Here is a 57,175-nt window from a genome sequence, read left to right on the forward strand (position 1 = left end):
GCGCGGCTGACGCTGGATATGTTCAAGGGAGACGACGAGATATTCATGCCGCTATGGGATGAGGATTATGTACTGTGCATGCTGCCAGGGCACCCGCTGGCGACACTGGAGCGGGTCAGGCCGGAACAGCTCCACCAGCATGACTTTATCGAATGCCCGCCGTGCGAGGCACACCAGCAGACCATCGGCCTACTCGCCTGTGACGGGCTGGCCGTTAATCTTGTCGCCAAGGCCGAGCACAAAACTCAGGTTATGCATCTGGTTCAGGCCGGGCTCGGTATTTCGTTCCTGCCGACGGGTGTCCTAGAAGGCTCAAAGGCGTTGGTGACCGTACCGCTCGAGGGGCCAAGAATGTTCCGCCGGATCGGCTTGTGCTACCCCGCCAACAAAACCCTCAACCCAGCCCTGACCGCTGCGGTTAAGGCTCTTAGCCAAGCGTGCTAGCGCTAAGCGCTTGGCGTCGCGGCCAGATACTGCGAGGACCATGCAAGTGCGCTGTTATAGCTGTGCCGAACAAGCTCTTCGCTCAACGCATGCTGGCTGCAAATTTGGCTCACAGCCTGCCAGTCGGCTTGCTCATAGGCGACCGCCAGGGCAAGCATATCGCCCAGCCGCCCGGATCGCTGCAGCAACGCGTTGGTGATCTCCGGCTCGAGCGGCAACAGTGACATCAGTTTGTCGAGCGGCTGATCAAGCAGCGCGTCGAGCAACGACAGCAAACCGACCATAAACGCGGCCTTGTCGTCCACCCCGGCAATCGCCGGTGCAATAAGCTCACACATCCGCCCGCGCTGAAGCGACAAGGCATACAGCTCTCGCGGCTTGGCCATCGATGCCTGGGCTGTGGCAACGGCGCTGACAAACATCTTGAGCCTATCCTCACCCAAATACACCAGCGCCTGACGAAAGCCGCTGATCGGCACCATCGTCTGACTGGCGGTATTGACATAACGCAGCAGCAAATAGGAAAGCGAGACATCGCCGGTGATCAATTGCTCGACACGATCAAAGTTGACCTCGTCGCGGCACACCTCCTGCAGCAGACGCAAGGTCGTCAGCCGTTCCGGCTTGAGCGGACGATGTTTGATAAGTTCGGGGCGACTGAAATAGTACCCCTGAAAGAAATGGAAACCGGCTTCGAGGGTACGGGCATACTCGGCATGGTTCTCGACCTTCTCGGCAAGGAACATCAGCCGGCGATGGCGGTTCTCTGCCACATAGGCACATGCCGCTTCGACCCCTATTTTGATCAGATCAAGCTTGATAATATGGACGAAAGGCAAAAAGCGCTGCCAGCTAGGATCGAGGTCGAAATCATCCAAGGCAATCAAATACCCGCGTTGATTCAGCATCCGTACCGCCTGTAGCAGTTCGTCATCCGGCCGGCAGGTTTCAAGCACCTCGATAACGATCTGCTGCTTGGGCAGGATGACCGGCAACAGTTCGATCAGTGTCTGATGGGGAAAATTGATGAAACAACGCTTGCCAGACATCGCAGGGGTGTTACCTCCGGCAAGGAAGTTATCCACCAGCAGGCGGCAGGTGGCCTTGTTTTCATCCATATCCAACGGGAAAGCATTGCTCTCGCCGTCACGGAACAGCAGTTCATACCCAACGGTTTTCTGCTGACGGTTGAAAATCGGCTGGCGGGCGACATATGAATACATAGCAGGTGATCACGACTCTGATAAGTGGCACAGGCAGGCCATCAGCCTGCCATTCCCTGATTAGGCCTTTGCAGTTGCCAGCAGGGCACCGCAACCGATGAACATAGAACCGAAGACTCGGTTGAGTGATGACATGACCCGATCGGAGCGAATATACCCTGCCAAGCGGGAAGCCAACGTGACATAGGTCAACATGACCAATGCATCCACTGCCACGGTGGTCACGCCCAACACCAACAACTGGCTGAGCTGGGGCTGTGACGGGTCGATAAATTGAGGAAATAGGGCGACGAGGAACACGACCGTTTTAGGGTTGGTCAGGTTAACCAACACAGCTTGACGGCAAAGCTGCCAACCAGAAACACCGAGATCTCGATTGCCGACGGCCAGCGAGGCACGATCACGCCATTTCTGGATACCGAGCCAAATCAGGTAGGCGGCACCGACCCATTTTATCAAGGTGAAAGCCGCCGCAGACTGGGCCACCAAAGCACCGAGCCCGACGCCAACCAGCACGATATGCACCGTCAGGCCGATTTGCAGACCGAGAATCGAAGCCAGCGACTTGCGCCAGCCATACACCATCCCGTTGCTGATAGAATTTACCGTCCCGGATCCGGGCGCAAAGCTAAAGACGATGGCCGTTGCCAGATAGGCAAGCCACATTTCGACACTCACCGCAAACTCCTGTGATACAGCTCCCTGCCCGGCAGGGACAGAAAAACACAAAAAAACACTACACGGTAGCAGGTGTAAGCCTTGCAGCGCAACCGGTTTCAGCCGCCAATATTACTAAGATCAACCCCCGGCATGCCGCACAGGCTCAATAACACCCTGCACCGGAAAAACACGGGGTCTGCATCTTGCGCTAACTTGAGTATATACTTGCCGGACACGCGATAGAACGAGATAAACAATGACAGCCCAGCCCCAGCTACCGACCACATTCACCCAAGAGCATACCTTTGCCCAGACCATGGCCGGTCCCGCCGCCGAGCTATGGCAGCACCGCAAAGAGGGAATGTTCTGCGGGGCTGACCAGCGCCAAATCGGCTGGGTCGCCCTGACCGGATACAACCCCGACAAGGCAATTATTGTGGTCAACGGCCGGATCGAAAGCTACTGGAAATACCAGGAGCTGTTCTACGACCTCGTCTGCCAGGGCTATGACGTCTATGCCCTCGACCACCGGGGCCAGGGGGTATCCGACCGGCTGGCAGATGACAGCGAGCTCGGCCATATCGAGGAGTTCGACGACTACGTCGCCGATCTCAACACCTTCATTGACAGTATCGTTGCCCCCAAGGGCTACCGCCAGCATTTCATGCTGGCCCATTCCATGGGCGGAACCATCGCCAGCCTGTATCTGGCCCGCCACCCCGGCAAGATTGACAGCGCGGTACTCTCGGCCCCGATGCACGGGATCCACCTGCGCCAATGGATGCGCCCTATCGCCTCGCCGCTGGCCCGCGTCGTCGAGCAGCTCCAGCGCCAACCCAGCTATGCGCCGGGTCAGGTTCCCTATTACCCCAAGCCGTTTGCGGGCAATCCGCTTAGCCAAAGCAAGATCCGCTACCAGTGGTTCCGCGACCTCTACGAGCACAAACCGGAACTGAAAATTGGCGGGCCAAGCTCGCGCTGGGTATGGCAGGGACTGGCTGCGGCCAAGCGCAGCATCCGCGAGGCCGGCCAGATCCAGACCCCATTGCTGTTGCTACAGGCCAGCGAGGACACCATCATCGACAATGGCGCCCATGCGCAGTTTTGTCAGGCGATGGCGGCAACGGGGGGAACCTGCGATCTCACCGTCATCGAGGGGGCCCGCCATGAGCTGCTGTTCGAGGCCGATCAGTACCGCCGGCCTGCGCTTGAAGCAGCCTTGGCACACTTCGGTAAAGCGGAAATCACCCCAGTATAAAATAGCCTCTTTTATCTTGGGTGAACTGGTTTAGAATTGCTCCAGTATCGCCCAAGACGGTGACGTTTTGGGCCTCTGTCGCTACACGAGAGGTTTCATGTACCAGCTTATCGCGTCCGATCTGGACGGCACACTACTGACTCCTGACCACAAGATTGCCCCTTACACCAAGGCAACATTGCAGGCCCTTCACACCCAAGGCAAGCACTTCGTCTTTGCCACCGGCCGCCACCATATCGACGTTGCCGACATGCGCCAGCAGCTGGGGATCCCTGCCGACATGATCACCTCCAACGGTGCCCGCGTCCACGACAGCAACGATAATCCCATCTTCAAGCAGGACGTCCAGCCCGATGTCGTCGCGGCCCTGATCGCCATGGCCAAGCAGGATCCCGAACTGAAAATCCACATCTACCGCAACGACGACTGGCTCCTCAATGTCGAGGACGAAAACCTCAAGGATTTCCACGAAACCTTCACCTACCAGCTGTTCGATGTCGACAACCCGCCGCTGGACGGGATTGCCAAGGTATTCTTTACCCGCGACGACCAGGACCACGACAAATTGGTTGAGTGGGAAGACAGGTTCAACGCCGAACTGGGCGAGCGCGCCAACGTGGCATTCTCCACCCCGTGGTGCCTGGAAGTGATGGACGCCGGCGTTTCCAAGGGCTTTGCCCTCGAGGCCGTGGCAAAAGCCAAGGGCTATGATCTGAGCGACTGCATCGCCTTCGGCGACGGCATGAATGATGTCGAAATGTTATCGATGGCCGCCAAGGGGCTGGTGATGGGCACCGCCCATGACAAGGTCAAGCGCGCCCTTCCGGACAACGAGGTGATCGGTGACTGTGCCGACGAGGCCGTCGCCCGCTATCTCAGCGAGCATCTGGTTAAATAACCGAAACCAACGCCCCTTCCCCCTGGGGCGTTTTTCTTGTTACACAACCGGCGGGAATTGACCGGTCATCATCAGAATCGCCTCCCATTGCGCCTCCGTCACCGGCATAATGCTCAGGCGGCTCCCGCGCTGCACCAACGGCATATCATCCAATGCCGGATTGGCCTTCATCCTCTTGAGGGACACCAGCCGCAAGTGACGCCGGTAGGCAATATCCACCATCACCCAGCGGGGGTTGGCCGGATCGGACTTGGGGTCGAAATACGCGCTTTGCGGATCGAACTGAAAATGATCCGGGTAAGCCTCGCGCACCACCTCGGCAATCCCCACCACCCCGACATCCTTGCACGACGAATGGTATATAAAGACCTCGTCCCCTTCCCGGATCTGATCACGCATCATGTTGCGAGCCTGATAGTTGCGCACTCCTTCCCAACATGAAACCTGCTGTTTCTTCAGGGTATCTATTGAAAAGGTGTCCGGCTCTGTCTTAAATAACCAATATGCCATCGCATTCTCTTTCTGTTGGGACTGACTAGACAGTGCCAGCCTACCACAACGGGAGAACCGGATGATACGCCAGTCCCGCCACCAGCTCCTCGTGCCTGCAGCCCTCTTGCTGGCAGGCTGCAACTTTGCCCCACATACCCCGGCAGTCCGTCCGGCGGCGACCAACAACGCCGCCCCCACCGAGACCCCGGCCGCAACCGGGCCAGTCACCACCAGCCCACAACCATTCCTGCTCAGGGGGGAGGTCATCCTCGGCCACGAAACCCGCAGCTTCCAGCCATGCGGCAGTCCCCGCCAATACTGGATCGTACTGCCAAGCGGCGATGCCCCTGCCGCCGATGCCCTCGCAGCACCGGGCTACCACCCCCTCTACGGCGAGTTCGTCGGCACTCTCGAACCCGCCCCGGATGACGGGTTCGCGGCTAACTACGATGCCCTGCTAAGGGTTGATCATATCAACCGCCTCACAACCGACATCAAAGGCCAATGCCAGCAGACCCCGCAGCCGACACGGGCCTTCGGAACCGAGCCGGGCTGGTCGCTGTCCATTCACAACCAGCAGGCCAGCCTCCGGCGACCGAATGCCGCCGCCCTGACAAGCCCTGTCGCTTCCCGCGATATCGAGCCGGATCGCCATACCTACCTCGGATCGCCCTTCACCCTGACCCTGCTACGCGCCCAGTGCAACGACACGATGAGCGATAGCCTGTTCGGCTGGCAATCGACCCTCGTCTGGCAGCAGCAAACCTATACCGGCTGCGCCACCCTGGCCAATACTGATCCGGCCGCCCCCTGGCTCGGCCACTACCAGAGCAGCGACACGCCGGACGGCCACCAGCTGACGCTAAATCCCGATCACACCGCCGTCATCACCCCCGACTCCGGGGCGCCACAGGCCAGCGGGTTCTGGCATCAGGCAGGGCAGGATCTGCTCAGCATCACCTTCGAGCCCGGCCAGGCCGCAGCCAGCGAACGGATCTACCGACGGGATGGCAACAGCCTGATTGTCTGGCAGGAAACCATTGATGGCTCGTCCTATTTCCTTGGTGATAGCGGCCCCCGGCTGATCCGGCTGCCACGATAGTTTTTGCCTCGATGACGCCGGGTATGCCACACTCTGCGTCATCCCTATTCAGGCCCTAGCACCGATTGACCATGCATCATAGCCAACCCTGCCCGCGCTGCGGGTTCCAACACAACTGTATCTGCGAGAGCGAACCGCAGCTGGACTGCCCGCTGCCGATTGTCCTGCTGACCCATCCCCGAGAAATGGGCAAGGACACCAATACCGGCGAGCTGATGCTGCGCACCCTGCCCAACTGCGAACGCCAAATCTGGGACCGAACCAACCCGCCGTCCGAGCTGCTAGCGATGCTGGCCGATCCCCGCTACCAGCCGTGGCTGCTGTTCCCCGCCGACGAGCACACGGCCTCCTGCGCCTATGTACCGGATGCGGAGAAAATCCCGCTGGTGATCATCCTCGATGCGACCTGGCAGGAAGCCCGCAAGATGGTCCGCCGCAGCCCGTGGCTGGCCGCGCTCCCGCGACTGGCGATCAGCGCCGACTCCCCGTCGAGCTACCAGCTGCGCCGCAACCAGACCCCCGGCAACCTCTGTACCTGCGAGGCCGGTGCCGCAGTCCTGCAAGAACTGGGGTATGACACGGATGGGGATGCCCTGCTGAAGTACTTCGACGCGTTCATCACGGTGTTCCATGCCGACAAGAGCGGCCACAGGAAATCATAAGATCCTCACAGCAAAGCGGGCCATCATCGTCTACAATTTAGCCGACTGACTAGTCGGTTTACGATGGAGCCTACTTATGACCGCCGCCGAAAAACTTGATATCCCAACCACAGCCTGCACCCAGATGGCTGACCGCCTTGCCAGCCAGCAGGCGGCCTATCTCGCCGAGCCGATGCCCTCGCTTGACGATCGCAAGGCCCGCCTCGGCGCCCTCAAGCAAGCCCTCAAGGCGCACAGCAACGCGCTGTGCGAGGCCCTGGATCAGGATTTCGGCCAGCGCCACCGCCAAGATACCCTGCTCACCGATATCGTGCCGTGCATCGCCGCGATCAACTACACCCGGCGCAAGCTCAAGGGATGGATGAAGCCCTCCCGCCGCCATGCCGGGCTACTGCTGACCCCGGCCTCGGTCAAGGTCCATTACCAGCCACTGGGCGTGGTCGGGATCGTGGTCCCCTGGAACTTCCCGGTCATGCTCAGCATCGGCCCGCTAATCACCGCCCTTGCGGCGGGCAACCGGGCGATGATCAAACTCAGCGAGTTCACCCCGGCGACCAACCGGGTTCTGCGCCAGTTGCTGGCCGATGCCTTCAGCGAAGATACTGTCGCCGTCTTCGAGGGTGAGGCCGATGAGGCCGCCTACTTCACCCGCCTGCCGTTCGACCACCTGCTGTTCACCGGCTCGACGACGGTCGGCAGGCACGTCATGCGCGCCGCGGCCGACAACCTGACCCCGGTGACCCTCGAGCTGGGCGGCAAGTCACCCGCCCTGATCGCCCCGGATATGCCGCTGGATCTAGCCGTCGAGCGAATTCTATTCGGCAAGTGCCTCAATGCCGGGCAGATCTGCGTTGCCCCCGACTATGTCCTTGTCCCACGCGGTCAGGAGCAGGCCTTCATTGCCCGCTTCAAGGCCCAGTACAACCGCCATTACCCCGGCGGGACCGCCAACCCCGACTTCGCCTCGGTGATCAACCCCCGCCAGTACCAGCGCCTGTGCCAATGGCTCGACGAGGCCGAGCAGTCTGGCGCAGCCGTCGAACCCTGCCATGCCAATGCCCGAGACGACAGCCGGCACCGCCTCGTCCCGCACCTGCTGACCGACGTACCCGCCGACCTCAGCGTGATGACCGAGGAGATTTTCGGCCCGATCCTGCCGGTGATCGGCTACGACGACCTGACGCAGGCCGTGGCCTACATCCGCGAGCGCCCCCGCCCGCTCGCGCTCTACCTGATGAGCCTCGATCCGGCGACCCAGGCAATGGTCCGCGACCAAACCCACGCCGGCGGCATGGCCATCAACGACACCGTGATGCACGTGGCAGCCGACGACGCGCCTTTTGGCGGGATCGGCCCCTCAGGAATGGGGCACTACCACGGCCATGAAGGATTCCTGACCTTCTCCAAGGCCAAGACGGTTCTGGCCCGTGGCAAGTTCAGCACCGCCGGGCTGGTCAAGCCGCCCTACGGCCGATGGTGGCAGAAACTGATGCTGGCTTTTTTCACCCGTTAGGAGCGCATCCATGACGACCAACAAACAACAGCTGCTGCTCGACAGCGCCCTGCATTTGTTCGTCGAGCAGGGGATCCGGGCCACCAGTACCGCCAGCATCGCCAAGTCTGCCGGGGTCGCGACCGGCACCCTGTTCCACCATTTCCCGACCAAGCAGGCGCTCATCGTCGCGGTCTACCTCCGGGCCAAATCGTCGCTGGCATCGGCCATGACGGCCCTCCCGCTCGAGGGCAATGCCAAGAGCCGCTTCCGGCAGCTGTGGCTACGGGCTATGGCATGGGCGCAGGCCCAGCCGGACCAGCTTCAGCTCATGCTCCAGCTCAGCCATGACCCGGGTTACTCCAACCGGCACCACAGCGAGCTGCTTGAGGCCACCATGCCCTTTCTCCCGGCCATGCTCCTCGAGGCCCAGCAACAAGGCGACATCGCCGACCTGCCGCTACCGCTGCTGCTCGCCTTTAGCCACCACCACTTCCTCGGCACCGCCCGCCTGCTGAACGAACTGCCCGCTCAGGCAGACCGGAACAGCTATATCGACGGTGGTTTCCGGTTGCTGTGGCAGGGTCTCCATCGCGGATAAAAAAACGGGAGCCACTAGGCTCCCGTTATTTATTCTTGGCACATAACCATCAATTAAGCCTGGTTACGGGCGTACTGCTCCAAATCATTCACGCTAACAGCCGTGATGAACTCACCGTCAAGGTAGAAGTTCACTTCATCACCGGCTTTCTCGCCACGCAGAACCGCAGTCTTACCATCCGTGTAGGCCACATTCATTTCCAGCGTCTGGTTGTCCAGCTGGCGGAATGTCGCCGTGTCGATATCGCTCTGGCGAACGCTTGCCAGCGGGGCTGTTGTCAGCTGGCGATCCAGCTGGCCGTTAACCTTGATAACCGCATTCATCGGAGTATCCGCCAATGCCGGCGCCTTGCCGGTAATTGGGTTGCGACCGGTCCAGAACTCGATGGTGTTGAAGATAAACAGGTCAGCTGTTGCCGCGATGCCGTATACAGGGCCAAGCAATACATACAGGCCGGCACGGGCGTAACGGTTGTCAACTGCGCTCAGGTTGACCTTGGTTACAAGCTGGGATGTCCCCATCTGGCCAATACAGCCAGTCAGAGACGTCGCAAGGATCGTCATCGCAACCGCTTTTAATGCGATTTTTTTCATCTGGTATAAACTCCGAAAATGGAACTGGTGGGATAAAGAACAAAGTGCGCGAATTATAGAGAATTTGCTCTAGCTGGCTAGCAAATTCGTACCGGTTTTGACTGTTTTTTACCTTTGAAAAAAAAGTGTGAAAAAGATGTGGGACAAGCGTTATTTGTCCTGCAAACGTTCCGCAGCAAAGTCACAGAACCCAAACGACAGGCATAAAAAAGGCGATGCCCTGCATCGCCTTGTAATTCAAAAGAATAATGTGTTGATGTTACAAATATGCTTAAACTTTGTACATTCTCAAATCAAATTTATGACCATGATTTCAACACAAGAGACTCGCTGCCTCATTCTCGGCCCGATCATCAAAACTTCAGCTCCTACTCAGCTCTAGAAGAAACATATTAATTCTCACAAATAAAAAATGTTTGCTTCCTACTATTTATTCTTAGTGACTTTATTTTATAGCAATCATCAGATATCTTTGTTACAGAATACGTGCCAAGACAATGATTTTCTATATCGTCAGTTTTAAACAATAGGCCATCATCACCATCAACAATAATACCATCACAACTCATTGTGATAATATCTTTTTGAGGAGCCTCAATGTAAGCAATTAGCCTATATTTATTACCTTGAAGTTGCTTAGCAGTAGTAACAACCGTTAATCCATCGTCATAAGAAGTAGTTCCTGTAAAAACGCTATTATCTTCATACAAGACCATAATTGTTATAAGCACAATTACAGAAAACATTAATAAAGAGAAGAGCATTGGCTTATTTACAATGTATTTCATTTTTATGTTCATTTTTTATTACTGTACATTGGCACTTTTCAAATCTAATATTACTCTTGCTTTTCTCCTCTAAATAAACAGAATCTCTTAAAGTAAAAAACAACAATAAAACAGAAAAAGTTATTATCAACGATGGAAAAATAACATTAAATAAAATATTTAATTTTCCATTATCTAATGATTCAAATGAATTGTTGGATTCAATAATAAATTCAGACGGTTCATTTTCATAAAACTCTTTTGAAAAATTAAATGAATAGCCTCTTGATGGATGATTTACAATTATAATTCGTTCTTTATCCTCAAAAAAAGACCTAAGCTTGTTCACCGTCTGCGATATATTTTCCGTTGATGTATAACCCTGCCAAACCTTATCAGAAATATCATCTTTTGAAACTACCCCCCCATTAGACTCATATAAAACCCTTAAAAATAGCAAGGGTTTATGTGTTAAGACTCTAATAGGTTTAGTCATATCTGATGATGAATACAAACCACCAGTTGCAATATCAAAAAACCATTTACCAACTCTGATATGATTATCTGTCATAACTACCAAAAGTAACTTATCTATAAAGATGATATGTAGCAAAAATTATCATTAAAATACATACCACACCAGCATATTGCAACATAATTTAATAATCCACTTATTACAACTCTTACCAGCTATAAATATCAGGTACTTATGATAAAAAAACCATACAACAAAACGGCTCAAAAGGAATACATAGTGATTTAAATCACAAATCAAAATACAAGAGCGCAACAAATATTGTTAATAAGCATATAAAAATCATTATTTTGGATCAAAAAATCAACAACAAGGCAATCGATTGCTCAAAATACAACCAAACTTATTGAGTAACATGTATTAACTACTCAATGAAGAAAATGTGACGGATAATACCAGAGGAATTATTTATCTATTTTTATTTTCAACTAAATTTGGTATTTGGTATAAATGAAATTATCCATGAACTTTAAAAACAAGCTAACGCTTACAACATCTCTATTGTTTTTCATTGTTGTGGTTGGTTTAACATTCAATCAAATATCCACTACAAAAAATGAAATAGAAAACAATATCTCTTTAGCACTTGATGAAATGATAAAGGTAATCAAGTCTAATGTATCAGCGGAATTAACTGGTCAAAAAGCCCTGGCAAATACAGTTAAAGACCTCATTAACATATCACCACTAGACCGCCAACTAGCTTATAAGTCAATCAATATAGAACAACTAAAAGACACATTTACGCTGGTTGGGATTGGATATGACAATGATGGAACACTGTTAACCAACGACCCAAAGTGGAACTTAGGTAATGTAGATGTAAGGACTCGACCATGGTACACCGAAGCAAAAAATAAAAATGACATTTCGGTAACAGAACCTTATTTGGATATCGTTACAAACAAAATGATCGTTTCGATCAGTACGCCTATTACACATAACAATGATTTCGTTGGTAGTATTTTTTTCGATTTGACCCTTGACCGTCTATCATTATTAGTTAATGAAATCAATTTATTTGATGCTGGATATCTATTTTTAACAACAAAAGATGGCGTTATTATTACTCATCCGAATAATAATCTTACGGGGAAACATCTCTCCGAATACATCCCTAATATAAAATTAATAGAAGGCACTCAAAAGATTGAGCGAGATGGAATCAATCATTTAGTGAAAATCAGCTATATTCCTACAGAGAACTGGTACGTAGGTGCTGTTATCAATGAAGAAGAAGCCCTATCATCAATTAAAGACATACAGATTAATACAACAGTATATGGTGCTTTAGCCATTCTCATTAGCTTAATAATTCTTCGAGTCATTCTTAGTTATTTGATTAGACCGTTAAAAACATTGCAAATTGCTATGACTGATATTGGAACAGGTAAAGGCGATTTAACTAAACGATTAAATGAAGATACAGATCAAGAGTTCTCTGAAATGGCTAAGAGCTTTAATGATTTCACCAGTAGCCTACAAAGTAAGATAATTGAATCAAAAAATTTAAGCCAAGAAATTTTGCAAGCATCTGAAACAAGTAGTCAAGAAACTGAGTTTGCGATTGAAGAATTATGTCTTCAAACAGAGCAACTAGAACAACTAGCTACAGCTATGAATGAAATGACCGTGTCGGCATCTCAGGTGTCAGAAAATGCACAGCAGGCTGCACACTCTGCACAAGATGCAACAGAAGCTGCATTGCAAGGGACAAACATTGTTAATAAAACAGCTCGTTCCATTAATGCTCTATCATGCCAGATTGGGCAAACCATTGATGAGCTTAAAAATTTAGAGATTGCCTCTGAAAATATAGAGAGCATCTTAAAGGTAATTAATGATATCGCAGGGCAAACAAACTTACTGGCTTTAAATGCAGCCATTGAAGCTGCTCGCGCAGGAGATTCGGGGCGAGGCTTTGCCGTGGTTGCCGATGAAGTAAGAACCCTTGCCCAAAGAACCCAAGATGCAACAACAGAAATTCGTTTACTTATTGAAAAGCTACAATTCGGTATGGCTACAGTGGCCAAAACTATGGATTCAAATCAATCGACGGTAACAGAGACCGTTAATCTCGCGAATATCGCAAATGATGCATTGACTCAAATCCAAAAATCGATAGTACAGATAAATGATATGAATTTCCAAATAGCGTCAGCGGCTGAACAACAAAGTTTAGTTTCTTCTGAAATAAATGAAAACACAATAAAAATAAAAGATATATCAGATAGTGTCGCACAAACAGCCAAAAGTGATTTCATATCAATGAAAACTCAAACTGAAAACATTAGAAAACAAAGCAACATCATAGAAGAATTTAAGGTTAAGTAATTTTAAAACAAATAAAACAATAAAACTCTTAGGTTCATTATATGTTTGATTTTCACCTTTTATACCAACCAAAAGTAAGAGATGGTAAATTAGTGTCCGCGGAAGCATTGCTGAGGCCTTTGGATGAAAAAATCACCACATTAGAATTTATTTCTAATGTGGTAAACACTACACATTTAGACCTATTAATTATTGAAAGATGCCTTATGGATATTCATATATATGATATATCAATACCAATATCTATCAATATTCATCCAAACTCAATCAATGATGATGAGTTTGTAAGTAATATCATTAAAAAAGATGGCATAAACAAAATCACACTTGAATTAATAGAATATCAATCAATAAATATAACCACACACTTTAAAGCTAACATCAAAAAATTACAAAACAATGGTTTTATCATTTCACTTGATGATTTTGGTAAAGGTTTTTCTCGAATAGATGTAGCATTGTCTCTAGATGTAGATGAAGTAAAAATTGACAAATCATTGATAGATAATATTGAAAATGACTACGCAAAATTCAAACACTTATCATTCTTACACTCAAAAATTAGAACTCTATGCACTAACAGGATCATTTTTGAAGGTGTTGAAAATATAAAACAAAAAGAAACTATTGAGTTATTTGCAAATAAACCAATTATTCAAGGCTATGTTCACTATAAACCTCTTCATCCCGGTGAACTTGCTAAAATAAAAAGTGTAGACTTAACACTAAGTTATAAAAAAAGGAACTTAATCAATAACTTACTAGCAGGATTAGAACGTAAACTATACAAGTTGATAGCAAAAACAAATACCATCAGCAATTAACAATAATAACAAAAAATATTTTAGTCAAATTTCAAAAAGGTAAAACATATGTTCCTAAACATGAACATTAAGAATACAATAATTTATTCAATTATCTTATCGTTATCATTCCTATCGTTCACCATATACGATTTGTTTTTCGATGATGGCAATAGCTTAACAAAATACATTAATATTTTTTTCTCCACAATTATTTTGGCAAGTTTTATTTCATTGCACAGATTAATAATTAGACCTTTGGATGTTTTTTCTAAGCATTTAGATCAATTATGTGGATTCAACCTCAAGGAAGGACCAGTATGCGAATGGTTAAGTGCCAATGAATCACGAAAAGATGAATTCGGAACACTTGCAAAGAAAATGAAATCATTCCGTGAGCCCATCCATCTTCTTATTTCAAATTTAGTTTCTGATAGCCTTAGAAAACTATCTATTAGTCAATCTGAAATTTCAGAAATAATATCAACAAATACATCAAATGTTCAAAAGGAATTTTTAAATCTGGAGCAAGTTGCCACTGCAGCAACTGAACTGTCATCAACAGCTAATGATGTAGCTAACCATGCATTACAAGCTGAGACTTCAGCTAGAAAAGCGATTGAAATTATTACTGAGAGCAATTTCACATTAGAACGTTCTGATAAAATATCGTCTGAAATTAGTGATTCAATCATCAAATCTGTTGATATTGTCAATGTTCTTGACCAACATTCTCGCAATATCAGTACTGTTATTGATGTTATTTCTAGTATATCAGAACAAACTAACCTACTAGCCCTAAATGCAGCTATTGAAGCCGCTAGAGCAGGAGAACAAGGTAGAGGGTTTGCAGTTGTTGCCGACGAAGTTAGGGCTCTTGCAGCAAAAACACAGCATGCTACTGGTGATATTCAGAATAGTATTACTGAATTACAAACACTATCCCAAGATGCCAACAACATTATGTTAAAAAATTCCGAGTTAGTTAATCACTCTAAGCTAATTAGTTCTGAACTTTTCCGTGCATTTCAAGACATATCTAAATCTGTTGAAGAAATTTCAGACATTAACACTATTGTATCAACGGCAGCTGAAGAGCAATCCTCTGTCACCGAAGAGATTTCAAAAAAACTTGAAGATATTAATGCTATTGCTCAAGAAAATATTGATAGCTCTATTAAAATGACCCAGATAAACAATAACATTACTGATTTAACTAATAACCTAAAATCAGAAACATCAGCATTTACGGTATAATGAAAATGAACACAAAAAATAAATCATGCATACTGTGTATTAAAAATAAAGACTCAGCACATCAATATGGTAATTATTACATTTGTAAATCATGTATTGATATTGCTTATCATCTGACTATGGATATTGATACTCCACCTGATAATGAAACAGAAGAAGCTATTTATTCTTTTGTATTCATGCTGGAAAGAGATCTTAATTCAACAAGGTTGTCTCTTAATAGTACCAAAGATCTAGAGTCAATCAGACCGGTTCTCGATGAGAAGTTAAAACTTCTTGATAGTATTTCTATAAATTTAGATGATACTGATAATACTTACAACAAACTACTCGATGATGTCATCAGCAGATATAAAAACACTATAAACTTATACTTATAATAACAAATATATTATTGAACATTCATTGAATTATGGTCAATAAAACTATAAATAAAATCGTAAATCATTAAATGATTTACGATTTTATAATTTGATAACCGATTATCCCTAGATAATCAAACGTTCTGGCCGGCCACCCAGCCGGAGCTCCACGCCCACTGGAAATTGTAGCCGCCGAGCCAACCGGACACGTCCATCACCTCGCCGACAAAGTACAGACCCGGCACTTGCTTGGCCTCCATGGTCTTGGATGACAGCTCGTCGGTGTCGACTCCGCCCAACGTCACCTCGGCGGTACGGTAGCCCTCCGTGCCGTTTGGCGCCACCGCCCAGTTGGCCAGATAATCGGCCAATGCGGCGATCTCTTTCGGGTTCAGCTGCTTGAGCGGCTTGTCCTGGATATCCCCGCGCTCAACCAGTGCCTCGACCAAGCGCTTTGGCAGCATGCGCGAAAGGCTGTTCTTGAGGCTCTGGGCCGGGTGCTTCTCGCGCATCGCCTCTAACGTTTCGACCACATCGAGATCCGGCAGCAAGTCAACCGTGACCTTCTCGCCCGGCGTCCAGTAGGAGCTCGCCTGCAGGATCACCGGCCCGGACAGGCCACGGTGGGTAAACAGCAGGTTCTCCTTGAACAGCACCCCGTTCTCGGTGGTTACGGTGACAGGGATGGCAATGCCGGACAGATCGGCAAATGCGGCCTTGTCCTTGTCATGCAGGGTGAACGGCACCAGCCCGGCCGTGGTCGGCACCCGCTTGAGGCCGAACTGCTCGGCGATCTGGTAGCCGAACGGCGTCGCCCCCAGCTTCGGCATCGACAGGCCGCCGGTCGCTACCACCAACGACTCGCAATGGACGGTGTCGGTATCCAGCTTCAGCGAGAAGCCCCCGTCGATCTGCTCGATATCATGAACATCGCAGCGGTAGCGCTGGCCGACATTGGGCAAGTCGCACTCCTTGAGCAGCATCTCGACGATATCCTTGGCCGAATCGAGGCAGAACAACTGGCCGTGCTCGCGCTCCTCCCAAACGATACCGTGCTCGTTGACCATCGAGAAGAAATCCCACTGGCTGTACTGGGCCAGCGCCGACTTGACGAAGTGGCGGTTGCGGCAGACATAGTTGGCAGCCGAGACGTCATAGTTGGTGAAGTTGCAGCGGCCGCCGCCGGAAATCAGGATTTTGCGTCCCGGCTTCTTGCCGTTATCCACCACCAGCACCTTGCGCCCGCGCTTGCCGGCTGCTGCTGCGCACATCAGGCCCGCAGCACCCGCGCCGATAATCACTACATCAAATTTCTCTGCCATCTTGCCACCGCTATCGGCCCTTGGGCCTAGTTACAAAAAAAGGATGCCCCACCTCATGGCGGGCATCCCTCTCCAATCTGCATCCGACAATACCTTTGCCGGCAGGCAGAGTTTACCTGCGTACCACGCCCGAAGGCAACGGCTTATCCCTGCTTGAGCCCCGGGACAGGCTGTGCCTGCAGCATGCCGTCAGGCTCCGGTAGATCCAATGTCATGGTCGGGAAGGCAAAATCGGCGCCATGCTCTTTGACGATCTCGACGATTTTCAGCATCACGTCCTGCTGGACCTCCTTGTACTCGACCCAAGCAACGGTCTTGGTGAAGGTATACACCAGAATATCGAGCGACGACGGGCCGTAGTTGTCAAAACTGACGATCAGGGTCTGAGTGGTATCGATATCGGGATGGAGGCTCAGCATCGCCTTGATGTCCTTCACCACCGCCGCGACTTTGTCCGCATCCTGGTAGCGCAGGCTGACCGTCTGCTTGATCCGGCGATTGAGCATCCGCGAGGCGTTCTCGACCACAATCGAGCTGAACACCGAGTTGGGCACATAGAGCGGGCGCTTGTCGAATGTCCGGATCATGGTGACCCGAAAGCCAATTTTCTCAACCGTACCCTCAATCTGACGATCGGGACTGCGGATCCAGTCGCCCAACTTGAACGGGCGGTCGAAGTAGATCATCGCCGCCCCGAAGAAGTTTGCCAGCAAGTCCTTGGCCGCCATACCGACAATCAGGCCGCCGACCCCACCGAAGGTCAATACCCCCGACAGGCTCAAGCCCAAATTCTGCATCATGGCCAACCCACCGATCACCATCACGGTCAGGCGCAGCACCTTCGACACGGCGGCAATCGTCGTGGCGTCTTTCGCGGTCCGGCTCATCGCCTCCTCGGCGTTGCTGATCAACCGCAGCAGCACCCAGATCACCGTCCACACCAGCATCAACTGGCGCAGGGTGTCAAGAAACGCACCAGAATGGGTCGAGGTGTTTTCGATCAGCACCCCTAGAGAGAACGCCGCTGGCCACAACCAGATCAGCCAACTAACCGGCCGCCTAACAGCCTCAACCAGAGCCTCATCCCAGATCAGGCGGGTCTTGGCAGTGGCCCGCAGCAAATGCCGCATCAGCAGCTGCCAACCGGCCCACAGACAGGCACTGAGCAGTAGCAGCAGGCCAACATTGCCCATCCAGTCTTGGCTGACGCCTTGGTGCAGGGATTCCCACCATTGATATATACGATTCATCGCAACCTTATGACTAGTCAAATGTCTTTGGGTTGCTAAGGTAGTGTGCCCCTAAAAGGATCGCAAGCCCGGCAGGCCAATTCGTTGGGCCGAGCTCGGGCTGTCGCTAAATCCCAAGATAGGCAACGACAAAGATTGAGATGAAAAACACCATGAGGTAGGTGCTGGCCAGCACAAACAGACGCCGTACCTTGACGCATTTTTCCATAAATACAGGATCATGGTGTTTTTGGTACTGCTGGCTGCGGATATAGTGGAACAGGCGGATCTGCTTGGACACATTCCCCTGAGAGGAGAAAAAACCACGCCCGTCGACCTGCTGGTAAAGAAGAGGGTCACATTCGCGCATCACGGCCAACAACGTTCGCAACGTGCTGACATAACGAGAAACATTAACAACTGCCACTAAAAAAAGTGCAAGAACAAGAGCATCACCACTAATCATATTTGCCCCCAACAAACAATATCCAGCGGCTAACCCGATATGAATAGGGACATGGCAAGCATGTCCCCGTCCCTGATCAGCCTGCTGTGGTATCCATCACAGACGTCGATTCAGCCTTGGCCATCGCTGCCAAGTCTTTGTCAATGAAGAACAGGGCTTTGCCGTCTTCACCCACCAACTCAATCTTGTCCAAAATGCCTTTGAATAGTTTTTCTTCTTCGTGTTGTTCTGCGACATACCACTGCAAGAAGTTAAACGTCGAGTAGTCCTGACTGGTAAAAGCAGCATGCGCCAGCTTGTTGATCTTCTCGGTGATCAGCTGCTCGTGCTCATACGTTTCGCGGAATACATCACCCAACGAGGCAAACTCATGCTTGGGTGCGTCGATCGCCCCCAGAATAGGCAAGGCACCCGTTTCGCTCACATAGGTAAACAGGCGCTGCATGTGCGTCATCTCTTCAGCAGCATGGACGCGCAGGAATTCAGCGGCCCCTTCAAAACCCTTGTCCTCGCACCACGCACTCATCTGCAGGTACAAATTAGAGGAAAAGAATTCCAAATTAATCTGCTCGTTGAGCTTTTCTACCATTGTCTGAGCTAACATCTCACTACTCCTTTCTATTCTAGTGTATACCAATCTCGCCAACTGGAACGAAATCGGTCTTTACCTCATTGTCACAACGCCCCACTGAGAATGCAACTCAACGGATGGCAACGGGGTGCATGGACAGCTTGATGAAGGCATGCCAATAAGCCTGAAGTTTCAGCCATTTCCCTTGCTCACACTGCCACAACCACGGTTACCAAGATGCGATCCGAGTAATGTTTTTTCACCATACCCGGTGATAGCATAAAACCAACAACCCTAGGTCAAGGAGTACAAGCTATGGCTTACAAACACATTCTGGTTGCCATCGACTTGTCAGATGAAAGCCTCACCCTCGTCACCAAAGCCGCCGAACTGGCCAATGCCCTCGATGCCAAGCTGTCGCTGATCCACATCGACGTAAACTACGCCGAGCTCTATACCGGCCTAATTGACATCAACCTGGCCGACGCCCAGCACAAGATGGCCGACGACGCCCAGAAACAGCTTCAGGCCCTCGCCGACAAGGCCAACTGCCCAGTCGCGCACACCCTGGTCGGCAGCGGTGATCTGAGCGACGAAATTTGCCATGCCATTCAGGAGCTGGACATCGAACTGGTTGTCTGTGGCCATCACCAGGACTTCTGGAGCAAAATCCTCAGCTCCGCCAAGCAGCTGATCAACCGCTCACCGGTCGACATGCTGATGGTGCCGCTGAAATAAGCCTGACCCTTTCTCAATAACGAATCTTGCAAGGGCGAGCCACCGAACAGGGAGGCTCGCCCTTTTCGTTTCATCACCTAACACGTTACGCCGATCTCGCCGGGGGCGATCACTGTCTGCTCCTACCAGCCCCCTCCCTGTCGCGCTGGCATGTAGAATAACGCCATAATTCGCTACACTAGCGGCCGTCAATCCACCACTACCGCGAAGAATGCTATGGGATATCTTTCTGCCGTCACCCTACTGTGGGCCTTTTCCTTCAGCCTGATCGGCGTCTACCTTGCCGGCCAAGTTGACAGCTGGTTCTCGGTGCTGACCCGGGTCTGCCTCGCAGCACTGGTGTTTCTGCCGTTCCTGCGCCGCCAGCACCTGCACCGCGCACTGGTCCTCAAGCTGATGACTGTCGGCGCCTTCCAGCTAGGGATCATGTACTGCTTCTATTATCAGTCGTTCCTCTACCTCAGCGTGCCCGAAGTCCTGCTGTTCACCATCTTCACCCCAATCTACGTCACCCTGATCTACGATTTGCTGCACCGCCGATTCTCGGCATGGTACCTGGCCACCGCCGCCATCGCCGTACTCGGGGCTGCGGTGATCAAATTCGAGGGGATCAACGAGAACTTCATTACCGGCTTCCTGATCGTCCAAGGGGCGAACCTCAGCTTTGCCATCGGTCAGGTCGGCTACAAACTGACAATGGAAAAGGAAAATGCCGACCTGCCACAGCATACGGTGTTCGGCCTGTTCTACCTCGGTGCGGTCTGCGTCGCCCTGCCGATGTTCCTGCTCTTTGGCAACACCGACAAACTGCCGACCACCGATACCCAGTGGGGGATCCTCGTCTATCTCGGCATCGTCGCTTCGGGGCTTGGCTATTACCTGTGGAACAAAGGCGCTACCCTTGTCAACGCCGGCGCACTGGCGATCATGAACAACGCCCTGGTCCCGGCCGGCCTTATCGTCAACATCGTGATCTGGAACCGCGACGTCGACTACCCGCGCCTGATCCTCGGCGGGGCGATCATCATGGCCTCGTTGTGGCTCAACGAGACCTGGGTCAAGCGGGTACAACGGCAAAAGGCTATCAACAAAGCCTAATCGCCCATGTCATGGGCACAAAAAAGCGAGGCCAGGGCCTCGCTTTTTTTATGACTCAACCGATGGGATCAAATAAACGAAAAGGCATCGGCGAACATCCGCTCGCGCTCGGCACCCTTTTCGGCCGAGAACATCTCACGGGCCGCACCCGCCATCTCAAAACGGCCGCAGATATAGATATCGTAGGCCGACAGGCTCACGAAATCATCACAGACCGCTTCCAGCACATTACCGACCTTGCCTTGCCAATCGGCCGGGGCATTCTCCACCACCGGCACGTAGGTCAGGTTGGTGTGTTTGGCCGCCAACTCAGCCAGTTCATCGTTGGCGTACAACTGACACACATCACGACCGCCCCAGTAAACGAAAATCGGCTGCGAGACACCTCGGCTCAGGCAGTTATCCAAAATACTGCGCACGTAAGAAAATCCGGTTCCCCCTGCAATCAGCAGCAGTGGCTTGTCACTGTCGGCACGCACCCATGCCTCACCGTGCGGGGCCTCAACCTCAACCGTTCCGCCATTGTCCAACGCTGCCCGCATAGCCTCAACCACCTCCATCGCGTAGGCGTTGTGCTCGGCCGCACCGATATGCAGCTCCAACTCACCGTCGCGGCACGGGCTGCTAGCAATGGAGAATGGACGCTTGTCTTTCTCGCCCATCACCGCCAGCAGGTACTGACCCGCCTTGAACGGAACAGGTTGCTCGGGCTTAAGCAGGATACGGTAGGTATGGCAGGCCACAGGCTCGACCGACGTTACTTCACACTTGATGGACATTCTCTTCCTCTAATCTAGCTGGAGTACCAAGTCACTGGTTGCCATTGCCTGGCACGCAAAAATCCACCCTCCCTCCTGCTCACGCTCGGTGAGCATGGGTTCAAGCTGGTAGCGGACAGTGCCTTGCAGTTTGCGGCACAGGCACATGGCACACGCCCCGACCTGACAGCGGTTGGGAAACGCAATGCCTGCGTTGAGCGCAGCCTCAAGGACGGAGTCGTCCCCGTCAGTCTTAAAGGTTATATCATGAGGCAGCAGGCGCACTTGGTACATAGGTTTTCTCTAGCTGCCCAGACAGACCCGGGCAGCGTATTCGTTATTATCCGGGGATCCCAAGAGAATCCCACATCGCATCGACCCGGGCAACAACCGCCGGATCTTTGCTGATAGGCGTCCCCCACTCGCGCGGGTGATGACCGGTTTCACTCGGCCACTTGTTGGTTGCATCCCACCCCATACGCGAACCGCCATTGGCATCAGGCACGATCAAGCTGTCACGCCCCGGATCCATCCGCGTCGTCACCGCCCAGATCACATCATTCCAATCACGGCCGTTGACGTCACCGGCATCACACAGAATAACCAGAGCCAATGCACCGGTGTCACCCGCAGCCGCCCACATCCGAGCCAGCAGATCCGGCCCAAGACCGGCTGCCTGCTTGTTTACCGTCGCGATGGCCATCTTGCCTTCGCCATCGGGCAAGTGTAGGTCAATAATTTCAGGACAGGCCCCGCGCACCGCAGTGACCAGCGCCTCTGGCGCTAGCATCGCAGGGGAAGCCACCTCGCCACCCAGGGCAATTTCGGCCTCCCATTTGCGGGTAGCGTCCACCCCCATCTTAGAGCCCAGCCCCACCACCGGCGAGGCAAAATCCAGCGAGTCTATCGGCGTGCTGTCGATAACCAGGGTATCGCGAGCCGGATCCATATGGCCGCCCATCGCCTTGACCACGCTGCCCCAGTCGCGGGCATCGACATCTTCGTCACATACCACCACGAACTTGGTGTACATGAACTGACGCAGGAACGACCACACCCCCATCATCACGCGCTTGGCATGACCCGGGTACTGCTTCTTCATGGTGACGACCGCCATCCGGTAGGAGCACCCCTCCGGTGGCAGGTAGAAATCGGTGATCTCCGGAAATTGCTTTTGCAATATCGGCACGAACACTTCGTTCAACGCGACGCCCAGCACCGCTGGCTCATCGGGCGGACGGCCGGTATAGGTGCTGTGGTAGATCGGATCGCGGCGCATCGTGACATGGGTGATAGTGAACACATGATGACGCTCCACCTCGTTGTAGTAACCGGTGTGATCGCCGTATGGCCCTTCATCGGCAAACTCATTCGGATCGATATATCCTTCCAGCACGATTTCCGCACTGGCCGGTACCTCCAAGTCATTGCTGAGGCTCTTCACCACCTCGGTCTTGCAACCCCGCAGCAGGCCTGCAAAGGCGTACTCCGACAGGGTATCGGGCACAGGGGTCACGGCCCCGAGAATTGTTGCCGGATCGGCACCGAACGCCACTGTCACCGGAAACGGCTCGCCGGGATGGGTCTCCATCCAGTCACGCAGATCCAGCGCGCCGCCACGGTGGGCCAACCAGCGCATGATCACCTTGTTCTTGCCCAGCTTCTGCTGACGGTAGATACCGAGGTTCTGGCGCTTCTTGTGCGGCCCCTTGGTAATCGTCAGCCCCCAGGTCAGCAGTGGTGCAACATCCCCCGGCCAGCAACTCATCACCGGAATCTTGTCGAGATCCACCTCGTCGCCCTGCCAGACCACCTCCTGGCACGGAGCCTTGCGCAGCCGTTTTACCGGCATGTTCAGCACCTGCTTGAACAGCGGGAGCTTGTCGATGGCATCACGGAAACCGCGCGGCGGCTCGGGCTCCTTGAGATAGGCCAGCAGCTTGCCCACCTCGCGCAACTCCCGGACATCATGCCGCCCCATCCCGATGGCTACCCGCCCCGGAGTGCCGAACAAGTTGGCCAGTACCGGCATGCCATAGCCCACAGGGTTTTCAAACAGCAATGCCGGTCCACCCGCCCGTAGGGTGCGATCGCAAATCTCAGTGATTTCCTGAACCGGATCGACCGGCTGCTTGATTCGCTTCAGTTGCCCTTCCTGCTCAAGATAGGCAATGAAGTCGCGCAGATCCTTGAATTTCATCGATGATTGTTACCCATGTCCGACAACGCCCCCTCCCAGTATCTGCATGAAGGAGCGAAAATGATTATTATACCCAACTTACCCCAAGCTGGAGTCTACTCGCAACAATCCAGCAATCGAACAGCAATTCATAGCAGTATGCCCAATGGACAGGCAATAAAAAACGCCACCCGGGGGTGGCGTTTGACAATCTGTGATCACAGCGTGAAATTATGAATTCTGGCGACGCATCGCATCGAAGAACTCGTCGTTGGTCTTGGTCATGCCCAACTTGTCGATCAAAAATTCCATGCTGTCTGTCTCGCCCATTGGGTGGACAATCTTGCGCAGGATCCACATCTTCTGCAGCTCGTCCGGCTTGGCCAGCAGCTCCTCGCGGCGGGTACCCGAACGGTTGAAGTCGATCGCAGGGAAGACGCGCTTCTCGGCAATCTTGCGTGACAGGTGCAGTTCCATGTTACCTGTACCCTTGAATTCTTCGTAGATAACTTCATCCATCTTAGAACCGGTATCAACCAGCGCCGTTGCGATGATAGTCAGGCTGCCGCCCTCTTCCACGTTACGTGCCGCACCGAAGAAACGCTTCGGACGGTGCAGGGCGTTAGCATCCACACCACCGGTCAGAACCTTGCCTGATGATGGGATAACGGTGTTGTAAGCACGAGCCAGACGCGTGATAGAGTCAAGCAGGATAACCACGTCTTTCTTGTGTTCAACCAGACGCTTGGCCTTCTCGATCACCATCTCGGCAACCTGTACGTGACGAGAAGCTGGCTCATCGAACGTAGAGGCAATCACTTCACCTTTAACCAGACGCTGCATCTCGGTCACTTCTTCAGGACGCTCATCGATAAGCAGTACCATCAGCTCACACTCAGGGTGGTTGTAGGTAATGCTCTGGGCGATGTTCTGCAGCAACATGGTCTTACCGGCTTTCGGCGGTGCCACGATCAAGCCACGCTGGCCCTTACCGATTGGCGATGCCAAATCCAGTACGCGCGCCGTGATATCTTCGGTAGAACCGTTGCCACGCTCCATACGCATACGCTCGTTAGCGTGCAGCGGAGTCAAGTTTTCGAACAGGATCTTGTTACGGGCATTGTCCGGCTTGTCGTAGTTAACTTCGTTAACCTTCAGCAGGGCAAAGTAACGTTCGCCATCTTTCGGCGGGCGGATTTTACCGGAAATGGTGTCACCGGTACGAAGGTTGAAGCGGCGGATTTGGCTAGGAGAAACGTAGATATCGTCGGGACCAGCAAGGTAAGAACTGTCTGCAGAGCGAAGGAAGCCGAAGCCGTCTTGCAGAATCTCTAGAACACCATCGCCAAAAATGTCCTCACCACTTTTCGCATGCTGCTTGAGAATTGCAAAGATAATATCTTGTTTTCTCAAACGCGCTAGGTTTTCCAGTCCTAAACTTTCGCCAAGCGCAACCAACTGTGAAATAGGTTGGTTTTTCAATTCAGTTAGATTCATAGTGGTGGGTTTCTTGTCAGTCAAAATTGGGGTTCTATATTGGTTGAGATGAAGTTGACCTATAGGGCTGGTCAAGGAATGAACGATACTGAAGTATACGTGCAATAAGTTAGCACCAATGATCGTATCCGTCTAGCATAGACGTTTGTCAAACCATGCACAACTGAGAAATTGTGCATGGTTCGACACCGGCTGTTACAGGTTCGCGTCTAGGAACTCTTTCAGCTGGCTCTTGGAAAGCGCACCGACTTTGGTCGCCGCCACGCTGCCGTCTTTGAAAAGTAGCAGAGTTGGGATACCGCGGATACCGAATTTTGGTGGGGTTGCCGCGTTCTGGTCGATGTTTAGTTTACCAATCGTCAGCTGGCCTTCGTATTCGTTAGCGATCTCGTCCAGAATAGGGGCGATCATTTTGCAAGGACCACACCATTCTGCCCAGAAATCGACTAGTACCGGGCCTGCAGCATTAATTACGTCGCTTTCGAAACTTTCGTCTGTCAGCTGCACAATCTTGTCGCTCATCTTCCACTCCAATGGTTGATTTTCTTAGCTGATTTGATTTTAACCAGCAAATCGATGCCCTATTTGAATGGAATCCGTTTCGTAATGCAACCCTAAGCTGATATTCTATACGAATGAAGACGACTCACATCACAGAGCAAAAATTTGCCGATCTGGGGCTAGAGCCTCAGGTTTTACAAGGACTGGAAGCCCATGGTTTCCACAGTTGTACGCCTATCCAGGCGCAGGCATTGCCGGTAGTGCTCTCCGGCCGTGATATTGCAGGTCAAGCCCAGACGGGTACAGGGAAAACCCTAGCTTTCCTGACCGCGACTTTTAACCATTTGCTGCTAACGCCAGCCAAAGAGGGACGCAAACAAAACCATCCCCGTGCCATTATTATGGCACCAACCCGCGAGCTGGCCATCCAGATTTATAACGATGCCAAGCCGCTGATTGAAAGCACCGGACTGACCGCAGGCCTGGCCTATGGCGGCGAAGCCTACGAAAAACAGCAGAAAATTCTGGAAGATGGCGTCGATATCCTGATCGGCACTTGCGGCCGGATCATTGATTTCTTCAAGCAGCGCGTTATCGACCTGAGTTCGATTCAAGCTGTTGTGCTAGACGAAGCCGACCGTATGTTCGACCTTGGCTTCATCAAAGATATCCGCTTCCTGTTCCGCCGTATGCCTGCGCCGACTGAGCGTCTGAACATGCTGTTCTCGGCCACCTTGTCCTACCGCGTAAAAGAACTGGCGTTCGAGCACATGAACGATCCGGCAAGCGTTGTGGTAGAGCCTGAGCAGAAGACCGGCCACCGCATTCAAGAAGAGCTGTTCTACCCGTCCAACCAGGACAAAATGCGCCTGCTGCAGACCCTGTTGGAAGAAGAATGGCCTGATCGCGCGATCGTGTTTGCCAACACCAAGCACCGCTGCGAGGACATCTGGGCGCACCTGATGGCAGACCAGATCCGTGTCGGCCTGCTGACCGGCGACGTACCGCAGAAGAAGCGCGTGCGTATTTTGGAACAATTCACCCAAGGTGAGCTGGACGTACTGGTTGCCACCGATGTGGCGGCACGCGGCCTGCATATCCCGCAGGTGACACACGTATTCAACTACGATCTGCCTGACGATGCCGAGGACTACGTCCACCGTATCGGCCGTACCGGCCGAGCTGGGGCCAGCGGCCACTCGATCAGCTTCGCCTGTGAAGAGTACGCGATCAACCTACCAGCGATCGAAACCTATATTGAGCATGCAATCCCACTGTCAAAGTACAATGCGGATGCCCTGCTCGACGATTTGCCACCACCGGTTCACGTCCCACGCTCACCACGTCAGAGCGGCGGCCGCCGTAACGGCTCTTCGTCACGCCAAGGACAGTCACGCCAGCGCGGCCGTCGCCGTCCACAGCAAAACAAACAGCAGTAACCGGTAGATATGACCATGGAAAGAACAGTATCACCCTTGTATGCCGCGATTGATCTCGGCTCTAACAGCTTCCATATGTGGATTGTCAGAGACATCGCTGGCACCGTCCAGACACTGGCCAAGATCAAACGCAAAGTCCGCCTGGCGGCAGGACTGAACAGCAACAACGAGCTTAGCCTTGATGCCATGCAACGGGGGTGGGACTGCCTGAGCCTGTTTGCCGAACGCCTGCAAGATATCCCAGCGGCAAACATCCGCATCGTCGGTACCGCAGCGCTTCGTACTGCGGTTAACGCCAATGCCTTTCTTTCCAAGGCCGAGAAGATTCTCGGTTACCCGATCCAGATCATTCCCGGTGAGGAAGAGGCCCGGATCATCTATCAGGGCGTGGCCCATACCTCCGGCGGCTGCGGCAAGCGTCTTGTCGTCGACATCGGCGGAGCCAGTACCGAAGTCATTATCGGCGAAGGGTTCGATGCCAGCGCCCTGACCAGCCTCAAGATCGGCTGTGTCACTTGGCTCGAACGCTACTTCAAGGATCGCGCGCTGACGGCAGCCAACTTCGATACGGCCATTACCGCAGCCAAGGCAGCGATTAGCCCTATCGTTGAGCAGTACCAGACTCTAGGGTGGACGACCTGTGTCGGCGCCAGTGGTACTGTCCAGGCCCTGCAGGAAATTATGCTGGCCCAAGGAATGGACGAGATCATCACCCTCGCCAAACTCAAGCGGATGCAACGCCAAGCCATGCAATACGAGCGACTGGAAGATCTCGATATCGAGGGCCTGACGCTCGAGCGCGCTCTGGTCTTCCCAAGCGGGCTGTCTATCCTGATCGCGATTTTCGAATCGCTCGGCATTGAATCGATGACCCTTGCTGGCGGTGCCCTGCGCGAAGGCATGGTCTATGACATGATGACCCAGATGCGCCACCATGATGTTCGCGAACGCACGCTGGCCAGTCTGCAAAATCGCTTCCAGCTCGACACCGACCATGCAGCCGAAGTCACCGGTACCGCGCTCAACCTGCTCGATGCCTGCCAGTCGGCCTGGCAACTTGAGCCCCAAGCCCGCTACCTACTGAAAGCCTGTGCAGGTCTGCACGAGATCGGCACCATGGTGGAATTCAAGAAGAGCGGCGAGCATGCCGCCTACCTGATCCACCATAGTGACCTGCCCGGTTTTACCCGGGCCCAGAAGCACCTGATCGGCGAATTGCTGCGTCGCTACCGTGAGCAGCTAAGCAGCCTGCCGGAGCAACATGCCCTGTCGGCCCCGAGCGCAACCCGACTATTGCGCCTGCTCCGTCTGGCCGTGATCCTGTGCCATCGCCGCGACCACTGCCACCAGCCGCCATTTACGCTGGACGTTACGGACAACAAGCTGAGCCTGACCCTACCGGCAAGCTGGCTGGCCGCCAACCCGCTAACCGATGCCGAGCTGCAACAAGAGGCAAACCGCCAGAGCGACATGGGCTGGCCGCTGACCCTCATTGCCAGTGAGTAACTCCCGCACCACCAACAAAAAAAAGCACCCAATGGGTGCTTTTTTATTATCGGTTCGTTCCACGTTCTAATTGGCAGAGCAAGCGCCGGAGTTTGGCTAGAGCTCGAATTCGCACTAAAGCCAAAACCTCATCCCGCTCAGATCTAATTTCGTATTTATGACGCGGGAATTTCGTTTCATAGCTAAGAGGGCGCGCGGAATTGATATCTCTCGCCCACACTCTGTTAATGTCTGATTAGGCGCAGAAATTTCGCCTCAGCACAAAGAGGACACGCGCAGTTGATAACCATCAATGAGCATGTCCGATGCAGGGCTGGGGTGAAAGAGCCAGCCCAATCAGTGTATTAACCCGTGATGCCCGAATGGCGAAGTAACGCATCAATCTGCGGCTCACGACCACGGAAGCGCTTGAACAATGCCATTGGCTCCTCGCTGCCGCCTCGCTCTAGGATACAGTCCAGGAAGTCCGCGCCGGTGTCGGCATTGAAGATCCCGTCCTCCTCGAAGCGCGAGTAGGCATCGGCTGACAGAACTTCGGCCCATAGGTAGCTGTAATAACCCGCGCTGTAACCACCGGCAAAGATATGGCTGAAACTGTGCGGGAAGCGGCCCCACTCCGGACTTGGCACCACGGACACCCGCGACTTGATATCGAACAGGGTCTCTAGCACTTTGGCACCAGCCTCTGGGTCGAACTCGGTGTAAAGCGTAAAGTCGAACAGGCCGAATTCCAATTGGCGCAGGATCCCCATCGCCGATTGGAAATTCTTGGCGGCCAGCATCTTGTCGAGCATGTCTTTCGGCAGCGGCTCACCCGTTTCATAATGGCCGGAAATAAACGCCAGCGCCTCTTCTTCCCAACACCAGTTCTCGAGGAACTGACTTGGCAGCTCGACCGCATCCCAAGGCACCCCGTTGATCCCCGACACGGCTGGCACGTCGATTTGGGTCAGCATATGGTGGATACCGTGACCGGTTTCGTGGAACAAGGTGACGACCTCATCATGGGTAAACAGCGCTGGCTTGCCGCCAACCGGCTTGTTGAAGTTACAGGTCAGGTAGGCAACCGGCTGCTGCAAGCTGCCGTCCTGACGGACTCGGCGTACCATGCACTCGTCCATCCATGCGCCGCCGCGCTTGTGTTCGCGGGCATACAAATCAAGGTAGAAACTGCCGCGCAACTCACCCTTGGCATCGAAAATGTCATAGAACTTGACCGACTCGTGCCACACCTCGACGCCTTCGCGCTGCTTAACATCCATACCAAACAAGCGCTTGAGGACTTCAAACAGGCCGGATACAGCTTTTTGCTCTGGGAAGTAAGGGCGTAGCTCCTCGTCGGAAATGCTGTAGCGGTGCTGCTTGAGCTTCTCGGCGTAGAAGGCAAAGTCCCACGGTTCCAGATCGGCCGCCCCGAATTCTTCGGCGGCGAACTCACGCAGCTCGGCCACTTCGCGCTCGCCCTGAGGCTTGGCACGGCTGGCCAAATCATTGAGGAACCCGAGTACCTGAGCCGGGGTCTCGGCCATCTTGGTCGCCAGCGACTTCTCGCTGTAGGTGTTGAAACCGAGCATCCGCGCGATCTCGTGATTGAGCTTGAGCTTCTCGGCGATGATCTCGGTGTTGTCCCACTTGCCGGCATTCGGGCCGCGATCCGACGCGCGGGTCACGAAGGCCTCATACATTTCCTGACGCAGGGCGCGGTTGTCACAGTAGGTCATCACCGGCAGGTAGGACGGAATGTCCAAGGTAAACAGGTAGCCTTCCTGCTCTTTGGCTTCGGCTGCCGCCTTGGCAGCCAGCAGTGCCGATTCAGGCAGTCCGCCAAGCTCGGCCTCGTCGGAAACCAATTTGCTCCAGCCCATCGTGGCATCAAGGACATTGTTGCTGAATGTAGACGCCAGCTCTGACAGGCGCTTGCTGATCTCGCCGTAGCGGTGCTGCTCCTTGGCTGGCAGACCGATGCCGGACAATTCGAAGTCCTTAAGTGCATCGGTGATCGATTTTTGCTGGGCCAGGCTCAGCTCGGCAAAGCCGGCATCGGCCTTAAGCGTCTTGTAGGCTTCGTACAGGCCTTTATGCTGGCCAAGCCAAGTGCTGTATTCGGACAGCATCGGCAGGCAACTCTCATAGGCCTCACGCAGTTCATTGCTGTTCTTTACGGCATTAAGGTGGCTTACCGGCGACCAGATACGACTCAAGCGATCATCGACCTCAGCCAGCGGAACGCAGATGGTATCCCAGCTCGGCGCGGCATCGGTTGCCAGCACGGTCTCTACCGCTGCACGGCAATCGGCAATCGCCTGCTCAACCGCAGGTTTGACATGCTCAGGCTGGATAAGAGAAAACGGAGGCAAATCCGTCATGGTGAGTAATGGGTTAGACATGCGCTATTCCTTCAATATGTTGTCCCTTATTAAATGTGTCTTCATCAGGCCAAATTCAATCCTTTACTGGCAAGAAGTCACGAACCGATATTACCATTTTAACCTGCCATTAACATCATGGGCGGTGAAAATCCATGCCAATACTGGCTATTCCGTACCAATTCGCCATAATACGACCCCAACTCATCACATTTTTCTGCCGAGATCCCAGCCATGCTGAGCTACCGCCACAGTTTCCATGCCGGCAACCATGCCGATGTGGTCAAGCACATTGTCCAAAGCCTGATCCTTGATGCCCTCAAGCAAAAGGACAAGCCGTTTGTCTACCACGATACCCATTCGGGTGTCGGCCGCTACGACCTGCAAGACGAGCGCAGTGAAAAAACCGGCGAATTCAAGCAGGGCATTGCCCGGATCTGGCAGCGCGACGATATCCCGGCCGACATTGCCAGCTACATCGACGCGATCAAGGTTCTCAACCAGGGCGACGAGCTACGCTATTACCCGGGCTCACCGAAAGTGGCCAGGGCCCAGATCCGCGATCAGGACCGGATGGTACTGACTGAGCTGCACCCGAGCGACTTCCCGCTGCTACTGCAGGAATTCCGTGGCGACCGCCAAGTAAAAATCTACAAGGAAGATGCCTTTGCCCGCCTCAAGGCCAGCCTGCCGCCGAAAGAGCGCCGTGGTGTTGTGCTGATTGATCCGCCGTACGAGCTCAAGCACGAATACATGGACGTGGTCAAAGCCATCGACGAAAGCTACAAGCGCTGGGCAACCGGCACCTATGCGATCTGGTACCCGGTTGTCTACCGCGCCAATATCGACAAGATGCTAAGCGGCCTCGAGGCGCTGGGCATCCGCAAGATCCTGCAAATCGAGCTGGGCGTCGAGCCTGATACTGAAGAGCGTGGCATGACCGCATCGGGCATGATTGTGATCAACCCGCCGTGGAAGCTGGAAGGCCAGATGCAGGCAATCCTGCCGTGGCTCAAAGAGGCCATTGCACCGACACACGGCCACTGCAAGGTCGAGTGGGTCGTACCGGAATAAGCCGACGACAGCCATCAACAACAAACGAGAGGCGGGGTTTTCCCCCGCCTTTTTCGCAATCTGATTTTCTCGATCATCCCCCCTCGTAACTCCCCCCGTTCTTGATTACACTAGCTCCAACCAAATAAATAAAAAATCATTGGAGTAGAGTCATGGCAAAGCATTTTGATTACATCTGTATCGGTGGTGGCAGCGGCGGTATCGCCTCGGCAAACCGTGCATCGATGTACGGCGCCAAGGTGGCACTGATTGAAGCCAAAGCACTGGGCGGCACCTGCGTCAACGTCGGCTGCGTGCCGAAGAAAGTGATGTGGCACGGTGCGCAGATTGCAGAAGCGATGCACCTTTACGCCAAGGATTACGGTTTCGATGTCAGCGTCAACCAGTTCGACTGGGCCAAGCTGGTCGAGAGCCGCGAAGCCTACATCAGCCGTATCCACACCGCCTACGACAACGTGCTGGGCAACAACAAGGTGGAAGTGATCCGCGGCTTTGCCAAGTTCGTAGACAGCAAGACCGTCGAGGTTGACGGCGAGCACTACACTGCCGACCACATCCTGATCGCCGTCGGCGGCCAACCGACTATCCCGGCTATCCCGGGTGCCGAGCACGGCATCGATTCCAACGGCTTCTTCGAGCTCACCGAGCAGCCAAAACGCACCGCCGTTGTCGGTGCCGGCTACATCGCCGTTGAAATCGCAGGGGTACTGAGCGCGCTGGGTACCGACACCCACCTGTTCGTTCGCAAGGGTTCGCCGCTACGTAGCTTCGACCCGATGATCGTCGATACTCTGGTCGAGGTCATGGACAGCGAAGGCCCAAGCCTACATACCCACTCGGTACCGAAAGAAGTGGTCAAGGAGGCCGACGGCAGCCTGACCCTGCACTTCGAAAACGGCGAGTCGCACAATACCGACCTGCTGATCTGGGCGATCGGCCGCCACCCGGCCACCGAAGCCATCAACCTGTCTGCAGCCGGTGTCGAAACCAACGAGCGCGGCTACATCAAAGTTGACGAATACCAGCGCACCAACATCGACGGCATTTACTGTGTCGGCGACATCATGGAAGGCGGTATCGAGCTGACCCCAGTGGCCGTCAAGGCAGGCCGCCAGTTGTCCGAGCGTCTGTTCAACAACAAGCCTAACGCCAAGATGGACTACAAGCTGGTGCCTACCGTGGTCTTCAGCCACCCGCCAATTGGCACTATCGGCCTGAGCGAGCCTGATGCCATAGCCCTTTACGGCGAGGACAACGTCAAAGTCTACACCTCGAGCTTCACCGCGATGTACACCGCGGTAACCAGCCACCGCCAACCATGCAAGATGAAATTGGTGTGTGCCGGCGAAGACGAGAAAGTCGTTGGCCTGCACGGTATCGGCTACACCGTTGACGAGATGATCCAGGGCTTCGGCGTCGCGATGAAGATGGGCGCAACCAAGGCCGACTTCGACTCAGTGGTCGCCATTCACCCGACCGGCTCGGAAGAGTTCGTAACCATGCGCTAACCGATCCTCTCAAGGGCCACGGGCTTTCGAGATGATAAATTGAAAAAAGGAGGCTACGCCTCCTTTTTTTATTCCTGCAAATAAAGTGCATACAGTTATTCAGGCAGAACAATAAACCATTGATAACAATACAAGCTAAAACCTGCCACTGCATAATCCCTCAAATACCAGCGAAAAAAATTCCAATTGCTGAATAAAGAATGTAACCTTGCCCCTCCCTGATTATGGACGATCAGTGAATAGTTATTCCTTGGGAATAAGGCCGTTATTTACCTCTTTACCACAACAAAAGGTCAGACATGCAGGATCAGGTTCTTACTCAGGCCGGCAAGAAAAACCGCTGGTTGATGTTCGCCTTGCCATCATTGCTTGGTGTATTCCTCTTCATGGCACCAATCAGCTACGAAGGCTCACTTACCATCCCCATTGCCATTCTGGCCAAATCAGTACAGACCCTATTCGAGGGGATGCTGACAACGATCGTCACAGCAGCGATATCCCTGACGGCTGCAGCCACCATTGCCACCAAACTGTGCAAGCCCCGCCTTGTTACCAATAGTGCCTTTCTCAGCGGATTGCTAAACCCTAGCCTACCGTGGTTTGTCGTTCAGCAAACTGGGGCCTTGTTTGTACTGATGAGCTATTTCCAAGTCGGCCCGGCAATGATCTATGACGGCGCGACTGGCGGGCTGGTGCTCAACGACCTGCTACCTGTACTGTTCTCGGTCTTCCTGTTTGCCGGCCTGCTGCTGCCACTGCTGCTCAATTTCGGCCTGCTAGAATTTGTCGGCGCGCTGTTTACCCGTATCATGCGCCCGTTGTTCAACCTTCCCGGCCGCTCAGCCGTCAACTGTATCGCCTCATGGCTCGGCGACGGCAGTGTCGGCGTGCTAATGACCAGCAAGCAGTATGAAAGCAAGATCTACACCGAACGCGAAGCTGCCGTGATCGGCACAACCTTCACGGCGGTATCCATCACCTTCAGCCTGGTGGTCATCGCCCAGGTTAACCTCGAGCACATGTTTGCCCCGTTCTACCTGACCGTGTGTCTGGCAGGCCTAGTGGCTGCCGTGATCGTACCACGCCTGCCACCGCTATCTTGGAAGAAAGACCGATTCATCGACGGTACCATCGAGAACAATGACAGCGAAACCCTGCCTGAAGGCAAAACGGTATTCAGCTTCGGCCTTGAACAGGCCCTAGAGAAAGCCGCCGAGGTAAAAAGCCTACGCGCCGTGGCGGCAGAAGGCCTGAAAAATGCCATCGACATGATCTTCGGCGTACTGCCGGTCGTGATGGCAATTGGCACCACGGCACTGGTGATTGCCGAGAACACCCCGATTTTCAGCCTGCTCGGCAAGCCGTTTATCCCGTTCCTCGAACTACTGCAAATCCCAGAAGCAGCCGCGGCCTCGCAAACTATCGTGGTCGGCTTTGCCGATATGTTCCTGCCGTCGATCCTGGCTTCCGGTATCGAAAGCGACCTGACCCGCTTCGTGATTGCCGCGATGTCGGTCACCCAGCTGATCTACATGTCGGAAATCGGTGCCCTGCTGATCGGCAGCAAAATCCCGGTCAAACCATGGGAACTGTTTTTGATCTTCATCCTGCGTACTCTGGTCACCCTGCCGGTCATTACGCTGATGGCACACTTGTTCTTTTAACAATCCCTGCCTGACAACAAAAAGCCAGCGCTTTGCCGCTGGCTTTTTACATTGCGCCACCAGGCCAAGCAAACGAATCGATATCCCCTCCCCGCACACGGCTACACTTGCTCCGAACCGTGACAATCCCATTCCGTACAAAGAATAAAAAACGAATAAAAATTCAAAATGAAGATGTGACAACACAATTCCTCGGGTTATCTTTTTAAGCACCACAGAAGAGTCGCCTCATACTGAGCTGTAACCTCCATTTAGAATACTTCTTCAGCACTCTCCGCACATAGCTGCAAAACGAAGCAAAATTTCGACAAGATAATTCTGCAATTGTGATTGTCATCAATAACAAGACAGCAGTGTTGACCTATATAGTCACGGTGATTTTTACCGTTTTTCGGTAGAGGATCACACCTCGGATGAATAATTAACAAAAAATATTATTTGAAAGGAATTTTCATGCAGTTCAAGCGTTCAATTATTGCCGCCTCACTTCTTTCCGCACTAGCCCTTACCGGTTGTGGCAGCGACGATTCATCGTCATCCACGGGCGGCAACAATGGCGGTGGTACTACCACACCAACAGCAAAGGTCATCAAGGTAATCGACGGCTACCTCTCAGAAGCCCAAGTGTGTGTCGACCGTAACAAAAACGACCTGTGTGAGAGCAATGAAGTTGTTGGCATGACCAATGCCAAAGGCGAAATCACCATCAAGAAAGAAGATGCCGGCCACGCGGTTATTGCCAAGGCGATTGCAGGCAAAACCAGCGACAGCGACAAAGCGGGCAAGCTGGGCAGCAGCTACGAGCTTGTCGCCAATGCCGACAGCAAGGTTGTTACCCCGTTCACCACCATGGCCGAAGTGCAGAACACCACTGTCGAAGCACTGGCAGCCAAGCTCAATCTAGATGCCAACGTGATCAGCGGTGACTACGTGGCAGCCAAAGGCACGGCAGCTGACAAAGCCGAAGCCCAGAAAGCCCACCTGCTTGCCCGCAGCCTGACCAACGAATTGGCTCCGACACTGGCTGGCAACAATCCCGAGACTCTGGCGACATCGGCTGAGAAAATCACCAAGGTTATTGATGAGACCATCAACAACCAAGGCACCGACAAACTCGATGATATCGTGATCGACATTGACGAGAACGGTCAGACCAGCACGGCACCGGTGATCGCCTCGCTAAACCAGTACCTAGAAGGCAATACCCTGCACTTTGCCAGCATGAACAAGTACTACGCGGCTGAAGAAGGCGTCTTCAAAATCCATCTGGATAAAGGCACCATGATCCTGACAGATAAGACGGGCACCAGCGAAGCTGCGGCATACAGCATCAAGGACAATGCGCTGATCCACGAAGAGGAAGGCCAAACAAGCGCAGAAGAATTCGTCTACATTTCGGAGCAAACCAGTCTGGCTGTTACCCCGCAAGGCGACTTGAGCATCTGGACAACCGAGAACCTCAGCACCGCACAGCCGCTTACCGCTGCATTGGTTACAGGTCATACTTGGTACTTCCTAAGCGATGACTCGAACAACTATCAGGCAGACCCTATGCTGGCTGGCATGGCATTCGGCAAAGACGGCATCGTGACCATCACTGAAGATGGCTACGACAGTTTCACAGCCAAATGGAGTATCACCGGAGCCAACACCCTGCTTGTTGATTTCCCTGAGGGCGAAAATGACATGAACATCAAGCTGCTTACCAAAGACAGCAACATCATGACCATTGCCGACCAAGCCAACAGCACGGGCAAGGACCACTTCAGCCTGCTACTAAAAGACAAGGCTCTTGCCGAATCTATCTTGGCCAAGTGGGGCACCGAGCTTTAATCTCCCACCGCGATCCAAAAACAAAAGATAATAAAAAACCGGCCTTGGCCGGTTTTTTTTATTACTGTCATCTGTCGCTAGCAGGGCTATTGCTCCTCGGCGGCATCATCTTCCTCTTCCTCGTCACGCACGTAGAAGCGCGAGAAGAACAGGCCAACCTCGAACAACAGGCACATCGGCACTGCCAGCAAGGTCTGCGAGATAATGTCCGGCGGGGTTAGCAGCATACCGACCACAAACGCCCCGACAATAATGTACGGACGCTTTTCGCGTAAGCTTTCCGGATCAGTTGCCCCGGTCCAGCACAGCAGGATAATGGCCACCGGGATCTCAAATGCGATACCAAATGCCATAAACAGCGCAAGGACAAAATCCAGGTAACTGGCAATATCTGTTGCCACCTGTACCCCTTCCGGCGCGATACTGGTAAAGAAACCAAATACCAGCGGGAAGACAACAAAGTAGGCAAAAGCCACGCCAGCATAGAACAGCAGCGAGCTGGAAAACAGCAGCGGCATGATCAGCTTGCGTTCGTGCTTGTACAGGCCCGGCGCGACAAACGCCCATACCTGATACAGAATCATCGGCACCGCAACAAATACCGAGGTCACCAGAGTCAGCTTAATTGGCGTGAAGAAAGGCGATGCCACATCGGTTGCGATCATCGACGCCCCTTCCGGCAGACGTTCTACCAGCGGGGAGGCCAAGAAGGCATAGATGTCATTGGCAAACCAGACCAGACCAAGAAAAACCACGATGACGCTCAGGATGGCTCGCAGCAGACGGTTACGCAGCTCCAACAGGTGGCTGAATAACGGCTGCGCATCTTCAACGCTAGACATAGTGATGTTGTTTATTCCTGCTTATGAGAGGTCGTCGCCGATGGCTGCTCGTCTTTTTTCTCGGCATACGGGCGCTGCACATCCGAGGCTGCTTTTTTCAGCTCCTCGACAGAATCCCGTAGTTCAGGAGACAAATCTTTCATCCCCATCTGCTCGGCCTTGCGTAGGTTTTCCTGTAGCTCCTGAAGCTTCAGCTCCTGGGACAGTTCGTCCTTAACCGAGTTTGCCATATTACGAGCAGCACCAACCCAGCGCGATACCGAACGGATCGCGACTGGGAGGCGTTCCGGCCCCAGTACAACCAATCCCACCACGGAGATCAGTATTAATTCCCAGAACCCGATATCAAACACGCGTTAAACCTGCTCTTTGTCTTTTTGGCTCTTTTGAGCCTGTTCGCCCTGCTGATCGGCCAGTTTCTTCTGATCGAAATCAGCGTCTACTTCCACGTCTTTCTTGGCTGCTGGCTCTTCGTCGCTGATCGCTTTCTTGAAGCCTTTCACAGCAGAACCAAGGTCACCACCAAGTGTACGCAGTTTCTTGGTGCCGAACAGAAGGACAATGATCAGTGCGATGATCAACAGTTGCCAGATACTAATACCACCCATGCTTGTTTTACCTCAGCTTCTTGTGGTTAATAACAAAGTTTTATTCGTAGGCTGCATACTCTACCCTTATTTACGGCAGGCACGCCACCCCAATAACCAAAACATGATACCGACACCTGCGCTGATGGCAGGATAGGTTTCCACATGATTACTAAAAAGTATGGCAGAACATACAACCAGAGTTGCACCAATGCCAAAGTAGAACCTTGCCTGTCCCTGGTAACGTCGACTTTCCATAAAGTGATCGTAAAGTGTATCGATTCGCTGGTTCAGCACATTGCCCTGACGCAAACTATCGTAAAGAAGTTCCGGCAGCTCCGGCAGTTTCTCCGCCCAGAACGGCGCACGGCTCTTAATCCCGTCAATCACGGCCTGCGGCCCGACCTGACGGGACATCCAGTCTTCGAGGAACGGCTTGGCGGTATCCCACAGATCCAGCTGCGGATACAGCTGGCGCCCCAGCCCCTCGACGTACAACAACGTCTTCTGTAGCAACACCAGCTGCGGCTGCACTTCCATATTGAAACGGCGCGCGGTATTGAACAGGTTCAACAGCACATGGCCAAACGAAATCTCGGCCAAGGGTTTTTCGAATATCGGCTCGCACACGGTACGGATCGCAAATTCGAATTCATCGACGTTGGTATCCGCAGGTACCCAACCCGAATCGACATGCAATTCAGCGACCTTGCGGTAATCCCGGTTGAAAAAAGCCAGTAGGTTTTCAGCCAAATACCGCTTGTCGTCCCTATTGAGGGTGCCGACGATACCACAATCGAGTGCAATCCACTGTGGGTTTTGTGGGTTTTCCCGTGCAACAAAAATGTTGCCAGGATGCATATCGGCATGGAAGAAGCTATCGCGGAACACCTGGGTGAAGAAGATCGTCACCGCATTTTCCGACAGCAACTTCATATCCGTTCCGTTGGCCACCAGCGCGTCGATATCCGATACCTGAATACCGTAAATCCGCTCCATGACCAGCAGGTTTTCCCGACAGTAGTCAGTGAATACCTCCGGGACATAGAGCATATCGCTGTCCTCGAAATTACGCCGCAACTGAATACCGTTGGCAGCTTCTCGCATCAGGTTCAGCTCATCGAGCAGGGTTTTCTCATACTCGCGCACCACCTCGACCGGGCGCAAGCGACGGGCCTCGGGCAAAATCTTGGACAACAGGCCGGCCATTCGATACATCAGGCGGATATCAGCCTGTATCACCGGCAGGATATCCGGGCGAATCACCTTGAGCACCACCTCGCGGCCCGTCTCGCGCAGGGTTGCCGTATGAACCTGAGCAATCGACGCCGATGCCAGCGGCACCTCGTCAAAATCATCAAACCAGGTTTCGATCGTCCCGCCCAGCGCGGCCTCCATCTGGAGTTTCGCCTCGCGGCCATCGAATGGGGCGACCTGATCCTGAAGCAGGGCCAGTTGGTCGGCGATATGCGGCGGGAACAAATCACGTCGGGTCGACATCATCTGGCCAAACTTGATCCATACCGGACCGAGATCCTGCAGTGCCAGACGCAGGCGCTCGCCGAGCGGCTTGTCCGGATGCTCATTGCGGATCCAGAACAGTGATTTGCGCAGGCTTTTCGGCAGTTGCAGGCGCGGGTCTTCCGGCAGCAACTCGTCAAGGCCATATCGAAGCTGGACGGCAGTGATCCGGTACAAGCGCTTGAGTTCGGAAATTGCCATCATGATGGGAGGCGCTCCAGCAAACGGTTGATCCGCGCTTCGGCACGGGCCACATCAGATTTAATATCATCAACCTGATCGGCAAAATAGGCGATCTCCAGCGCCTGCGGGGCCAAACGCCACTCCTCGGTGATCACCTCGGCCAGATCGCGCTGGCGACGGGCGATCCCACGGCGGACGAACTCGGCTCCGTTCTTTACCCCAGACACCAGCGTGTGGGCCATGATATCGCCGGTATATTGCGACAGTTTTTCTTCCACATCTGGCTTGAGGCCACTAAGAAGGGTCGAGAACTGCTGGGCCAACTGGATATCACCATCCAGCGAGAGTTTATCGGCCTTGATCAGCTGAGTCAGGTTCGCCTGCTGGCGAAGCTCCGGCAGCACCGAAAGGTTAAGTGCCAACTCACAGTCCAACTCACCCTCGTAACCGGCCAGCACATCAATCTGCTGGCTGAAAACAAAATACAGCTGCTTGCCGAATTCGTTGATCGTTACCCCGATCACCTTCCCCTTAAGGCGGGCAAGTCGGCGCTGGCTGGCCTCGTCTTCGTTGAGCAGGGTGTTTAGCGCGGTCTCGACCGCGCCGGTAACAAAAGCATCTAACGGCATGGCATCCTCAGAACTTGTAGCCACGGTGCAGAGCAACAATACCACCGGTCAGGTTGTAGTAGTTGGTCTGCTCAAAACCGGCCTCGCGCATCATGCCTTCCAGCGTATCTTGATCTGGGTGCATACGGATTGACTCGGCCAAGTAGCGGTAGCTGTCTGCATCGTTGGCAATCACCTCTCCCATTTTCGGTAGTAGGTGGAACGAATAGGCATCGTAGATCTTGGACAGCGGCTCGATGATCGGCTTGGAGAATTCCAAGACCAGCAGTCGGCCGCCCGGCTTGAGCACGCGGTACATCGAGCGCAGCGCCTTGTCCTTGTCTGTCACGTTACGCAGGCAGAAACTGATAGTAATACAATCAAAATAATCATCAGGGAACGGAAGATCCTCGGCGTTGGCCTGCACATAGCCGACATTGCCAACAACCCCTGAGTCGCGCAGCTTGCTGCGGCCAACCTTGAGCATGGAGTTGTTGATATCGGCCAAAATCACCTGCCCGCTATCACCGACAATGCGCGAGAACTTGGCGGTCAGATCACCTGTGCCCCCGCCTAGGTCCAGCACCTTGTGACCACGGCGAACACCACTGCAATCAATGGTAAAGCGCTTCCATACGCGGTGGATACCCAGCGACATCAGGTCATTCATAATGTCGTATTTGGCTGCGACCGAGTGGAATACTTCTGCAACCAGCTCCGCCTTTTCGTCCTTGGCTACAGTACGGTAGCCAAAATGGGTCGTCTCTAGTGTGGTGTCCGTCATGCTACTTCCGTCATGGTTAACTTGCTGTATTAAACAAGCCCTAGTGTACTTGATGGTTGAGCTTTGCTCAAAGCACAACCTTATTCATTTACCCGGCCAGCCAATCCCACTGGCAACTCCGCTTGCCCGGGGCTGTCATCAGCCACCCCGAACATCGCCCGCTCGGCCAACTGCGGGCTAATATCCCGCTTTACTTCAACCCCAAGCTGGCGGAATCCCTCGGCCTGACGGATCACGTTACCCCGACCTGTCACCAGCTTGCTCATCGCCCCCTGATAGCTCTGGTTCGCCTTGTCGAGCGATGCCCCGACCGCTTCCATATCCGTGACGAACAAGCGTAGCTTGTCGTATAGCTTGCTAGCCCGTTCGGCTATCTGCTTGGCATTCTGGTTCTGGCGCTCATTGCGCCACAGATTATTGATGGTACGCAGTGCCACCAGCAAGGTCGTCGGGCTGACCAGCATGATATTCTGATCCATCGCATCGCGGATCAAACTCGGGTCAGCTTCTACCGCAGCCTGGAACGCAGGCTCCACCGGGATGAACATCAATACGTAATCAAGGCTATCGACGCCATGAAGCTGATGGTAGTCCTTACGGCCTAGGCCGCGAATATGGCCGCGCACCGAGGCGACGTGATCACCGAGTGCCAGCTCGCGCTCGGCAGCCGTGTCGGCATGGAAAAAGCGCTCGTAGGCCACCAGTGACATCTTGGCATCGATCACTACGTCTTTGTTCTGCGGCAGATGCACCACCACATCAGGCTGGTAGCGCTTGCCGTCTTCGTTCTCGAGACTCACCTGAGTCTGGTACTCATGCCCCTCACGCAATCCCGATTCACTCAGCACCCGCGCCAAGACCACTTCCCCCCAGTTGCCCTGGGCTTTGTTGTCCCCCTTGAGGGCCTGCGTCAGGTTGACGGCCTCGCGCGCCATCTGCTCATTGAGCTGCTTGAGGTTGTTGATCTCATGAACCAGGGTATGGCGCTCGCGGGCCTCATAGCTAAAACTGTCGTTGACCTGCTTGCGGAACCCCTCCAGCTGCTCGCGCAGCGGCCCCAACAAGCGATCGAGGCTCAGCTGGTTCTGCTGATCCACGGTACGGGTCTTGTGCTCGAACAGGCGGTTGGCCAAACTCTCGAACTGGATCCGCAGCCGCTCCTCGGCATTTTCCAACAAGGCTATCTTCTCGTCTGCCGCCTTTTGCTCTTCGAAGTGGCGGGCTTCCTGCTCGCGCAAGTCAGCCTCAAGACCAGCATTGGCCATCCGGGCATTTTCGATCTGCTCGGACAAATACTGCTTCTCGTTATTGAGCGCATCGAAATGGCGCATCTTCTCCAATGCCGCCGCCAACCGGCCGTGCATCTGGCGCAGCTCGGCCGTCAGCCGATCGCGCTCGATGTCCATTTCGTCCAGCTCTTGGTTGCGCTCATCAAGCTGTTGCTGGCAATGCTGCTCACGGTGGCGAGCCAACACCAGCTCCGATTCTGCCTGCTGCCGAAGCAGAGCCAATTGCTGCTGCCAGCGATTATTGACCAGCCATACCGCAACCGAACCGGCCAGTACCGCCCCCGACACACCACTGACCACTACCACTCCGTATCCCGATAACCACTCACTGATCATATTCTTATTCTATCCTGACCCATTATCCCAACAGGCGGCAGCCTGTGTATTGTTGACACCAAGGCTATGTCGGCACTGGATAAATGTCCAGACCCGCATCAAGGGTAAGATCACGCCAGCAAAATCCGCATCGCCCCCTATCGATAAGCTAGTTGGTGATACTGTAATCGCTTACACTGACTCCCCTGACCTGCTGTCCTGCCGACAGCCTTTGATTTATGGATGAACAATGAACGAACGTCATGCGCTCGGCTACGGGCTGGCAGCCGTCCTGCTGTGGTCGACCGTCGCTACCGCCTTTAAAATAACCCTCGATTATTTTACCCCAACCCAGATGCTCGCTGCCGCCAGCGTGGTATCGGCCGCCGCCTTGATGGTCATAGCCGCCCTCCAAGGCAAGATCCATCAGCTTGGCCGTACCTTCCTCAAGCGGCCGCTGTATTACCTCCTGCTCGGTCTTATCAACCCGCTGGCCTATTATCTGGTCCTGTTCAAGGCTTATGATCTGCTGCCTGCATCGCAGGCCCAGCCGCTCAACTATAGTTGGGCCATCACCCTGACCCTGATGGCGGCCGTCTTCCTCGGCCAGACCATCCGCAAGCAGGACTGGGCGGCCTGCCTGCTTGGCTACCTCGGCGTGGTCGTGATCGCCACCAAGGGCAATGTCATGGCCCTGCAGTTCGACAACCCGACCGGGGTCGCACTGGCTCTGCTCTCCACCCTGCTATGGGCAATGTACTGGATCCTCAATACCAAGAACCAAGCCGACCCGGTTCTCGGGGTACTACTGGGCTTTCTTATCTCCCTGCCTTTCTCGATCGGTCTGAGTATCTACCAAGGCGGGTGGGGCTCGATTCCCTGGCAGGGCTGGGCCGCCGTCAGTTATGTGGGCTTGTTCGAGATGGGGATCACCTTCGTCCTGTGGATAAACGCCCTCAAGCTGACCCGAAACACCGCCCGCATCAGCAACCTGATCTTCATCTCACCGTTTATCTCACTGCTCCTGCTGGCCACGATTATCGGCGAGACGATCCAGCCGTCGACTTTGGTCGGGCTGGTACTGATCATCTGCGGTCTGGTCGTCCAGCAATGGAAAGGCAAGGCCAGCACGACCCAAAATGCGACCTAGAGACATATCCATTACCACGCAAATAACGGGCAAAAAAAAGCCTGCCACGTCAGTGGCAGGCAAACAAGCAGTGAATCATGGGTTGTCGAGACCCTGCGCCTTGAAAGGGACGGCGTCTTATTATGTCGAGAACCTAAAAACTAATCAGGCGGTTGCCGGTGCGTGCCAGCGCTTGCCGTAACGTGACCAGAGCAGCAGCAGCCCCGGAACCAACAACCACATTTGCAGCACCATCAGGTTTGGCGGCGTCAGATCCAGGCGCTGGGTCAGACTCACCAAGGCCCCTGCACCACTCATCTGGAACAGCCCCAACAATGCCGCTGCCGTACCCGCCCGGTCACCGAATGGTGCCAGAGCCTTGCCGGCCGCCGAGCCCAGCACAAAGGCAAAGCCGAACGACGAGGCAAAAATCGGCAGCATGAAGGCCCATGCCTGATGTAGGTGGCTCATCACCAGCATCGCGCCGCCAGCCACCACCAAGATCAACAAACCGGTATTGAGTGTCTTGCGGGTGCCAAAGCGGTCAATGAACCGAGGGGCCACCATGCAGGCAATAATGTTGAGACCGGCATTGATCCCGAACCACACCGTAAACTGGTTCATATCCTGACCCAGCTCCATCATCAGCCAGACAGGGGCCGAGGTGACATAAGCCAAAATCACTGACATCGACAGCATGCACAGGGTCGCGTGGAACAGGAACATCGGCTCGCGCAGTACCGACAGATAGCGCGACAGGCTGATCGCCGAGCCGGAAACATCAGTATTGGCCGGGCGGGTTTCGCGGAACAGGCACAGAACCAGAGCACCGGCGACGATGGCAAAGCCTGCCATGAAGCTAAAGTTAGAACGCCAGCCGAAAACATGGGTCAGCCATGTCCCGAGCAGCGGGGCCAGAGCAGGAATAAAGCAGATCGCACCGTTGAGGTAACTGATCATCCGCCCGCTTTTCTCCGGGCCGAAACTGTCGCGCACCGCAGCAAATGCCGCGACCGAGGTGGCACAAGCACCGAACCCCTGCAGCAGGCGTGCGACCAGCAACAGGTCAAGCGACTGGGCCGTATAGGCCAACGCGGCACTCAGGCCGTAGATGGTAATGCCACCCAAGGCGATAGGACGGCGGCCAAAACGATCGGCCAGCGGCCCGGCCAATAGCTGGCCAAGACCCAGACTGAACATGAACCAGGTCACGGTATCCTGAACCCGGGTTACGTCGACCGCAAACGTATCGGCGATGGCCGGGAACGCCGGCAGATAAATATCAATGGCCAAGGGGCTGAACAAGACCAGCACCACCATCAAGGCGATCAGGCGCGGGCCTGCCGTTGTTGTTACTTGCATAAATAGGTGTCCTATATCGAGATAGCGGCAGTCTACGTGGTTAGAGATATGAATAGAAATGGTATATATTCAAATCTCAATTTCCCATTTGGAATATCTCTACCGAGGCTCCCGTGTTGCCGGAAAAACTCTCCCGTCTCGACCTCAACCTCTTGATCTGCCTGTTTGTCCTGCTCGAGGAAGGCAGCGTCACCCAAGCGGCCAACCGCCTCTGCCTGAGCCAGTCAGCCGTCAGCAAGAGCCTCGGGCGATTGCGCGAACAATTCAGCGATCCGCTGTTCACCCGCACGGCCCACGGCCTCAAGCCCACCCCGAGGGCCCAAGCACTACAGCCACAGCTCGAACAGTTACTGCGTGATATCGCCCACCTCACCGCACCGGCCGAGTTCGTCCCGGCCACCAGCCACCGCCATTTCAAAATGGCACTGGTAGAAAGCGCCTATCCGCTCTTCCTGCCCCATTTCCTCGGCGACATTTTTGCCAAGGGGCCGAATATCATCCTCGACACCCAAGCCTGGAATGGGGACACATTCGAAAAACTCGGCCGCGGTGAAATCGACTTCGGCATCACCGGCAAGGATCTCAACCCACTGGATGCGATGATGACCATGATGCCGCCCAAGGGGATCCGCTCCACCGAGCTCTGCCGCGATTCGCAAGTCTGCCTGATCCGCCAAGGCCACCCGGCCCTCAGCCAACGCTGGGACGAAGAGTGCTATCTTCGCCAGCGCCATATTCAGGTTCGCTGCGGCAACAACGACCGCTGGCTGCTCGACTTCAAGCTCGCCGAACGCGGACTGTGCCGCGACATCGCCATGTACGTCCCGGATTTCAACAGCGCCGCCAGCCTGTGTACCCATACCGATCTGGTCTTCACCGCACCGAGCCACTTCGCCAGTTACATCAGCAGCCAACTCGGACTCGAGATGCTACCGCTGCCATCAGTACTTCCTCCTATGGCCTATACCCTGTTCTGGCATCAACATCAGGAAAAAGATCTCGGGCACAGCTGGTTGCGCCAAATCATCATCCATGGCTGCCATGATTTGTCTGCAGGCCAATTGCAGGCCGACAGCAAAAGCGATAACGTAGGAAATCCCGCCAAACCGTCACAGGGACGGTGACTTAGTGAAAGGAAAAGAAACCCCATGCAAGCTGAAATCTCGCAACGCGTCGCGCAGATCCGCCAATGGCTGGCCGATCAGCAACTCGATGCGCTCCTGATCCCCCACGAGGATGAATACCTCGGTGAGTACATTCCCGACCACAACGAGCGCCTGCACTGGGCGACCGGCTTCACCGGTTCGGCCGGCATGGCCGTGATTGCGCGCGATAGCGCGGCGATGTTTGTCGACGGGCGTTATGTGGTGCAGGTACGCAAACAGGTTCCTGCCGAAATCTACGAGTACCGCCACCTGATTGACGAACCACCAATGCAATGGGCGCTTGAGAACCTGCCTCGCGGCAGCAAAGTGGCCATTGACGCCCGCCTTCACAGCAGCGCCTGGCTCGCTCGCCACTCCGAGATGGTGAACGGCGAACTGGAGTTGGTTTGTATCGACGAAAACCCTATCGAACTGTTCTGGCATGATCGCCCGGCACCTACCCTGTCCGACGCCAAACTGATGGGGATCGAGTTCGTCGGCCAAAGCAGTGCGGAAAAGCGCCAGCACATTGCTGCCAACGTGAAGAAGCAAAAAGCGGCTGCCGCGCTGCTGACCCAGCTGGACAACATTGCATGGCTGCTAAATATCCGCGGCAGCGACATACCAAGCCTGCCGGTCCTGCTATCGACAGCTATTATCCATGCAGATGAGACCGTCGACTTCTTTATCGACCCGGCCCGCCTGCCTGCGGACTTCGCCAGCCATGTAGGCGCCGGTGTACGCGTCCAGGCGCCGGAAGCCCTTGAGGCGACCCTGCAGCAGCTCGGCAGCAAAACCGTACTTGTCGACCCTGCCACCAGCAATGCCTGGGCAAGCCAGGTCCTGCGTGCGGCCAACGCCACCCTCATTGAGGCAGCCGATCCTTGCCTGCTACCCAAAGCGGCCAAAAACGCCACCGAACTTGCCGGTATGCAAGCCTGCCATATCCGCGATGGTGTTGCCGTATCGAAATTCCTGGCCTGGGTTGACCGCCAAGTCGCACAGGGCAACCTACTCGACGAGGGGACGCTTTCCGACCAGCTATGGGCCTTCCGCAGCGAAGACAGCAGCTGCACCGATGTCAGCTTTGATACTATCTCTGCAGCAGGTGCCAATGCCGCCATGTGTCACTACAACCACCTGAACCAACCAACGCCTAGCGTGTTGGAAATGGACAATGTCTACCTTGTCGATTCAGGCGGCCAGTACCCGGACGGCACCACGGATATCACCCGCACCATTGCGATCGGTACCCCAGGCGATGAGATCAAGCAGGCCTTCACCTTGGTCCTGAAGGGCCATATTGCCTTGGCTTCTGCCCGTTTCCCGAAAGGCACAACAGGCTCGCAGCTGGATGCCCTTGCCCGCCAGCACCTATGGGCACACGGGTTCGACTACGATCACGGCACCGGCCACGGCGTCGGCCACTTCCTCAGCGTTCACGAAGGCCCGCAGCGTATCGCCAAGGTTTACAACCCAACGGCACTGCTGCCGGGCATGGTGCTGTCTAACGAGCCTGGCTACTACCGCGCCGATGCCTTCGGTATCCGGATCGAAAACCTGGAGCAGGTTGTCGAGGTGAGTACCAACGGTGATATGAGCGTACTGGGCTTCGAATCGCTGACCCGCGCGCCGATTGACCGCCGCCTGATTGAAATCTCTCTGATGACAGACAGTGAGCTGGCTTGGCTGAACACCTACCATGACAAAGTGTTCGCGGCGATCAGCCCAGCACTGGACGGTGATGATTTGGCATGGCTACAGCAGGCAACCGCCCCGCTAGGCCGCTAATAAAAAAACGCCCGCAGAGCATCGCTCCGCGGGCGTTTTCACTTTCATCCCATACCTGATCAGCCTGAATAGGCCCGATCCCAGTCTTTCCACACCACTTCAAGTCCGCGCGATCTCACGGCCTCTGCAACCTCAGCCACTGCACGCTCATCACTAATCGCGAACTGCTCTAGTTCCGGCTCGCCGCCGTCGGCATAACCACCGGGCTGGGTCTTGGAGCCCGCCGACATCGTCGTGATCCCCAACGGCAAGACATTATCTCGAAACTGCGGTGACTCTCGGGTCGACAGCGACAACTCAACCTCGGGGTTGAGCAAACGGTAGGCACAGATCAGCTGGACCAGTTGGCGGTCGCTCATCACAGACTTTGGCTGCAACCCACCCTCACAAGGGCGCAGGCGCGGAAAGGAGATCGAATAGCGGGTCTGCCAGTATGTTCGCTCCAGATACGCCAGATGCGCGGCCACAAAGAAGCTGTCTGTCCGCCACTCCTCCAGGCCAATCAGCGCGCCTATGCCTATTTTGTCGATCCCGGCACGGGCCAACCGATCGGGTGTTTCAAGCCGATAAGCAAAATCCATCTTATTGCCACGCAGATGATGCTGGGCATAGGTCGGTGCACTGTAGGTTTCCTGGTACACCATCACGGCATCAAGCCCCAATGATTTCAGCTCGGCGTACTCGTCTTGATCCAACGGCTGAACCTCCATCGCCAAGTAACTGAACTGCGATTTGATCACTGGCAGGGCCTGGCGAAAATAGTCCATCCCGACCTTGCGTTCATGCTCCCCAGTCACCAGCAGGATATTGTCGAACCCCATCGACTTAATGGCATCGCATTCGCGCTCCACCTCGTCCATTGCCAACGTTCGGCGCCGGATCCGGTTCTCCATCGAAAAACCACAGTAGGTACAGGCATTGGCGCACAGATTGGACAGATAAAGCGGCACATAAAAAGACACTGTTTGGCCAAAACGCTGGCGAGTCAGGGCAGCCGACTGCCGAGCCATCTGCTCAAGGTAGGGCTCAGCGGCAGGGGAGATCAGTGCCTTAAAATCTTCCAGATCGCGTTTCGGTTTTCGCAGGGCGCGCTCGACATCGGCAGTATCCTTGCTGTAGATCGACAACTTGACTGCATCCCAGTCAAGCTGCTGCCAAACCTCGACAAAGCTCATCATGCCCCCTTAGCCAGCGCTGTCTAGAAAAGCCGTCAACGGACTCGATGCGACAGCATGGTTGGCCCGGCTGGCCAACCCTGCTTCATACGCCATCCGACCCGCCTCAACCGCCAAGCGGAATGCCCGCCCCATAGCGACAGGATCTGCAGCCACTGCCATTGCGGTATTGACCAGTACGGCATCAGCCCCCATCTCCATCGCCTCTGCGGCATGGGAAGGGGCACCAATGCCAGCATCCACAATAACCGGAACACGGGCCTGATCGATGATAATCTCCAGAAAATCACGTGATGCCAGCCCTTTGTTCGAACCAATCGGTGCCCCTAGCGGCATCACCGCGGCACAGCCGACCTCCTCAAGCCGCTTGCACAGGACGGGATCGGCATGACAATACGGCAACACCACGAAGCCCTCCCGGACCAACTGCTCGGCAGCGTTCAAGGTTTCGATGAGATCGGGCATCAGGTATTTGGGATCAGGATGAATTTCCAGCTTGAGCCAATTGGTCCCCAAGGCCTCACGGGCCAATTTGGCGGCAAAAACCGCCTCGCGAGCGGTCTTGGCACCGGACGTATTGGGCAACAGGTTGACACCCGCCCCTATCAGAGGGGCCAAGATGTCATCATCCCGGTTATCAATATCCACCCGCTTAAGGGCCATCGTCACCAGCTCTGAGCCCGATGCAATAATCGAGTCGGCCATCATATGGCGATTGGCGTATTTACCGGTTCCGGTAAATAGCCGTGACGAAAAAGTCTTGTCTGCAATGGTTAGCATTTAGCCTCCGGCAATCGCTTGGAACAGTGCAATACGGTCACCGTCATTCAAAACGGTGTCTTCCCAGTTACCGCGGGCAACAATATCTTCATTGAGCGCGACGGCCGTGGCGGCCAGAGGCATCTCCAGCAGGCCCAGCAAGCCGGCCAGATGAGTGCCACCCGCAACGGTAAGCGGCTTGTCATTGACCACTATTTGAATATCTTGGTGTGTCGTCATCGTAGCGTTATTCTCCTTGGCCACAAACTGGGCAGCTGATATCGTGGCTTATCCTGAAGGTATGCCATTGCATTGTCAGGCCATCGAACTGCCTCAGGCAGCCCAGCCCAACCGAACCAGCCCCACAGATAATTTTGAGCGCTTCCAGAGCCTGCATGGTGCCGATAATGCCCACGACCGGCCCGGCAATACCGTTCTGGCTGCAGCCACCCGGCTCATTGGCCTCCGGCTCCGGGAACAGGCAGTGGTAGCAAGGCCCTTGACCGTTATGGAAACCAAAAACCATCAGCTGCCCCTGCCAGCGGATCGCCGCTCCGCTAACCAGAGGCTTGCCCGCTTGGTAACAGGTATGGTTCACCGCATAGCGGGTCGGCAGGTTATCCGAACAATCCAGCACCACATCGGCCTGCGCAACTTCCAAGGCAAGCCTCTCCCCCAACAACCTTGCGTTGACGGGCCTTATACGTATATGGGGGTTAAGTGAGCGCAGCTGAGCCGCGGCCTGACCGGCCTTGTTAAGCCCCTCGTCATGCTGCCGATACAGTACCTGCCGCTGGAGATTAGAGCCTTCCAGAACATCATCATCGGCAATGACAATGGTGCCGACACCGGCTCCGGCAAGATAGAGGGCGGCCGCCGAGCCGAGCCCTCCCGCCCCGACCAACAGCACACGGGCTTGACCGATAGCCTCCTGACCCACCTCGCCGATCTCCGGCAGCATGATTTGGCGGCTGTATCGGACAAATGCCTGATCATCGAGCATCCGCATCCCCCTGACCGCTTTCCGGCCTGATCAATATTCTGGCAAATGCCGCAACGGCCTCGCCCGGGTCTTCCGCTTCTGTCACGGCCCTAACCACTGCCACGCTGCTGACGCCGGTTCGCCAAACGCGCTCGGCACGGGCCAGGTCGATCCCGCCAATCGCCACGGTCGGGTAGCTTGAGCCAATAAGTTTCTGGTACAGCGCGAGCCGGTTAAGGCCCTGTGGTTTTGAGGGCATCTCCTTGGTCGTGGTAGGGAATATATGACCAAGGGCGATATAGCTAGGATGGTACTCCGCTGCCCTTAGGATCTCGTAATAACCGTGGGTCGACAGTCCCAGTCTCAACCCGGCTCCCTGAATCGCGGCCAAATCGGCGGTATCCAGATCCTCCTGCCCAAGGTGCACCCCGAATGCCGCATGCTCAATCGCCAGCTGCCAATGGTCATTCACAAAAACCTGTGCATCGTCCTTCCGACCGGCGGCAACAACCTGGGCTATCTGTTCAGCCAATGCCGAGGCATTGGGATCTTTAATCCGCAACTGAACCGTCTTCACTCCCAAATCCAGCAACCGCTCGACCCAGCGGGCACTATCAACCACCGGGTACAAGGCCAACTTATCGGCCTCGACCGGTAAGAAAGGTGCGAGAACCCTTCCTCTCTCCACCCACCCCAGCTCTACGGCTTCCGGATGATTTGCTGTCAGCGCCCGGGGAAACAGGCGCGGCTCGGTCGGCCAGCCTATATCGCCATAACCATTGGTATGGCTTTCCAAGTAGCTTCTGGCATAGGCACGAGCCAAGGTCACGCCATCTTCGAGCGGAAAATCCAAAGCGAGTGCAACCAGCAGCATGGCTCGCTGGGCTTCGCTACTACCAGCATGATGGCAATAGGTCGCTCTGGCGACACCTTGGTGATGCCAGATATCGATACAACCTTGCTCGGTCGGCAATCCGCATACAACCAATGAAGGATTCGCAGCAACCTGCTGCTGCACCTCACTAACCGATGGATATGGAGCTAGCCATTGATCGCGAATATCAAAATCCACGTCCTGCTGCAAAGCGTTAAACGCTACGCTCAACGCCTGCCCGTTACGGGAAATGTTTACCACTGCCGAATCACTCCACCCAACACTGACTGGCTCGCCAAGTTGAAATTGATCAGCCGCCGCCAGCAAAGGCTCAATATGCATCAGTAGCGGGGTTAGGTGATCGGGTAAACACAAGGTGTTCATTTGCTGTCCTCTCCTATGGGATGGTAAAGCTCGCTGCCTAGGGCACGAAACTCCTCTGCTTTTTGCTGCATCCCTGCCAGCGGATCATCAAGCAATTGGATCTCTATCGCTTCCTGCTCTAGGCCCTTGGCGTAATCGCGGACTTCCTGTGATATTTTCATTGAGCAGAACTTTGGTCCGCACATCGAGCAAAAATGGGCCACCTTGCCGGATTCCTGCGGCAGGGTCTCATCGTGATAGGCCTTCGCGGTTTCAGGATCCAGTGCCAAATTGAACTGGTCTTCCCAGCGAAACTCAAACCGAGCCTTAGACAGGGCATTGTCCCTAACCTGTGCACCGGGATGGCCCTTGGCCAAGTCTGCCGCATGGGCACACAGCTTGTACGTGATCAGCCCCACCTTTACGTCCTCTTTGTTTGGAAGGCCAAGATGTTCTTTCGGGGTGACGTAGCACAGCATGGCACAGCCATACCAGCCAATCATTGCCGCACCGATACCGGAGGTAATATGATCGTAACCAGGAGCAATATCCGTTGTCAGCGGGCCTAATGTATAAAACGGGGCTTCATGGCAATGCTTGAGCTGTTCATCCATATTCTCCTTAATCATATGCATCGGCACATGACCCGGGCCTTCTATCATGACTTGGACATCGTATTCCCATGCAATCTTGGTCAACTCACCAAGCGTCCGCAATTCACTGAATTGCGCCTCGTCATTGGCATCGGCCACCGATCCCGGCCGCAGGCCGTCACCAAGCGACAACGCAACATCGTACTGGGCACAAATTTCACAGATCTCACGAAAGTGCTCATAGAGAAAGCTCTCTTGATGATGGGCCAGGCACCATTTCGCCATTATCGATCCGCCCCGAGAGACAATCCCCGTGACCCGCTTTGCCGTAAGAGGGACATAACGCAGCAAGACACCGGCATGGATTGTAAAATAGTCGACGCCCTGCTCAGCTTGTTCAAGCAAGGTATCGCGAAAGACTTCCCAGTTGAGGTTCTCGGCGATACCGTTCACCTTCTCCAACGCCTGATACATAGGGACCGTGCCGATAGGCACAGGGCTATTGCGGATAATCCACTCCCGGGTTTCATGAATATTGCGCCCAGTAGAGAGATCCATCACCGTGTCGCCTCCCCAACGGGTCGACCACACCAGTTTCTCCACTTCCTCCTCAATGGACGAACTTACCGAGGAATTTCCGATATTGGCATTGACCTTAACCAGAAAGTTTCGCCCGATGATCATTGGTTCCGACTCGGGATGGTTGATATTGGAAGGAATGATCGCACGGCCTTCGGCCACTTCTTTGCGGACAAACTCTGGGGTTATTTCAGATGGAAGGTTGGCCCCGAACGCTATACCGGGATGCTGCTGGGAAAGAGTCTGATCACGATACTGAGCGCGCCCCATATTCTCGCGGATGGCAATGAACTCCATCTCAGGGGTCACAATACCGCGCCTAGCATAATGGAGTTGGGTGACTTTGGCCCCGCGTTTAGCACGCCGAACACTTCCCGGCTGACCAAAGCGAAGTTCATCAAGCGTACCATCCGCCAATCTCTCTTTGGCGTAGCAGGAACTCAACTCGCTAAGGACATCACAATCCGCTCGTTCAACGATCCACTTCTCACGAAGCTTTGGCAGACCGCTATAAATATCCAGTTGATGATCAGGATCGGTATAATAACCAGAGGTATCATAAACACGAACGGGCTCATTGGGCTCAAAAACAGGCGTTTCTTTGGTACCCCCCACAAGGCTGTCAGATAACGATACCTCACGCATCGGTACGCGAATATCACTCCGGCTACCGGCGACATACACCTTACGCGAATTGGGATAGGCTTGTGTGGTCAGTGAATCGATAAATTGTTTCGCTTCCAGTCTCGCTTGCTTGCGATTCGTCATAGCAATTTCCTTTTCGTCTTCTTAATCGGGAAAGTTGCTTGGCGGATGGGTGCGTAAACAAGAGGCTACACGTAGGGTGTATAGCTTACATTCTGAAGGAACTACTGCCCAAACGAGCAGCGATACAGATGATTATCTCTTGTTCCCTTCGCAGGTATTAGCCTGATCAGGTTCAACGGATCCCGCAATGCGGTCTCAGCCAGATGGCACTCCGACAAGTACAGCGAGTATAAGGAACTCTGGCGCTCACAGCAACCCAGCGACAACAATTAGATAACAATCCCCAATTACTGGCAAATCAACACATCGCAATCCAATTCATCAGCTAAGGCTCTGCTAATATCCTTGAACCAATGGATCCCAGATCGTCGATGTCCGGTCACCACCAGATTAGCCCCTACCTTATCAGCCAAGAAGACAAGATGCTTAACCACATCGCCATTGGCCATATGAATAGCCCTAACTTTATAAGGTGACGTATCAGCTAACCCCCTCAGCTGCTCCATTCTTCGCTGTTCAAGCTCGTTATGAGCTTCTTCAATCCCTAATTCGGCATCGGCAAAACTAACATTGCCCATACCCGGTTCAACAAACGCCAAGTGCAATTCGGCATTGTTCTGCTCAGCAATAACGGCAGCTTTTACCATTAACCGGTGAGCCTCATTGTCTGTAGGATCTACGGCCAATAGTATCGTTTGGTAGAGCGCCATCTCTCAATTCTCCTATCGACTCATCAATGTGCCAATTTTCTGCTATATCTACACACAGCCTATACCAAAACTGCAGCAGTACTTACCGCTAAATCAATGATTGCGTTTTTAGGAGGCAGGAAAAATGCTCATGGCAGCCATAACATGGTATTAGTATGGCAATAATTTATATCAGCACTTGAGATAACAATGAGTCAATTAATGTTTCTGGGGCTTATCGCCCTTGGCGGGGCGTTTGGTGCTTGCTCCCGCTACCTCATATCTGAGTTTTGTGTGTCCCTATTCGGACGAGGCTTTCCCTACGGCACGCTAGTCGTTAACGTAATAGGCTCAATGATTATGGGACTGCTCATGTCTGCCCTGAACCAGGGAATGATTGAAGCGGTTCCAGCACGCCCGCTTATCGGATTAGGGTTTCTCGGGGCACTCACTACGTTCTCGACATTCTCAATGGATAACGTCATTTTGATGCAACAAGGCGAATTTCTAAAAGCAGGGGTAAATATTTTACTCAACGTTATCGTTAGTGTCGCAGCTTGCTTCATCGGCTACCAACTCATGATGAAAAGCTAACCATACACTGTTACCGCATAAGGAAAAGATCCCCACCTTGGTTGGGGGCTTTTTCTTATAACAGGCTACCAAGCAACCTTCCTCATGCAATCCACCACAAAACTCAGCGCACTTTTCAACGAAAACAGTCAAAAATCCAATCATCGCTAAGGCTCTCGTATCCTCATGATCACGGTTGCCCAGGAGCTGCGTTGTACCTGCTAGCAAGGTCAGTTTTACAAATATCAGAAACGAAAAAGGCTCCAGCATTTCTGCTAGAGCCTTGAAGATGGCAGGGGTGGAGAGATTCGAACTCCCAACACGCGGATTTGGAATCCGCTGCTCTGCCAATTGGAGCTACACCCCTATAAGCACTCATTCTACTGGCTTGGCCAATAAAAGCAACGGTATTTTCCTGAGGCTAATCACACTCTTAGCTAAAATAATGCCATCAAATACATTGCTGTATTCATCGATAATAGCTCGATATAACAACAATATGATTTCCCCGCTGCATTTCTTCGGGGATGCCTACTTAAAGATGGCAGGGTTGGACAGGGCTGGCGCACAAGCTTCCAACACGCGCTGATTTTCGGTGTGGCGGAATCTGCGGCTGACTCTGTTTTCGATATAAACGAAAAAGGCTCCAGCATTTCTGCTAGAGCCTTGAAGGTGGCAGGGGTGGAGAGATTCGAACTCCCAACACGCGGATTTGGAATCCGCTGCTCTGCCAATTGGAGCTACACCCCTGTAGTTTTTTTAAAGACTTAACTTTGTCTGAAGAAGTGGCGGAGCGGACGGGACTCGAACCCGCGACCCCCGGCGTGACAGGCCGGTATTCTAACCAACTGAACTACCGCTCCACACGGTGACAGAGATTTCTCTCTATCCGGTAACCGCCGTTCAACGCGCTTACCTTAAATTTAAAGCCTGGCGATGTCCTACTCTCACATGGGGAGGCCCCACACTACCATCGGCGCTGTTACGTTTCACTGCTGAGTTCGGCATGGGATCAGGTGGGTCCATAACGCT

At 53.8% G+C, this 57,175-nt stretch carries 54 protein-coding genes, 3 tRNA genes, 1 rRNA gene and 1 riboswitch (2 of these 59 running past the window's edge); of the genes, 23 read left to right on the plus strand and 35 right to left on the minus strand.

What is annotated here, in order from left to right:
- On the plus strand, positions 1–444 hold the 3' portion of the coding sequence (locus tag ACSF8X_RS01460) for a LysR family transcriptional regulator (RefSeq protein WP_500850543.1). Its footprint begins 390 nt before the window's first position; only the last 444 of its 834 coding nucleotides appear in the window; its start codon lies beyond the left edge, outside the window; its stop codon occupies positions 442–444.
- Between the two features lie 2 nt (positions 445–446).
- Here the strand turns inward: ACSF8X_RS01460 and ACSF8X_RS01465 are convergent, their stop codons facing one another.
- A complete protein-coding gene (locus ACSF8X_RS01465) occupies positions 447–1,667 on the minus strand; it encodes an EAL and HDOD domain-containing protein (protein WP_047877716.1) in 1,221 nt (406 codons plus the stop codon).
- Positions 1,668–1,727: 60 nt separating this feature from the next.
- Complete coding sequence (rhtB, locus tag ACSF8X_RS01470; RefSeq protein ID WP_500850544.1) at positions 1,728–2,345, minus strand: homoserine/homoserine lactone efflux protein; 618 nt, start codon at positions 2,343–2,345, stop codon at positions 1,728–1,730.
- A 238-nt stretch (positions 2,346–2,583) separates the two neighbouring features.
- On the opposite strand from rhtB, the gene ACSF8X_RS01475 reads away from it, so the two are divergent.
- A complete protein-coding gene (locus ACSF8X_RS01475; RefSeq protein WP_047877714.1) occupies positions 2,584–3,585 on the plus strand; it encodes an alpha/beta fold hydrolase in 1,002 nt (333 codons plus the stop codon).
- A 97-nt stretch (positions 3,586–3,682) separates the two neighbouring features.
- The gene (locus ACSF8X_RS01480; RefSeq protein ID WP_500850545.1) at positions 3,683–4,483 is read left to right on the plus strand and encodes a Cof-type HAD-IIB family hydrolase; all 801 of its coding nucleotides are present in this window, start codon (positions 3,683–3,685) and stop codon (positions 4,481–4,483) included.
- 39 nt (positions 4,484–4,522) lie between these two features.
- On the opposite strand, the gene ACSF8X_RS01485 is transcribed toward ACSF8X_RS01480, so the two are convergent.
- Positions 4,523–4,993 carry an EVE domain-containing protein gene (locus tag ACSF8X_RS01485; protein WP_500850546.1) on the minus strand — a complete coding sequence of 157 codons (471 nt, stop codon included), beginning with the start codon at positions 4,991–4,993 and terminating at the stop codon, positions 4,523–4,525.
- Positions 4,994–5,054: 61 nt separating this feature from the next.
- Between ACSF8X_RS01485 and ACSF8X_RS01490 the strand changes: the two genes are divergently transcribed.
- From ACSF8X_RS01490 to ACSF8X_RS01505, 4 genes are all read left to right on the plus strand, one after another.
- Positions 5,055–6,077 (plus strand): COG3650 family protein, encoded by a 1,023-nt coding sequence (locus tag ACSF8X_RS01490; protein ID WP_500850547.1) that lies wholly within the window; start codon positions 5,055–5,057, stop codon positions 6,075–6,077.
- 71 nt (positions 6,078–6,148) lie between these two features.
- Positions 6,149–6,739 carry a tRNA-uridine aminocarboxypropyltransferase gene (locus tag ACSF8X_RS01495; protein WP_500850548.1) on the plus strand — a complete coding sequence of 197 codons (591 nt, stop codon included), beginning with the start codon at positions 6,149–6,151 and terminating at the stop codon, positions 6,737–6,739.
- A 76-nt stretch (positions 6,740–6,815) separates the two neighbouring features.
- Positions 6,816–8,252 carry a coniferyl aldehyde dehydrogenase gene (locus tag ACSF8X_RS01500; protein WP_500850549.1) on the plus strand — a complete coding sequence of 479 codons (1,437 nt, stop codon included), beginning with the start codon at positions 6,816–6,818 and terminating at the stop codon, positions 8,250–8,252.
- A gap of 10 nt (positions 8,253–8,262) precedes the next feature.
- A complete protein-coding gene (locus tag ACSF8X_RS01505; RefSeq protein WP_500850550.1) occupies positions 8,263–8,832 on the plus strand; it encodes a TetR/AcrR family transcriptional regulator in 570 nt (189 codons plus the stop codon).
- 53 nt (positions 8,833–8,885) lie between these two features.
- Here ACSF8X_RS01505 and ACSF8X_RS01510 read toward each other — a convergent pair whose 3' ends face one another.
- From ACSF8X_RS01510 to ACSF8X_RS01520, 3 genes are all read right to left on the minus strand, one after another.
- Positions 8,886–9,425, minus strand: coding sequence for a DUF3332 domain-containing protein (locus ACSF8X_RS01510; protein ID WP_500850551.1), 540 nt, complete (start codon positions 9,423–9,425; stop codon positions 8,886–8,888).
- 392 nt (positions 9,426–9,817) lie between these two features.
- Positions 9,818–10,213: a hypothetical protein gene (locus ACSF8X_RS01515; RefSeq protein ID WP_500850552.1), complete on the minus strand. Its 396-nt coding sequence runs from the start codon at positions 10,211–10,213 to the stop codon at positions 9,818–9,820.
- Positions 10,194–10,763, minus strand: a complete 570-nt coding sequence (locus ACSF8X_RS01520; protein ID WP_500850553.1) for a winged helix-turn-helix domain-containing protein — start codon at positions 10,761–10,763, stop codon at positions 10,194–10,196. Before ACSF8X_RS01520 ends, ACSF8X_RS01515 begins: the two co-directional genes overlap by 20 nt.
- Before the next feature lie 426 nt (positions 10,764–11,189).
- Here ACSF8X_RS01520 and ACSF8X_RS01525 point away from each other — a divergent pair, with 426 nt between their 5' ends.
- The 4 genes from ACSF8X_RS01525 to ACSF8X_RS01540 are packed head-to-tail and all read left to right on the plus strand — an operon-like array spanning position 11,190 to position 15,501.
- Positions 11,190–13,061, plus strand: a complete 1,872-nt coding sequence (locus ACSF8X_RS01525) for a methyl-accepting chemotaxis protein (RefSeq protein ID WP_500850554.1) — start codon at positions 11,190–11,192, stop codon at positions 13,059–13,061.
- 41 nt (positions 13,062–13,102) lie between these two features.
- Positions 13,103–13,885, plus strand: coding sequence for an EAL domain-containing protein (locus ACSF8X_RS01530; protein ID WP_500850555.1), 783 nt, complete (start codon positions 13,103–13,105; stop codon positions 13,883–13,885).
- Positions 13,886–13,945: 60 nt separating this feature from the next.
- Positions 13,946–15,121, plus strand: coding sequence for a methyl-accepting chemotaxis protein (locus ACSF8X_RS01535; RefSeq protein ID WP_500850556.1), 1,176 nt, complete (start codon positions 13,946–13,948; stop codon positions 15,119–15,121).
- 5 nt (positions 15,122–15,126) lie between these two features.
- Complete coding sequence (locus ACSF8X_RS01540) at positions 15,127–15,501, plus strand: hypothetical protein (RefSeq protein ID WP_500850557.1); 375 nt, start codon at positions 15,127–15,129, stop codon at positions 15,499–15,501.
- A gap of 116 nt (positions 15,502–15,617) precedes the next feature.
- Here the strand turns inward: ACSF8X_RS01540 and ACSF8X_RS01545 are convergent, their stop codons facing one another.
- From ACSF8X_RS01545 to ftnA, 4 genes are all read right to left on the minus strand, one after another.
- Positions 15,618–16,805, minus strand: a complete 1,188-nt coding sequence (locus tag ACSF8X_RS01545; protein WP_500850558.1) for a BaiN/RdsA family NAD(P)/FAD-dependent oxidoreductase — start codon at positions 16,803–16,805, stop codon at positions 15,618–15,620.
- 143 nt (positions 16,806–16,948) lie between these two features.
- On the minus strand, positions 16,949–18,055 hold the full coding sequence (locus ACSF8X_RS01550) for a mechanosensitive ion channel family protein (RefSeq protein ID WP_047877706.1): 1,107 nt from the start codon (positions 18,053–18,055) through the stop codon (positions 16,949–16,951).
- A 106-nt stretch (positions 18,056–18,161) separates the two neighbouring features.
- Positions 18,162–18,500: a universal stress protein UspB gene (gene uspB / locus ACSF8X_RS01555; RefSeq protein WP_047877705.1), complete on the minus strand. Its 339-nt coding sequence runs from the start codon at positions 18,498–18,500 to the stop codon at positions 18,162–18,164.
- Positions 18,501–18,576: 76 nt separating this feature from the next.
- Positions 18,577–19,104, minus strand: a complete 528-nt coding sequence (ftnA, locus tag ACSF8X_RS01560) for a non-heme ferritin (protein WP_047877704.1) — start codon at positions 19,102–19,104, stop codon at positions 18,577–18,579.
- A 282-nt stretch (positions 19,105–19,386) separates the two neighbouring features.
- Between ftnA and ACSF8X_RS01565 the strand changes: the two genes are divergently transcribed.
- Positions 19,387–19,809 carry a universal stress protein gene (locus ACSF8X_RS01565; protein ID WP_047877703.1) on the plus strand — a complete coding sequence of 141 codons (423 nt, stop codon included), beginning with the start codon at positions 19,387–19,389 and terminating at the stop codon, positions 19,807–19,809.
- Positions 19,810–20,025: 216 nt separating this feature from the next.
- On the plus strand, positions 20,026–20,907 hold the full coding sequence (locus ACSF8X_RS01570) for a carboxylate/amino acid/amine transporter (protein WP_500850559.1): 882 nt from the start codon (positions 20,026–20,028) through the stop codon (positions 20,905–20,907).
- A gap of 68 nt (positions 20,908–20,975) precedes the next feature.
- Here the strand turns inward: ACSF8X_RS01570 and fre are convergent, their stop codons facing one another.
- The 5 genes from fre to trxA form a co-directional block, all read right to left on the minus strand.
- Complete coding sequence (fre, locus tag ACSF8X_RS01575; protein ID WP_500850560.1) at positions 20,976–21,686, minus strand: NAD(P)H-flavin reductase; 711 nt, start codon at positions 21,684–21,686, stop codon at positions 20,976–20,978.
- A gap of 9 nt (positions 21,687–21,695) precedes the next feature.
- A complete protein-coding gene (locus ACSF8X_RS01580) occupies positions 21,696–21,959 on the minus strand; it encodes a 2Fe-2S iron-sulfur cluster-binding protein (protein WP_500850561.1) in 264 nt (87 codons plus the stop codon).
- A 46-nt stretch (positions 21,960–22,005) separates the two neighbouring features.
- The gene (gene ubiD / locus ACSF8X_RS01585) at positions 22,006–23,865 is read right to left on the minus strand and encodes a 4-hydroxy-3-polyprenylbenzoate decarboxylase (protein ID WP_500850562.1); all 1,860 of its coding nucleotides are present in this window, start codon (positions 23,863–23,865) and stop codon (positions 22,006–22,008) included.
- Positions 23,866–24,075: 210 nt separating this feature from the next.
- On the minus strand, positions 24,076–25,341 hold the full coding sequence (gene rho / locus ACSF8X_RS01590) for a transcription termination factor Rho (protein ID WP_047877698.1): 1,266 nt from the start codon (positions 25,339–25,341) through the stop codon (positions 24,076–24,078).
- Between the two features lie 195 nt (positions 25,342–25,536).
- The gene (trxA, locus tag ACSF8X_RS01595) at positions 25,537–25,863 is read right to left on the minus strand and encodes a thioredoxin TrxA (protein WP_047877697.1); all 327 of its coding nucleotides are present in this window, start codon (positions 25,861–25,863) and stop codon (positions 25,537–25,539) included.
- Between the two features lie 113 nt (positions 25,864–25,976).
- Here trxA and rhlB point away from each other — a divergent pair, with 113 nt between their 5' ends.
- Together rhlB and gppA are read left to right on the plus strand one after the other, a co-directional pair.
- The gene (gene rhlB / locus ACSF8X_RS01600) at positions 25,977–27,281 is read left to right on the plus strand and encodes an ATP-dependent RNA helicase RhlB (RefSeq protein WP_500850563.1); all 1,305 of its coding nucleotides are present in this window, start codon (positions 25,977–25,979) and stop codon (positions 27,279–27,281) included.
- A 15-nt stretch (positions 27,282–27,296) separates the two neighbouring features.
- The gene (gppA, locus tag ACSF8X_RS01605; RefSeq protein WP_500850564.1) at positions 27,297–28,787 is read left to right on the plus strand and encodes a guanosine-5'-triphosphate,3'-diphosphate diphosphatase; all 1,491 of its coding nucleotides are present in this window, start codon (positions 27,297–27,299) and stop codon (positions 28,785–28,787) included.
- A gap of 344 nt (positions 28,788–29,131) precedes the next feature.
- Here the strand turns inward: gppA and prlC are convergent, their stop codons facing one another.
- Complete coding sequence (prlC, locus tag ACSF8X_RS01610) at positions 29,132–31,174, minus strand: oligopeptidase A (RefSeq protein ID WP_500850565.1); 2,043 nt, start codon at positions 31,172–31,174, stop codon at positions 29,132–29,134.
- 213 nt (positions 31,175–31,387) lie between these two features.
- On the opposite strand from prlC, the gene ACSF8X_RS01615 reads away from it, so the two are divergent.
- From ACSF8X_RS01615 to ACSF8X_RS01630, 4 genes are all read left to right on the plus strand, one after another.
- Positions 31,388–32,227 (plus strand): 23S rRNA (adenine(2030)-N(6))-methyltransferase RlmJ, encoded by an 840-nt coding sequence (locus tag ACSF8X_RS01615; protein ID WP_500850566.1) that lies wholly within the window; start codon positions 31,388–31,390, stop codon positions 32,225–32,227.
- Between the two features lie 152 nt (positions 32,228–32,379).
- Positions 32,380–33,735, plus strand: a complete 1,356-nt coding sequence (gene gorA / locus ACSF8X_RS01620) for a glutathione-disulfide reductase (RefSeq protein WP_047877693.1) — start codon at positions 32,380–32,382, stop codon at positions 33,733–33,735.
- Between the two features lie 299 nt (positions 33,736–34,034).
- Entirely contained in the window at positions 34,035–35,399 is a 1,365-nt protein-coding gene (locus tag ACSF8X_RS01625; protein WP_500850567.1) for a YjiH family protein, read from the plus strand.
- A gap of 453 nt (positions 35,400–35,852) precedes the next feature.
- Entirely contained in the window at positions 35,853–37,232 is a 1,380-nt protein-coding gene (locus ACSF8X_RS01630) for a hypothetical protein (protein ID WP_500850568.1), read from the plus strand.
- An 86-nt stretch (positions 37,233–37,318) separates the two neighbouring features.
- Here the strand turns inward: ACSF8X_RS01630 and tatC are convergent, their stop codons facing one another.
- From tatC to rmuC, 7 genes are all read right to left on the minus strand, one after another.
- The gene (gene tatC, locus ACSF8X_RS01635; RefSeq protein ID WP_047877690.1) at positions 37,319–38,074 is read right to left on the minus strand and encodes a Sec-independent protein translocase subunit TatC; all 756 of its coding nucleotides are present in this window, start codon (positions 38,072–38,074) and stop codon (positions 37,319–37,321) included.
- Between the two features lie 11 nt (positions 38,075–38,085).
- The gene (gene tatB, locus ACSF8X_RS01640; protein ID WP_047877689.1) at positions 38,086–38,427 is read right to left on the minus strand and encodes a Sec-independent protein translocase protein TatB; all 342 of its coding nucleotides are present in this window, start codon (positions 38,425–38,427) and stop codon (positions 38,086–38,088) included.
- A 3-nt stretch (positions 38,428–38,430) separates the two neighbouring features.
- Positions 38,431–38,682 carry a Sec-independent protein translocase subunit TatA gene (tatA, locus tag ACSF8X_RS01645; RefSeq protein ID WP_047877688.1) on the minus strand — a complete coding sequence of 84 codons (252 nt, stop codon included), beginning with the start codon at positions 38,680–38,682 and terminating at the stop codon, positions 38,431–38,433.
- Between the two features lie 66 nt (positions 38,683–38,748).
- Positions 38,749–40,383, minus strand: a complete 1,635-nt coding sequence (gene ubiB, locus ACSF8X_RS01650) for a ubiquinone biosynthesis regulatory protein kinase UbiB (protein ID WP_500851124.1) — start codon at positions 40,381–40,383, stop codon at positions 38,749–38,751.
- On the minus strand, positions 40,383–40,994 hold the full coding sequence (locus ACSF8X_RS01655) for a ubiquinone biosynthesis accessory factor UbiJ (RefSeq protein ID WP_500850569.1): 612 nt from the start codon (positions 40,992–40,994) through the stop codon (positions 40,383–40,385). Before ACSF8X_RS01655 ends, ubiB begins: the two co-directional genes overlap by 1 nt.
- Before the next feature lie 7 nt (positions 40,995–41,001).
- Complete coding sequence (ubiE, locus tag ACSF8X_RS01660) at positions 41,002–41,757, minus strand: bifunctional demethylmenaquinone methyltransferase/2-methoxy-6-polyprenyl-1,4-benzoquinol methylase UbiE (protein ID WP_500850570.1); 756 nt, start codon at positions 41,755–41,757, stop codon at positions 41,002–41,004.
- An 80-nt stretch (positions 41,758–41,837) separates the two neighbouring features.
- The gene (gene rmuC / locus ACSF8X_RS01665; RefSeq protein WP_500850571.1) at positions 41,838–43,382 is read right to left on the minus strand and encodes a DNA recombination protein RmuC; all 1,545 of its coding nucleotides are present in this window, start codon (positions 43,380–43,382) and stop codon (positions 41,838–41,840) included.
- A 229-nt stretch (positions 43,383–43,611) separates the two neighbouring features.
- On the opposite strand from rmuC, the gene ACSF8X_RS01670 reads away from it, so the two are divergent.
- Positions 43,612–44,511, plus strand: a complete 900-nt coding sequence (locus ACSF8X_RS01670) for a DMT family transporter (protein ID WP_500850572.1) — start codon at positions 43,612–43,614, stop codon at positions 44,509–44,511.
- A 144-nt stretch (positions 44,512–44,655) separates the two neighbouring features.
- Here ACSF8X_RS01670 and ACSF8X_RS01675 read toward each other — a convergent pair whose 3' ends face one another.
- Entirely contained in the window at positions 44,656–45,852 is a 1,197-nt protein-coding gene (locus ACSF8X_RS01675) for a multidrug effflux MFS transporter (RefSeq protein ID WP_047877684.1), read from the minus strand.
- 116 nt (positions 45,853–45,968) lie between these two features.
- On the opposite strand from ACSF8X_RS01675, the gene ACSF8X_RS01680 reads away from it, so the two are divergent.
- Together ACSF8X_RS01680 and ACSF8X_RS01685 are read left to right on the plus strand one after the other, a co-directional pair.
- Positions 45,969–46,976 carry a LysR family transcriptional regulator gene (locus ACSF8X_RS01680; RefSeq protein ID WP_500850573.1) on the plus strand — a complete coding sequence of 336 codons (1,008 nt, stop codon included), beginning with the start codon at positions 45,969–45,971 and terminating at the stop codon, positions 46,974–46,976.
- A 24-nt stretch (positions 46,977–47,000) separates the two neighbouring features.
- Positions 47,001–48,788, plus strand: coding sequence for an aminopeptidase P family protein (locus tag ACSF8X_RS01685; RefSeq protein WP_500850574.1), 1,788 nt, complete (start codon positions 47,001–47,003; stop codon positions 48,786–48,788).
- 59 nt (positions 48,789–48,847) lie between these two features.
- Here the strand turns inward: ACSF8X_RS01685 and thiH are convergent, their stop codons facing one another.
- From thiH to ACSF8X_RS01720, 7 genes are all read right to left on the minus strand, one after another.
- A complete protein-coding gene (gene thiH, locus ACSF8X_RS01690) occupies positions 48,848–49,963 on the minus strand; it encodes a 2-iminoacetate synthase ThiH (protein ID WP_047877681.1) in 1,116 nt (371 codons plus the stop codon).
- Between the two features lie 9 nt (positions 49,964–49,972).
- The gene (locus tag ACSF8X_RS01695) at positions 49,973–50,743 is read right to left on the minus strand and encodes a thiazole synthase (RefSeq protein ID WP_500850575.1); all 771 of its coding nucleotides are present in this window, start codon (positions 50,741–50,743) and stop codon (positions 49,973–49,975) included.
- Entirely contained in the window at positions 50,744–50,962 is a 219-nt protein-coding gene (gene thiS, locus ACSF8X_RS01700) for a sulfur carrier protein ThiS (RefSeq protein ID WP_500850576.1), read from the minus strand.
- Positions 50,963–50,969: 7 nt separating this feature from the next.
- The gene (locus tag ACSF8X_RS01705) at positions 50,970–51,725 is read right to left on the minus strand and encodes a HesA/MoeB/ThiF family protein (protein ID WP_500850577.1); all 756 of its coding nucleotides are present in this window, start codon (positions 51,723–51,725) and stop codon (positions 50,970–50,972) included.
- Positions 51,715–52,962: a thiamine phosphate synthase gene (gene thiE, locus ACSF8X_RS01710; protein WP_500850578.1), complete on the minus strand. Its 1,248-nt coding sequence runs from the start codon at positions 52,960–52,962 to the stop codon at positions 51,715–51,717. Before thiE ends, ACSF8X_RS01705 begins: the two co-directional genes overlap by 11 nt.
- Positions 52,959–54,881, minus strand: coding sequence for a phosphomethylpyrimidine synthase ThiC (gene thiC, locus ACSF8X_RS01715; protein ID WP_500850579.1), 1,923 nt, complete (start codon positions 54,879–54,881; stop codon positions 52,959–52,961). Before thiC ends, thiE begins: the two co-directional genes overlap by 4 nt.
- A gap of 126 nt (positions 54,882–55,007) precedes the next feature.
- Positions 55,008–55,105: riboswitch (TPP riboswitch) on the minus strand.
- Between the two features lie 63 nt (positions 55,106–55,168).
- Positions 55,169–55,591 carry a universal stress protein gene (locus tag ACSF8X_RS01720; RefSeq protein WP_047877676.1) on the minus strand — a complete coding sequence of 141 codons (423 nt, stop codon included), beginning with the start codon at positions 55,589–55,591 and terminating at the stop codon, positions 55,169–55,171.
- Between the two features lie 189 nt (positions 55,592–55,780).
- On the opposite strand from ACSF8X_RS01720, the gene crcB reads away from it, so the two are divergent.
- A complete protein-coding gene (gene crcB, locus ACSF8X_RS01725) occupies positions 55,781–56,164 on the plus strand; it encodes a fluoride efflux transporter CrcB (protein WP_047877675.1) in 384 nt (127 codons plus the stop codon).
- A gap of 269 nt (positions 56,165–56,433) precedes the next feature.
- Here the strand turns inward: crcB and ACSF8X_RS01730 are convergent.
- The 4 genes from ACSF8X_RS01730 to rrf all read right to left on the minus strand — a co-directional run.
- A tRNA-Trp gene (locus tag ACSF8X_RS01730) sits at positions 56,434–56,510 on the minus strand.
- Between the two features lie 306 nt (positions 56,511–56,816).
- Positions 56,817–56,893: transfer RNA gene (locus tag ACSF8X_RS01735), tRNA-Trp, on the minus strand.
- A 36-nt stretch (positions 56,894–56,929) separates the two neighbouring features.
- Positions 56,930–57,006: transfer RNA gene (locus tag ACSF8X_RS01740), tRNA-Asp, on the minus strand.
- Between the two features lie 65 nt (positions 57,007–57,071).
- Positions 57,072–57,175 (minus strand): 5S ribosomal RNA (gene rrf / locus ACSF8X_RS01745) (it continues 12 nt past the right edge of the window).

Source organism: Photobacterium panuliri (genome assembly GCF_059920555.1).

Coding starts and splice junctions, on each gene's coding strand:
- ACSF8X_RS01465 (WP_047877716.1), bottom strand. CDS start 1,667: ATGTATTCATATGTCGCCCGCCAGCCGATTTTCAACCGTCAGCAGAAA.
- ACSF8X_RS01475 (WP_047877714.1), top strand. CDS start 2,584: ATGACAGCCCAGCCCCAGCTACCGACCACATTCACCCAAGAGCATACC.
- ACSF8X_RS01480 (WP_500850545.1), top strand. CDS start 3,683: ATGTACCAGCTTATCGCGTCCGATCTGGACGGCACACTACTGACTCCT.
- ACSF8X_RS01485 (WP_500850546.1), bottom strand. CDS start 4,993: ATGGCATATTGGTTATTTAAGACAGAGCCGGACACCTTTTCAATAGAT.
- ACSF8X_RS01490 (WP_500850547.1), top strand. CDS start 5,055: ATGATACGCCAGTCCCGCCACCAGCTCCTCGTGCCTGCAGCCCTCTTG.
- ACSF8X_RS01495 (WP_500850548.1), top strand. CDS start 6,149: ATGCATCATAGCCAACCCTGCCCGCGCTGCGGGTTCCAACACAACTGT.
- ACSF8X_RS01500 (WP_500850549.1), top strand. CDS start 6,816: ATGACCGCCGCCGAAAAACTTGATATCCCAACCACAGCCTGCACCCAG.
- ACSF8X_RS01505 (WP_500850550.1), top strand. CDS start 8,263: ATGACGACCAACAAACAACAGCTGCTGCTCGACAGCGCCCTGCATTTG.
- ACSF8X_RS01510 (WP_500850551.1), bottom strand. CDS start 9,425: ATGAAAAAAATCGCATTAAAAGCGGTTGCGATGACGATCCTTGCGACG.
- ACSF8X_RS01515 (WP_500850552.1), bottom strand. CDS start 10,213: ATGAAATACATTGTAAATAAGCCAATGCTCTTCTCTTTATTAATGTTT.
- ACSF8X_RS01520 (WP_500850553.1), bottom strand. CDS start 10,763: ATGACAGATAATCATATCAGAGTTGGTAAATGGTTTTTTGATATTGCA.
- ACSF8X_RS01525 (WP_500850554.1), top strand. CDS start 11,190: ATGAACTTTAAAAACAAGCTAACGCTTACAACATCTCTATTGTTTTTC.
- ACSF8X_RS01530 (WP_500850555.1), top strand. CDS start 13,103: ATGTTTGATTTTCACCTTTTATACCAACCAAAAGTAAGAGATGGTAAA.
- ACSF8X_RS01535 (WP_500850556.1), top strand. CDS start 13,946: ATGAACATTAAGAATACAATAATTTATTCAATTATCTTATCGTTATCA.
- ACSF8X_RS01540 (WP_500850557.1), top strand. CDS start 15,127: ATGAACACAAAAAATAAATCATGCATACTGTGTATTAAAAATAAAGAC.
- ACSF8X_RS01545 (WP_500850558.1), bottom strand. CDS start 16,805: ATGGCAGAGAAATTTGATGTAGTGATTATCGGCGCGGGTGCTGCGGGC.
- ACSF8X_RS01550 (WP_047877706.1), bottom strand. CDS start 18,055: ATGAATCGTATATATCAATGGTGGGAATCCCTGCACCAAGGCGTCAGC.
- uspB (WP_047877705.1), bottom strand. CDS start 18,500: ATGATTAGTGGTGATGCTCTTGTTCTTGCACTTTTTTTAGTGGCAGTT.
- ftnA (WP_047877704.1), bottom strand. CDS start 19,104: ATGTTAGCTCAGACAATGGTAGAAAAGCTCAACGAGCAGATTAATTTG.
- ACSF8X_RS01565 (WP_047877703.1), top strand. CDS start 19,387: ATGGCTTACAAACACATTCTGGTTGCCATCGACTTGTCAGATGAAAGC.
- ACSF8X_RS01570 (WP_500850559.1), top strand. CDS start 20,026: ATGGGATATCTTTCTGCCGTCACCCTACTGTGGGCCTTTTCCTTCAGC.
- fre (WP_500850560.1), bottom strand. CDS start 21,686: ATGTCCATCAAGTGTGAAGTAACGTCGGTCGAGCCTGTGGCCTGCCAT.
- ACSF8X_RS01580 (WP_500850561.1), bottom strand. CDS start 21,959: ATGTACCAAGTGCGCCTGCTGCCTCATGATATAACCTTTAAGACTGAC.
- ubiD (WP_500850562.1), bottom strand. CDS start 23,865: ATGAAATTCAAGGATCTGCGCGACTTCATTGCCTATCTTGAGCAGGAA.
- rho (WP_047877698.1), bottom strand. CDS start 25,341: ATGAATCTAACTGAATTGAAAAACCAACCTATTTCACAGTTGGTTGCG.
- trxA (WP_047877697.1), bottom strand. CDS start 25,863: ATGAGCGACAAGATTGTGCAGCTGACAGACGAAAGTTTCGAAAGCGAC.
- rhlB (WP_500850563.1), top strand. CDS start 25,977: ATGAAGACGACTCACATCACAGAGCAAAAATTTGCCGATCTGGGGCTA.
- gppA (WP_500850564.1), top strand. CDS start 27,297: ATGGAAAGAACAGTATCACCCTTGTATGCCGCGATTGATCTCGGCTCT.
- prlC (WP_500850565.1), bottom strand. CDS start 31,174: ATGTCTAACCCATTACTCACCATGACGGATTTGCCTCCGTTTTCTCTT.
- ACSF8X_RS01615 (WP_500850566.1), top strand. CDS start 31,388: ATGCTGAGCTACCGCCACAGTTTCCATGCCGGCAACCATGCCGATGTG.
- gorA (WP_047877693.1), top strand. CDS start 32,380: ATGGCAAAGCATTTTGATTACATCTGTATCGGTGGTGGCAGCGGCGGT.
- ACSF8X_RS01625 (WP_500850567.1), top strand. CDS start 34,035: ATGCAGGATCAGGTTCTTACTCAGGCCGGCAAGAAAAACCGCTGGTTG.
- ACSF8X_RS01630 (WP_500850568.1), top strand. CDS start 35,853: ATGCAGTTCAAGCGTTCAATTATTGCCGCCTCACTTCTTTCCGCACTA.
- tatC (WP_047877690.1), bottom strand. CDS start 38,074: ATGTCTAGCGTTGAAGATGCGCAGCCGTTATTCAGCCACCTGTTGGAG.
- tatA (WP_047877688.1), bottom strand. CDS start 38,682: ATGGGTGGTATTAGTATCTGGCAACTGTTGATCATCGCACTGATCATT.
- ubiB (WP_500851124.1), bottom strand. CDS start 40,383: ATGGCAATTTCCGAACTCAAGCGCTTGTACCGGATCACTGCCGTCCAG.
- ACSF8X_RS01655 (WP_500850569.1), bottom strand. CDS start 40,994: ATGCCGTTAGATGCTTTTGTTACCGGCGCGGTCGAGACCGCGCTAAAC.
- ubiE (WP_500850570.1), bottom strand. CDS start 41,757: ATGACGGACACCACACTAGAGACGACCCATTTTGGCTACCGTACTGTA.
- rmuC (WP_500850571.1), bottom strand. CDS start 43,382: ATGATCAGTGAGTGGTTATCGGGATACGGAGTGGTAGTGGTCAGTGGT.
- ACSF8X_RS01670 (WP_500850572.1), top strand. CDS start 43,612: ATGAACGAACGTCATGCGCTCGGCTACGGGCTGGCAGCCGTCCTGCTG.
- ACSF8X_RS01675 (WP_047877684.1), bottom strand. CDS start 45,852: ATGCAAGTAACAACAACGGCAGGCCCGCGCCTGATCGCCTTGATGGTG.
- ACSF8X_RS01685 (WP_500850574.1), top strand. CDS start 47,001: ATGCAAGCTGAAATCTCGCAACGCGTCGCGCAGATCCGCCAATGGCTG.
- thiH (WP_047877681.1), bottom strand. CDS start 49,963: ATGAGCTTTGTCGAGGTTTGGCAGCAGCTTGACTGGGATGCAGTCAAG.
- ACSF8X_RS01695 (WP_500850575.1), bottom strand. CDS start 50,743: ATGCTAACCATTGCAGACAAGACTTTTTCGTCACGGCTATTTACCGGA.
- thiS (WP_500850576.1), bottom strand. CDS start 50,962: ATGACGACACACCAAGATATTCAAATAGTGGTCAATGACAAGCCGCTT.
- ACSF8X_RS01705 (WP_500850577.1), bottom strand. CDS start 51,725: ATGCTCGATGATCAGGCATTTGTCCGATACAGCCGCCAAATCATGCTG.
- thiE (WP_500850578.1), bottom strand. CDS start 52,962: ATGAACACCTTGTGTTTACCCGATCACCTAACCCCGCTACTGATGCAT.
- thiC (WP_500850579.1), bottom strand. CDS start 54,881: ATGACGAATCGCAAGCAAGCGAGACTGGAAGCGAAACAATTTATCGAT.
- ACSF8X_RS01720 (WP_047877676.1), bottom strand. CDS start 55,591: ATGGCGCTCTACCAAACGATACTATTGGCCGTAGATCCTACAGACAAT.
- crcB (WP_047877675.1), top strand. CDS start 55,781: ATGAGTCAATTAATGTTTCTGGGGCTTATCGCCCTTGGCGGGGCGTTT.